Annotated in this window: 52 protein-coding genes and 2 pseudogenes (2 of these 54 running past the window's edge); 30 read left to right on the top strand and 24 right to left on the bottom strand. The window is 69.8% G+C overall.

Translation table 11 applies throughout. From position 1 onward, the window contains the following. Nucleotides 1-1,088, top strand: partial view of a ferritin-like domain-containing protein gene (locus tag ACN28I_RS15340; protein WP_420942776.1) — the 3' portion only. 235 nt of this gene lie to the left of the window's left edge; only the last 1,088 of its 1,323 coding nucleotides appear in the window; its start codon lies beyond the left edge, outside the window; its stop codon occupies nt 1,086-1,088. Between the two features lie 51 nt (nt 1,089-1,139). Continuing rightward, nucleotides 1,140-2,405 (top strand): alpha/beta fold hydrolase, encoded by a 1,266-nt coding sequence (locus ACN28I_RS15335; protein ID WP_420942775.1) that lies wholly within the window; start codon nt 1,140-1,142, stop codon nt 2,403-2,405. A 93-nt stretch (nt 2,406-2,498) separates the two neighbouring features. Here the strand turns inward: ACN28I_RS15335 and ACN28I_RS15330 are convergent, their stop codons facing one another. Then, entirely contained in the window at nt 2,499-3,896 is a 1,398-nt protein-coding gene (locus ACN28I_RS15330) for a thrombospondin type 3 repeat-containing protein (RefSeq protein WP_420942774.1), read from the bottom strand. Nucleotides 3,897-4,209: 313 nt separating this feature from the next. Next, the gene (locus ACN28I_RS15325) at nt 4,210-4,527 is read right to left on the bottom strand and encodes a DUF4398 domain-containing protein (protein ID WP_420942773.1); all 318 of its coding nucleotides are present in this window, start codon (nt 4,525-4,527) and stop codon (nt 4,210-4,212) included. A 160-nt stretch (nt 4,528-4,687) separates the two neighbouring features. On the opposite strand from ACN28I_RS15325, the gene ACN28I_RS15320 reads away from it, so the two are divergent. Further along, entirely contained in the window at nt 4,688-5,674 is a 987-nt protein-coding gene (locus ACN28I_RS15320) for a HEAT repeat domain-containing protein (protein ID WP_420942772.1), read from the top strand. Continuing rightward, the gene (locus ACN28I_RS15315; RefSeq protein ID WP_420942771.1) at nt 5,671-6,597 is read left to right on the top strand and encodes an N-acetylmuramoyl-L-alanine amidase-like domain-containing protein; all 927 of its coding nucleotides are present in this window, start codon (nt 5,671-5,673) and stop codon (nt 6,595-6,597) included. Before ACN28I_RS15320 ends, ACN28I_RS15315 begins: the two co-directional genes overlap by 4 nt. 21 nt (nt 6,598-6,618) lie before the next feature. Here ACN28I_RS15315 and ACN28I_RS15310 read toward each other — a convergent pair whose 3' ends face one another. Both ACN28I_RS15310 and ACN28I_RS15305 read right to left on the bottom strand, forming a co-directional pair. Continuing rightward, nucleotides 6,619-7,137, bottom strand: coding sequence for a hypothetical protein (locus ACN28I_RS15310; RefSeq protein ID WP_420942770.1), 519 nt, complete (start codon nt 7,135-7,137; stop codon nt 6,619-6,621). Nucleotides 7,138-7,196: 59 nt separating this feature from the next. Beyond that, nucleotides 7,197-7,553 (bottom strand): response regulator, encoded by a 357-nt coding sequence (locus ACN28I_RS15305; RefSeq protein ID WP_420942769.1) that lies wholly within the window; start codon nt 7,551-7,553, stop codon nt 7,197-7,199. Nucleotides 7,554-7,704: 151 nt separating this feature from the next. Between ACN28I_RS15305 and hpf the strand changes: the two genes are divergently transcribed. Both hpf and ACN28I_RS15295 read left to right on the top strand, forming a co-directional pair. Next, on the top strand, nt 7,705-8,049 hold the full coding sequence (gene hpf / locus ACN28I_RS15300; RefSeq protein ID WP_073562028.1) for a ribosome hibernation-promoting factor, HPF/YfiA family: 345 nt from the start codon (nt 7,705-7,707) through the stop codon (nt 8,047-8,049). Nucleotides 8,050-8,175: 126 nt separating this feature from the next. Continuing rightward, entirely contained in the window at nt 8,176-10,134 is a 1,959-nt protein-coding gene (locus ACN28I_RS15295; protein WP_420942768.1) for an MXAN_5187 family protein, read from the top strand. A gap of 70 nt (nt 10,135-10,204) precedes the next feature. Here the strand turns inward: ACN28I_RS15295 and ACN28I_RS15290 are convergent, their stop codons facing one another. Both ACN28I_RS15290 and tuf read right to left on the bottom strand, forming a co-directional pair. Continuing rightward, a complete protein-coding gene (locus ACN28I_RS15290) occupies nt 10,205-11,023 on the bottom strand; it encodes a slipin family protein (RefSeq protein WP_420942767.1) in 819 nt (272 codons plus the stop codon). Between the two features lie 380 nt (nt 11,024-11,403). Then, complete coding sequence (gene tuf, locus ACN28I_RS15285; protein WP_420942766.1) at nt 11,404-12,609, bottom strand: elongation factor Tu; 1,206 nt, start codon at nt 12,607-12,609, stop codon at nt 11,404-11,406. Nucleotides 12,610-12,920: 311 nt separating this feature from the next. Here tuf and ACN28I_RS15280 point away from each other — a divergent pair, with 311 nt between their 5' ends. The 4 genes from ACN28I_RS15280 (at nt 12,921) to ACN28I_RS15265 (ending at nt 17,911) form a co-directional block, all read left to right on the top strand. Beyond that, complete coding sequence (locus tag ACN28I_RS15280) at nt 12,921-13,595, top strand: hypothetical protein (protein WP_420942765.1); 675 nt, start codon at nt 12,921-12,923, stop codon at nt 13,593-13,595. 69 nt (nt 13,596-13,664) lie between these two features. Continuing rightward, nucleotides 13,665-14,939 carry a DEAD/DEAH box helicase gene (locus tag ACN28I_RS15275; protein ID WP_420942764.1) on the top strand — a complete coding sequence of 425 codons (1,275 nt, stop codon included), beginning with the start codon at nt 13,665-13,667 and terminating at the stop codon, nt 14,937-14,939. A 412-nt stretch (nt 14,940-15,351) separates the two neighbouring features. Further along, nucleotides 15,352-16,743 (top strand): DNA cytosine methyltransferase, encoded by a 1,392-nt coding sequence (locus ACN28I_RS15270; protein WP_420942763.1) that lies wholly within the window; start codon nt 15,352-15,354, stop codon nt 16,741-16,743. Next, nucleotides 16,736-17,911 (top strand): DNA cytosine methyltransferase, encoded by a 1,176-nt coding sequence (locus tag ACN28I_RS15265; protein WP_420942762.1) that lies wholly within the window; start codon nt 16,736-16,738, stop codon nt 17,909-17,911. The genes ACN28I_RS15270 and ACN28I_RS15265 overlap by 8 nt, the downstream gene beginning before the upstream one ends. A 29-nt stretch (nt 17,912-17,940) precedes the next feature. Here ACN28I_RS15265 and ACN28I_RS15260 read toward each other — a convergent pair whose 3' ends face one another. Next, the gene (locus ACN28I_RS15260; protein WP_420942761.1) at nt 17,941-18,246 is read right to left on the bottom strand and encodes a hypothetical protein; all 306 of its coding nucleotides are present in this window, start codon (nt 18,244-18,246) and stop codon (nt 17,941-17,943) included. Between the two features lie 175 nt (nt 18,247-18,421). Here ACN28I_RS15260 and ACN28I_RS15255 point away from each other — a divergent pair, with 175 nt between their 5' ends. The 4 genes from ACN28I_RS15255 to ACN28I_RS15240 are packed head-to-tail and all read left to right on the top strand — an operon-like array spanning nt 18,422 to nt 21,316. Next, on the top strand, nt 18,422-18,733 hold the full coding sequence (locus ACN28I_RS15255) for a hypothetical protein (protein ID WP_420942760.1): 312 nt from the start codon (nt 18,422-18,424) through the stop codon (nt 18,731-18,733). Between the two features lie 32 nt (nt 18,734-18,765). Next, the gene (locus ACN28I_RS15250; RefSeq protein WP_420942759.1) at nt 18,766-19,572 is read left to right on the top strand and encodes an AAA family ATPase; all 807 of its coding nucleotides are present in this window, start codon (nt 18,766-18,768) and stop codon (nt 19,570-19,572) included. Next, on the top strand, nt 19,569-20,855 hold the full coding sequence (locus ACN28I_RS15245) for a 5-methylcytosine restriction system specificity protein McrC (RefSeq protein WP_420942758.1): 1,287 nt from the start codon (nt 19,569-19,571) through the stop codon (nt 20,853-20,855). The genes ACN28I_RS15250 and ACN28I_RS15245 overlap by 4 nt, the downstream gene beginning before the upstream one ends. Beyond that, nucleotides 20,852-21,316: a very short patch repair endonuclease gene (locus ACN28I_RS15240; protein WP_420942757.1), complete on the top strand. Its 465-nt coding sequence runs from the start codon at nt 20,852-20,854 to the stop codon at nt 21,314-21,316. The genes ACN28I_RS15245 and ACN28I_RS15240 overlap by 4 nt, the downstream gene beginning before the upstream one ends. An 89-nt stretch (nt 21,317-21,405) precedes the next feature. Here ACN28I_RS15240 and ACN28I_RS15235 read toward each other — a convergent pair whose 3' ends face one another. The 5 genes from ACN28I_RS15235 to ACN28I_RS15215 all read right to left on the bottom strand — a co-directional run bounded on the left by ACN28I_RS15235 (nt 21,406) and on the right by ACN28I_RS15215 (nt 29,550). Continuing rightward, nucleotides 21,406-22,842, bottom strand: a complete 1,437-nt coding sequence (locus ACN28I_RS15235; RefSeq protein ID WP_420942756.1) for a sensor histidine kinase — start codon at nt 22,840-22,842, stop codon at nt 21,406-21,408. 213 nt (nt 22,843-23,055) lie between these two features. Next, nucleotides 23,056-24,432 (bottom strand): ABC transporter substrate-binding protein, encoded by a 1,377-nt coding sequence (locus ACN28I_RS15230; RefSeq protein ID WP_420942755.1) that lies wholly within the window; start codon nt 24,430-24,432, stop codon nt 23,056-23,058. Further along, nucleotides 24,429-25,799, bottom strand: coding sequence for an FG-GAP repeat domain-containing protein (locus ACN28I_RS15225; RefSeq protein ID WP_420942754.1), 1,371 nt, complete (start codon nt 25,797-25,799; stop codon nt 24,429-24,431). The genes ACN28I_RS15230 and ACN28I_RS15225 overlap by 4 nt, the downstream gene beginning before the upstream one ends. Further along, nucleotides 25,796-28,261, bottom strand: coding sequence for a penicillin-binding protein 1A (locus ACN28I_RS15220; protein WP_420942753.1), 2,466 nt, complete (start codon nt 28,259-28,261; stop codon nt 25,796-25,798). Before ACN28I_RS15220 ends, ACN28I_RS15225 begins: the two co-directional genes overlap by 4 nt. Before the next feature lie 251 nt (nt 28,262-28,512). Continuing rightward, complete coding sequence (locus ACN28I_RS15215; protein WP_420942752.1) at nt 28,513-29,550, bottom strand: tetratricopeptide repeat protein; 1,038 nt, start codon at nt 29,548-29,550, stop codon at nt 28,513-28,515. Nucleotides 29,551-29,823: 273 nt separating this feature from the next. On the opposite strand from ACN28I_RS15215, the gene xth reads away from it, so the two are divergent. The 6 genes from xth (at nt 29,824) to ACN28I_RS15185 (ending at nt 37,124) form a co-directional block, all read left to right on the top strand. Next, a complete protein-coding gene (gene xth / locus ACN28I_RS15210) occupies nt 29,824-30,594 on the top strand; it encodes an exodeoxyribonuclease III (RefSeq protein WP_420942751.1) in 771 nt (256 codons plus the stop codon). A gap of 170 nt (nt 30,595-30,764) precedes the next feature. Beyond that, nucleotides 30,765-31,694, top strand: a complete 930-nt coding sequence (locus ACN28I_RS15205) for an acyl-CoA dehydrogenase family protein (RefSeq protein ID WP_420942750.1) — start codon at nt 30,765-30,767, stop codon at nt 31,692-31,694. A gap of 179 nt (nt 31,695-31,873) precedes the next feature. Then, a complete protein-coding gene (locus tag ACN28I_RS15200; protein WP_420942749.1) occupies nt 31,874-33,511 on the top strand; it encodes a GMC oxidoreductase in 1,638 nt (545 codons plus the stop codon). A gap of 58 nt (nt 33,512-33,569) precedes the next feature. Next, a complete protein-coding gene (locus tag ACN28I_RS15195) occupies nt 33,570-34,511 on the top strand; it encodes a glycerophosphodiester phosphodiesterase (RefSeq protein WP_420942748.1) in 942 nt (313 codons plus the stop codon). Beyond that, nucleotides 34,502-34,984, top strand: coding sequence for a hypothetical protein (locus tag ACN28I_RS15190; RefSeq protein WP_420942747.1), 483 nt, complete (start codon nt 34,502-34,504; stop codon nt 34,982-34,984). The genes ACN28I_RS15195 and ACN28I_RS15190 overlap by 10 nt, the downstream gene beginning before the upstream one ends. A 133-nt stretch (nt 34,985-35,117) precedes the next feature. Then, nucleotides 35,118-37,124 (top strand): S8 family serine peptidase, encoded by a 2,007-nt coding sequence (locus ACN28I_RS15185; RefSeq protein WP_420942746.1) that lies wholly within the window; start codon nt 35,118-35,120, stop codon nt 37,122-37,124. Nucleotides 37,125-37,211: 87 nt separating this feature from the next. Here the strand turns inward: ACN28I_RS15185 and ACN28I_RS15180 are convergent, their stop codons facing one another. Genes ACN28I_RS15180 through ACN28I_RS15170 form a run of 3 tightly spaced genes read right to left on the bottom strand, consistent with a single transcriptional unit; the run spans nt 37,212 to nt 38,369 of the window. Continuing rightward, nucleotides 37,212-37,658: an SMI1/KNR4 family protein gene (locus ACN28I_RS15180; protein WP_420942745.1), complete on the bottom strand. Its 447-nt coding sequence runs from the start codon at nt 37,656-37,658 to the stop codon at nt 37,212-37,214. After that, the gene (locus ACN28I_RS15175) at nt 37,655-38,044 is read right to left on the bottom strand and encodes an HNH endonuclease (protein WP_420948644.1); all 390 of its coding nucleotides are present in this window, start codon (nt 38,042-38,044) and stop codon (nt 37,655-37,657) included. Before ACN28I_RS15175 ends, ACN28I_RS15180 begins: the two co-directional genes overlap by 4 nt. Before the next feature lie 34 nt (nt 38,045-38,078). Beyond that, nucleotides 38,079-38,369 carry a hypothetical protein gene (locus tag ACN28I_RS15170; protein ID WP_420942744.1) on the bottom strand — a complete coding sequence of 97 codons (291 nt, stop codon included), beginning with the start codon at nt 38,367-38,369 and terminating at the stop codon, nt 38,079-38,081. Between the two features lie 230 nt (nt 38,370-38,599). Between ACN28I_RS15170 and ACN28I_RS15165 the strand changes: the two genes are divergently transcribed. The 3 genes from ACN28I_RS15165 to ACN28I_RS15155 all read left to right on the top strand — a co-directional run bounded on the left by ACN28I_RS15165 (nt 38,600) and on the right by ACN28I_RS15155 (nt 41,528). Further along, nucleotides 38,600-39,463: a DUF2381 family protein gene (locus tag ACN28I_RS15165; RefSeq protein WP_420942743.1), complete on the top strand. Its 864-nt coding sequence runs from the start codon at nt 38,600-38,602 to the stop codon at nt 39,461-39,463. After that, nucleotides 39,464-41,185, top strand: coding sequence for a serine/threonine protein kinase (locus ACN28I_RS15160; RefSeq protein WP_420942742.1), 1,722 nt, complete (start codon nt 39,464-39,466; stop codon nt 41,183-41,185). Nucleotides 41,186-41,270: 85 nt separating this feature from the next. Continuing rightward, nucleotides 41,271-41,528, top strand: coding sequence for a hypothetical protein (locus tag ACN28I_RS15155; RefSeq protein ID WP_420942741.1), 258 nt, complete (start codon nt 41,271-41,273; stop codon nt 41,526-41,528). Nucleotides 41,529-41,874: 346 nt separating this feature from the next. Here the strand turns inward: ACN28I_RS15155 and ACN28I_RS15150 are convergent, their stop codons facing one another. From ACN28I_RS15150 to ACN28I_RS15140, 3 genes are read right to left on the bottom strand one after another with little or no spacing between them, the layout of a single operon-like run. Continuing rightward, entirely contained in the window at nt 41,875-43,755 is a 1,881-nt protein-coding gene (locus ACN28I_RS15150; protein WP_420942740.1) for an ABC transporter permease, read from the bottom strand. Further along, nucleotides 43,752-45,608 carry a hypothetical protein gene (locus ACN28I_RS15145; RefSeq protein WP_420942739.1) on the bottom strand — a complete coding sequence of 619 codons (1,857 nt, stop codon included), beginning with the start codon at nt 45,606-45,608 and terminating at the stop codon, nt 43,752-43,754. Before ACN28I_RS15145 ends, ACN28I_RS15150 begins: the two co-directional genes overlap by 4 nt. Then, complete coding sequence (locus ACN28I_RS15140; RefSeq protein ID WP_420942738.1) at nt 45,605-46,555, bottom strand: ABC transporter ATP-binding protein; 951 nt, start codon at nt 46,553-46,555, stop codon at nt 45,605-45,607. Before ACN28I_RS15140 ends, ACN28I_RS15145 begins: the two co-directional genes overlap by 4 nt. Before the next feature lie 171 nt (nt 46,556-46,726). Between ACN28I_RS15140 and ACN28I_RS15135 the strand changes: the two genes are divergently transcribed. Further along, the gene (locus ACN28I_RS15135; protein ID WP_420942737.1) at nt 46,727-47,254 is read left to right on the top strand and encodes a YkgJ family cysteine cluster protein; all 528 of its coding nucleotides are present in this window, start codon (nt 46,727-46,729) and stop codon (nt 47,252-47,254) included. On the opposite strand, the gene ACN28I_RS15130 is transcribed toward ACN28I_RS15135, so the two are convergent. The 5 genes and pseudogenes from ACN28I_RS15130 to ACN28I_RS15110 form a co-directional block, all read right to left on the bottom strand. Then, nucleotides 47,238-47,708 carry a CBS domain-containing protein gene (locus ACN28I_RS15130; RefSeq protein ID WP_420942736.1) on the bottom strand — a complete coding sequence of 157 codons (471 nt, stop codon included), beginning with the start codon at nt 47,706-47,708 and terminating at the stop codon, nt 47,238-47,240. The two genes, ACN28I_RS15135 and ACN28I_RS15130, sit on opposite strands and share 17 nt — an antisense overlap. 35 nt (nt 47,709-47,743) lie before the next feature. Beyond that, complete coding sequence (locus ACN28I_RS15125) at nt 47,744-48,337, bottom strand: sigma factor-like helix-turn-helix DNA-binding protein (RefSeq protein WP_420948643.1); 594 nt, start codon at nt 48,335-48,337, stop codon at nt 47,744-47,746. Between the two features lie 14 nt (nt 48,338-48,351). After that, nucleotides 48,352-48,711, bottom strand: a pseudogene (locus ACN28I_RS15120) (sigma factor); the annotation flags it as partial. A gap of 153 nt (nt 48,712-48,864) precedes the next feature. Beyond that, nucleotides 48,865-49,263 (bottom strand): DoxX family protein, encoded by a 399-nt coding sequence (locus tag ACN28I_RS15115; RefSeq protein WP_420942735.1) that lies wholly within the window; start codon nt 49,261-49,263, stop codon nt 48,865-48,867. Further along, entirely contained in the window at nt 49,260-50,738 is a 1,479-nt protein-coding gene (locus tag ACN28I_RS15110) for a sigma-54-dependent transcriptional regulator (protein ID WP_420942734.1), read from the bottom strand. Before ACN28I_RS15110 ends, ACN28I_RS15115 begins: the two co-directional genes overlap by 4 nt. Before the next feature lie 150 nt (nt 50,739-50,888). Between ACN28I_RS15110 and ACN28I_RS15105 the strand changes: the two genes are divergently transcribed. Beyond that, a complete protein-coding gene (locus ACN28I_RS15105; protein WP_420942733.1) occupies nt 50,889-51,272 on the top strand; it encodes a hypothetical protein in 384 nt (127 codons plus the stop codon). 77 nt (nt 51,273-51,349) lie between these two features. Here ACN28I_RS15105 and ACN28I_RS15100 read toward each other — a convergent pair whose 3' ends face one another. Further along, nucleotides 51,350-51,553 (bottom strand): YtxH domain-containing protein, encoded by a 204-nt coding sequence (locus tag ACN28I_RS15100; protein ID WP_420942732.1) that lies wholly within the window; start codon nt 51,551-51,553, stop codon nt 51,350-51,352. A gap of 971 nt (nt 51,554-52,524) precedes the next feature. Here ACN28I_RS15100 and ACN28I_RS15095 point away from each other — a divergent pair. The 5 genes and pseudogenes from ACN28I_RS15095 to ACN28I_RS15075 all read left to right on the top strand — a co-directional run. Next, nucleotides 52,525-52,674 (top strand): annotated as a pseudogene (locus tag ACN28I_RS15095) (OmpA family protein); the annotation flags it as partial. 26 nt (nt 52,675-52,700) lie between these two features. Then, nucleotides 52,701-53,135, top strand: coding sequence for a chemotaxis protein CheW (locus ACN28I_RS15090; RefSeq protein ID WP_420942731.1), 435 nt, complete (start codon nt 52,701-52,703; stop codon nt 53,133-53,135). 3 nt (nt 53,136-53,138) lie between these two features. After that, entirely contained in the window at nt 53,139-53,519 is a 381-nt protein-coding gene (locus ACN28I_RS15085; protein WP_420942730.1) for a protein CrdC, read from the top strand. Next, entirely contained in the window at nt 53,516-55,315 is a 1,800-nt protein-coding gene (locus tag ACN28I_RS15080) for a methyl-accepting chemotaxis protein (protein WP_420942729.1), read from the top strand. The genes ACN28I_RS15085 and ACN28I_RS15080 overlap by 4 nt, the downstream gene beginning before the upstream one ends. Beyond that, nucleotides 55,312-55,469, top strand: partial view of a methyl-accepting chemotaxis protein gene (locus ACN28I_RS15075; protein ID WP_420942728.1) — the beginning only. The gene runs 1,666 nt beyond the window's last position; the window shows 158 of its 1,824 coding nt (coding positions 1-158); the start codon lies at nt 55,312-55,314; the stop codon falls past the right edge of the window. The genes ACN28I_RS15080 and ACN28I_RS15075 overlap by 4 nt, the downstream gene beginning before the upstream one ends.

Below are 55,469 nucleotides of genomic sequence, written 5' to 3'. Positions count from 1 at the left end.
TGAGCTCCTCGGGGACGGCGTGCGCGACGGCTTCCGACAAGGCGGCGTGCGAGTCGGCCCTGAGCAACCTCACCTCGCGCAGCGGCTTCAACACCACCTGTGCTGGCCTGTGCAGCGCGTACTACCTCGCGACGACGCGGGGTGACGAGGTGGCGGCCCACACCTCGCTGGAGGCGCTCAAGCGCTTCCTGGGCCCCATCGACACGGCGCAGGAGGCCGCGCTGCTCGCCTTCGCGTCCAGCTACAACGTGTCCTGCGGGGAGCTGGCTCGCGGCGCGGTGAAGGCGAACGAGGGGGGCGGCTTCAGCGTCGTTGGCACCCGCGGCCATAGCTGCGGGGCGGGCACGGCGCTGGTCCAGGCCGTTCTGGATGTGTCCGTCTCGGGCGAGGTGAAGGAGGTGAGCAGCCATGTCCTCGAGCATGGCAACCCGAACTGCGTCATCGGCCGGAGGCCCGTGGGGCTGCGCGCCTCGGAGGGCGTGGCCTGCACGGACGTGCTGGGGCGCCACTTCGCGTCGGCCGCGCACCTGGAGGCCGCCTCCATCAAGGCCTTCCTGCGGCTGAGGGAGGAGCTGGCCCTGCATGGCGCGGATGTCGCGCTGCAGGACGCGGCCCTGGTGAGCGCGCTGGAGGAGGTGATGCACACGGACGTCAGCACGCGGCTCGCCCGCCGCTTCGGTGCGTCGCCCTGCCGGCCCGAGGTGGAGGAGTTGCCCCTGCGCTCGCTCTTCGAGGTGGCCTTGGAGAACGCGGTGGAGGGCTGCGTGCGCGAGACGTTCGGGGCGCTGGTGGGGCATCACCAGGCACTGCACGCACAGGACGCGGAGGTGCGCGAGGCCATGACGCGCATCGCCGACGACGAGACGCGGCACGCCGAGCTGTCCTGGGCCATCGACCGTTGGGCGCGCGAGCGGCTGTCCCCCGCCGAGTGCGCCGCCCTGCGCGAGGCCCAGCGGGAGGCCGTGGCGACGCTGCGCGAGGAGGTGGCCCTGCCGCTGGACGCCGAGCTCGTCACCGAGGCCGGCATGCCCGCGCCGGAGGTCGCCGCCTCCCTGGTGGCCACGCTCGAGCAGGAACTCTGGGCCTGAGCGCCCTGGCCCGGGGAGGGGAGGGCCGCGAGCAGTGCTAGCGTCGGCCTCATGCGCCAACTCCTCTCTCTGATGGGTGCAGTCCTCCTCCTCTCCGCCTGCCAGTCCATGTCTTCCCGGGTGGGCACCAGCCCTCCTCCGGAGGGACAGCCCCTCGTGCTCGGGGCGAAGCACGGCCTGCGCTCCGCCATCCTCGAGGAGGAGCGCGGCTTCCGTGTCTACCTCCCGACGGACTACGGGACGTCCTCGGAGCGCTACCCCGTCCTGTACCTCCTGGATGGGGATGAGCACTTCCACCACTCCACCGGCATCGTGCAGTTCCTCGCCGGCAATTCGCACATCCCCCCGATGATCGTGGTGGGCGTGTCGAACACGAATCGCGGGAGGGATCTCACCCCGCCCGCGCGGGATGACCTCCAGATGGCGGAGGGTGTCTTCCGCAGGCCGGGGAACACCGGGCCGCGGAGCTACGCGCAGACGTTCCCCACCGCCGGAGGCGCGGATCGCTTCCTGCGCTTCCTGACGGAGGAGCTGGCCCCGCACATCGAGGCGCGCTACCGCACGCAGCCGTACCGCGTCCTCGTGGGCCACTCGTTCGGCGGGCTCTTCGCCCTGCACGTCCTGATGAACCACCCCCAGAGCTTCCATGCGTACATCGCCATCAGCCCGAGCCTCTGGTGGAACGACGGGGAGCTGGTGGCCGGGGCGGTGAAGTCCCTCGAGCGGCTGCCCGAGCAGGAGCGCTTCCTCTACATGAGCATGGGCAGCGAGGGGGAGCACATGCTCGGGCCCATCCAGCGGTTCGCGGCGGAGCTGGAGCGGGCCAGGCCGGCGCGCCTGGCGTGGCGCTACTCCTTCCTGGAGAACGACCATCACGGCAGCACGCCCCACCGGACGCTCTACGATGGGTTGGAGGCCCTCTTCGAGGACCTGCGGCTCTCCCAGTCCCTGGCGCGCGAGGGCGAGGCGGAGCAGGTGGAGGCGAGGCACGCCCGGCTGACGAAGCGGCTCGGTTACGCGTTCCCGCCGTCCGAGGAACTGGTCAACATCATGGGGTACTCCCTGCTGCGGAGCGGGAAGGTGGAGGCCGCCGTCTCCGCCTTCCGGCGCAACGTGGAGCGGCACGGGGACTCGCCCAACGTCCACGACAGCCTGGGCGAGGCGCTGGAGGCCGCGGGCCAGCTCGAGGCGGCGCTCGCGAGCTACCAGCGCGCGCTCGAGCTGGGCGTGAAGGCCGACAAGGTGCACCCCGCCTACCAGCAGAACCTCGAGCGGGTGTTGAGCAAGCTGGCCACCGCGCGCGACAACGCTCCCTAGCGCGCTCCCGCTTCCTCCAAAAAAGGAAGAGGGTGCTCGCGGCCCGGAGGCTCGCGGCACCCTCTTCCTGGCCCTTCCCGGTGGGGGAGGGGGTTACTGCTCGACGATGTTGAACTCGGTGCGGCGGTTGTTCGCGCGGCCCTTCGCCGTCCCGTTGTTGTCGATGGGCTTCTCCTCACCGTAGCCCACCGCCTGCATCCGGCCCGGGTCGATGCCGCGCTTGATGAGCTGCGCCATCACCGAGTCCGCGCGCGCCTGCGACAGCTTCAGGTTGACCAGGTCCTTGCCCAGCGAGTCCGTGTGGCCCTCGATGCGGATCTTCTTGATGGACGGCATGTCGCGCAGCACCTGCGCCACGTCGTCGAGCACGGCGAAGCTCTGCTTGCCGATGATCCTCGACGAGCCGGACGCGAACAGGATCTGCTTCTTGATCTCGACCTTGCCCTTCTTGACGACGACCATCTTGTACTTCTTGGCGCACCCGCGCTCCTCCTTCACGCCGGGCTCCTCGGGGCACACGTCCACGCGGTCCGGGATGCCGTCGTTGTCCCGGTCCGGATCCGGGCAGCCGCGCATCTCCTTGGGACCGGCCTCGTTCGGGCACACGTCCAGGCGGTCCACCAGACCGTCCTTGTCCGTGTCCACGTCCGCGCAGCCGCGCGTCTCCTGGGGACCGGCCGCGTCCGGGCACAAGTCCAGCCGGTCCGGGATGCCGTCGCTGTCCTTGTCCGGATCCGGGCAGCCGCGCATCTCCTTCGGGCCGGGCTGATCCGGGCAGACATCCATGCGGTCCACCACGCCGTCGCCGTCCTTGTCATCGTCCGGGCAGCCGCCGTTCTCCAGCGGGCCGCTCTTCAGCGGGCAGCGGTCCAGGCCATCCGGAATCCCATCCGCGTCGTTGTCGAGGTCCGGGCAGCCGTCCTCGTCCTGGAAGCCGTCCTTGTCCTCGGGCTCCTCCGGGCACTTGTCCTGCGAGTCCTCGACGTTGTCCCCGTCCTTGTCCGTGCGCGGGCAGCCCATGTTCTGGATGGGGCCGGCCGCGTCCGGGCACTTGTCCGAGGTGTCCATCAACCCGTCTTGATCGTTGTCCGCATCGGGGCAGCCGTCCGAGTCCTCGAAGCCGTCCTTGTCCTCGGGCTGGTCGCGGCACTTGTCCAGGTTGTCGGGGATGCCGTCATTGTCGCTGTCGCCCGCGGCCTCCTCGGGGCAGCCCTGGTTGGAGAGCGGACCGGCCGTCAGCGGGCACTTGTCGTTGCCGTCCAGCACGCCGTCCCGGTCGTTGTCCGGCTCGGGGCAGCCGTCCGAGTCCTCGAAGCCGTCGCGGTCCTCGGCGCGGTCCGGGCACGGGTCATCCTTGTCGAAGATGCCGTCGCCGTCGGTGTCCCGCTCCTCGATCTGCACCACCACCTGCTGCGAGGGCTTGGGGGTGATCTCCACCGTGGGCTGACCCGGCTGCGGCTGGGGCGTGGGGGCGTCCGGCGTGTCCTTCACCGTGACGCGCGAGGGGGCGCAGCCCTTGGAGAGCCTCCAGCGCCTTCTTGATGGCGGTCTCGGAGACCCGGATGTGCTCGGAGGCGCGGAAGCTGGTGCCCTGGCTCAACTCGCCCCGGGCGAAGTCGAGGTGGGCCTCGGCGGTGGCGAGCTCCACCGGGGCGCAGCGCATGGCGCCACTGCGGCGCGCGCGCTCGATGTCGGCCTGGAGGACCTCGGACTGCGCCCGGACCTTGTTACCGCTCACGCAGGCCGCGGACAGCAGGAGCAACGAAGAGGCGATGAGACGTCGCATCGGGAGGGTGCTCTCGCGTCAGGGGTTGGGGCTGGGGGAAGCGGCTTCTTCCCCGTTGGCGTTGGCCATGGCCTTGGTACGGGCCTCGGCGGCGAAACGGGCGGCCTTCTCGGCGAAGTCCACCCCGGCCTGGAAGTCCGAATAGCCGACCTCTTCCCGCGCCTTGCGGATGTAGAGGTTGGCGGCCGTCCACTCGAACGGGGCGAGCTTCTCGGCGCCCGCGGTGCGGGCCGCCTGAATCTGCACTTCGGCGTCCAGCAGGTTCGTGGTGGACCTGAGGGGGCCGCATCCGGCGACGGCTCCCGCCGCAGCCACCAGTACCAGGAGTCGCTTCATGGAAGGGGCCTCGGGATAAGGGCTGGAAGACACTGGAGTCTGGTCGTATCAATCGACTCGGGGAGGGTCAAGAATCGGTCAGTCGTACATCCCCGAGGGAGGGAGCGGGCCGGGCCGGGGTTTTGACAGCCTTGCTCGGGCCTTGTCATCGTGGCCGCCCGTGCGCACCCTGCCAGCCTGCCTGCTGCTCGCCCTCGCCCTCCTCACCCCGGCCGTCCAGGCCGCTCCGCCCTCCGTGCAGAAGCGCCTGGAGCGCCGCTCGGAGACGAAGGAGCTCGTCCAACAGGTGTTGGAGGGGGGGCTGCCGGTGCCCACCGCCACCTCCCGGTTGCGCATCCTGCGCGAGGAGCCCTACGCGGCGGAGTTGCTCATCCAGTTCCTCCCCCGGGTGCTGGAGCCCCGGCGCCTGCGGGACGTGACGGCCGTGCTGGCCGGGCTGGAGACGCGCGTGGCCGAGCCCACCCTGGTGGACCTGGCCGGGCACGGGGACGGCGCGGTGCGCATGTACGCCGTGCAGGGCCTGGGCCGGCTGCGCAGCCGGCGCGTGGACGTGATGCTGCCCCTGCTGGAGGACAAGTCGCTCGGGGTGCGCCGCGAGGTGGCCCGCGCCCTCGGAGCCAGCGGCAACCCCAAGGTGGGCAAGGCGCTGCTCACCTCGGCGCGCACCGAGACGGACCCGCAGACGCGCGTGCTGCTGCTGGAGGCGGTGGGCGCCTCGGGCGACAAGAAGCAGGCGCCGGCCCTCAAGACATTCCTCGATGACAGCTCGGAGAGCACCCGCTTCGCCGCCGCCCGCGGCCTGTGCCTGCTGGGCACTCCCGAGGGCTTCGCCTTCGCGCGCAAGCTGCTGACCTCCGAGGACAAGTACGTGCGCCGCCAGGGCCTGGCCCTCTACGAGGGGGTGTCCGCGAAGCAGTCCGCTTCCGCGCTCCGCCCGCTGCTGGAGGACAAGGACCGGCCGGTCGCGGCCGGCGCGGCGCGCATCCTCTACCAGGGAGGCGACAAGACGATGATGTCCTGGCTGGTGCTGGCCTCGTGGAACGCCCAGGGCGAGGAGAAGCTCGCCTACGAGAAGGAGCTGGAGACGCTCCAGCTCGCGGATGACGAGCGCAAGGCGCTGCTGCGCAAGGCGGGGGTCGTGAAGTGAAGGCCCTCGCCCTCGTCTCGGCGCTGCTGGCCCAGACGCCCGCCGTCGGCTCCTCGCCGGCTCCGGCCGGGCCCGCGCGCAACACGCTCAAGCAGCCCATGAACGAGCCCCAGGTGGTGTGGGCCTCGCTCAGCCCGCAGGAGCGCGCCAGCTTCATCACCGGGGACGCGGGCCTGCCGCTCAAGGACCGGCTGCTGCGGGTGAGCGAGCGCTTCCTGGGCACGCCCTACGTCCACTCTCCGCTGGGGGAGGGGAGCGGGGTGGACCCGGACCCGACCTTCCGGCTGGACGCGGTGGACTGCCTCACCTTCGTGGAGCAGGCGCTGGCCATGAGCCTGGCCACCGCCGAGCCCGAGGTGACGGGGGTGCTCGAGCGCCTGCGCTACGCGAGCTCGCCCACCTACGAGGACCGCAACCACCTGATGGAGGCCCAGTGGCTGCCCAACAACCAGCGCAAGGGCTTCCTCGCGGACGTGACGCGGCGCTACGGCGGTGAGGACACCGTGCGGGTGCAGAAGACGCTCACCGCGGTGACGTGGACCTCGCGCTCCTCGCTGGCGCTGGGGCTGCCCAAGACGCGCCAGCCGCGGGGCACCTACAGCCTGGACATGATTCCGCTGGAGCGGGTGATGGCGCACGCGCGCAAGGTGCCCTCGGGCACCATCCTCGTCGTGCTGCGCGAGGACCTGCCGCTCAAGGCCACCCGGGTGACGCACCTGGGCTTCGTCGTGCAGAAGGGCAAGCGCACCTGGCTGCGGCACGCCCGGCGCGGCGTGGATGGCAACGGCCGGGTGGTGGACGAGGACCTGGAGACCTTCCTCGCCCGCAACGCGAAGTACGACAAGTGGAAGGTGTCCGGCGTGAGCCTCTACGAGCCGCGCCGCCCCGATTCGGGCGGTGGCGAGCTCGTGCGCTCTCCGTGACGGCCCTGCCCCCCCCACCCCTCACTCGTCGTCGACTACGAGTGATGTAGGTGGAGGTCGTATCTTCCGCTCGTAGTCGACGACGAGTGAGCCCCTCAGAGGCTGCTGGGCGGGGGCGCGGTGGCTTCCGTCTCGAGCTTCCTCTTCCTCGGCGGCGCGGGCGGCCTCATCGGCGGTGGAGTCCAGGCGGGCCTTCTCCTGCAGGAGCAGGGGGTGGGCGCGCTGCAGGTGCTCCTCGCCGACCATGATTTCCCACCAGGGCTCCAGGGTGCCGGTGGTGAGCACGTCCACGGCGCCTCCGCGGCGCGGTCGGATGAAGACCGGGATGCGCTCGGCCTCCAACACGCGCACGTAGTCCTCGGCCGTGAGCGGATCATCCGCGGTGATGGCCCGGACGAACTTGCGCGTGTCACTCTCGCTGGACAGCGGGATGTGACGCTGGCTCATGGCCTCGGCGTCCACCAGCGCACTGCCAGGACAGTCAGCGCACTCCTTCACGCCATCCTGGTATTCGGAACCGCACTGCATGCAGTACTTCATCGTGCCTCCCTCCAGGAACCACACCCTGGCAACCGGGCACGAGGTTAGCACGCACCGCCTCAGTGCCTGGCTGCTTCCCCCAAGCTGCCCACGGCGGCTGACAAACGCTCGACATCAATGGGCTTGCGCAGCACCAGGTCACAGAAGTGGGCGTCCACATTCGTGTAACCGGACACGAGGATGACGCCCGCCTTGGGTTGGCGGTGCTTGACCTCCTGGGCGAGTTCGGTTCCGCACATGCCGGGCAACGACTCGTCCGTGACCACCACGTCCGGGTGGTCATGCTCGAAAGCCTTCAAGCCGGCCAGACCGTCGGACGCCGTGACGACGTCGAAGTCCATCTCGAGCAACTCCGCGAGAAGTTCCCGGCTGTCGCCATCATCCTCGACCAGCAGCACCTTGATTCGCTCTCCCATGCGACTGAGCAACCCAAGAGCCCTTCCGAAACGTCCGCGCCCCTCCGGCCCTCCGTCCCCCGCCCGGGGAGCGGCCGAGGGAGCGGGCCCGGCGGCCTCTCACCGAATGTCGGCGGGCTGTCCATCTTGAGGGGCCAAGGGAGGTGACGCGATGAAGGTACTGATGCGAGGAGTCCACCTGTCACTGACGGACGAGTTGCGGGACTACGCCAACCGGCACCTGGTGGATCCCCTCGTCAAGTTCATTGATGACGAGGCGACGGAGCTCGAGATCGCCATGGTGGACATCAATGGTCCCAAGGGGGGGGTGGACCAGGAGTGCCGGGTGACGGTGCGGATGCCGGGCTTCGCGGGCATGCACGTGACGGAGACGGCGGAGACCATGTTCCATGCCATCGACGCGGCGCGTGACACACTGGAGAAGATGATCACCCGGACGCTGGAGAAGCGCCGGGAGCAGGGCAGCCAGGGGCTTCCCCAGGACGTGCGCTTCTAGCGCGCGGCCGGAGCCCGGACCCCTTGCCTGGTGTCCGGGCTCCCAGGCGGACGTACCCGGATTCTTGCTGGCCCCGAGCGGTGGACGCTATAAGCGGACACTTCACCCCCGGGCTAAAGGTCGGCGATGGTCCGCTTCAAGTTCTTCATCTTCGCACTCGTGGTTCTCGGACTCGGGGTGGCGCATCTCCCCCTGGTGTCGGGAGCGCTGAGCGAGCGCGCCACCCAGGATGCTTCGGCACCGGCCACGGCGGCCATGGCCGAGGTGTCCCGAGCCTTTGACGTGCGCCGGCTCGCCGTGCAGGGCCTGGCGCTGAAGCTCGCGGCGAGCCCGGACGTGGCCACCGCCGTGCAGCCGAAGGTGGTGCCGCTGCCCAAGGGCAAGGGCATCCGCATCGAGGAGCCGCCCACGGGCGAGCGCTTCACCGCTCTGCGCGCCGCCGCCAGGGAACTGGTGCCCGCGCCGCTCGCGGGCTCCCTCGTCCTGGCGCTCGCCACCCCCGAGGGCTCGCTGTACGCGCGCGCCGAGGGGGAGGCCGTTTCGGATGACACGCTGGATGTGCAGGCGCTGCTGAAGGCGGGCAGCGAGGGCGTGCTGGTGGACGCGTTCGACGCGCCCCACGTCTTCTACTCCGTGCCGGTGCTGTGGAACGCCGAGGGCGGCCAGTCCCAGGTGGCCGCGACGCTGGTGGTGGGCGCGCCGCTCATCGAGGCCCAGGCGCTGGACGCCGCGGCCCTGTCTTCCGGTGTCGCCGCGCTCGCGCTGGTGCAGGGGGACAAGGTGCTGGGCACCGCCGGCTCGCAGAAGGAGCTCGCCGCCGAGGGCATGAAGGTGCTGCGCAAGGGCCAGTTCGGCCACGTGGTGCGCAGTGGCAGCGTGCGCGGGTGGCTCCCCCAGGTGCCGCAGGTGAAGCTGCCGCTGTTCACCCGCTTCGAGGACGTCAAGGGGGGCGACGCGCCGCTGCTGGTGGGCTCGCGCCGGGCGCTCGAGGGGGGCATGGAGATCGTGGCCGTCTCCAGCGTGCTTCCCTTCATGACGGCGCTGGCGGACTACCAGCAGATGGCCCTCTTCGGGCTGATGTGCCTGCTGGGCTTCTCCCTGGTGTGGCTGCTGGTGATGGGCTCGGCCCGCGCCGCCGCTCCGGCCGCCGCCAGGGAGAAGAAGGACAAGAAGAAGAAGGGGAAGAAGGGCGAGGAGGAGGCCGGCGAGCAGGTTCCCGCGCCCGCCCAGGCCGCGGCGCTCCCCGTGGCGCCCGCGCCGGAGCCCCCCGTGCCCGGCCCGGACGACTTCCCCTTCCCGGCGTCTCCCGCCCCCGCCCAGGCGGCCTCCGCCGCGGGTGGAGATGCGTTCCCGTTCCCCCCGCCGCCTCCCGTCGCGGATCCGTACGCGGCGGCCCCGGCTTCCGGTGGGGATGCGTTCCCGTTCCCCCCGCCGCCTCCCGTCGCGGATCCGTACGGCTCGCCCACGGTGCCCGGCAAGGATCCCTTCGCCGCCGCCGGGGTCGCGGATGCCTTCCCGTTCCCCACGGGGAATGCGGGCGGTGTGGCCACGGCCGAGGCCCGGCGCGGTGCGTTCGCCTTCGAGGACCAGCCGACGGCGGCCTACACGCTGCAGCAGGCGGCGGATCCGTTCGCCGCGGCGTCCGCGCAGGCGGCCAGGGCTCCGGCCTTCGGCGAGGACTCTCCTCCCGAGACGACCCGCGTGGCGGCCATCCCCCAGGAGCTGCTGGCGCGCTCGGCCCGTCCCAACACGGCCGAGGTCCCCATGCCCCAGCGGACGGGTCATCCCGGCATGGCCGCTCCTTCCGGGATGATGGGCATGCCGCCTCCGCCGCCGCCTCCCACCGGCAGTGGCGCCATCGCCCTGGCCGAGGAGCAGCACTTCCAGGACGTGTTCCGCGAGTTCGCGGCCACGCGCGACCAGTGCGGTGAGCCCAACGACGGCCTGACGTACGACAAGTTCGTGGCCAAGCTGCGCAAGAACAAGGAGCAGCTCGTCCAGAAGTACGCGTGCAAGACGGTGCGCTTCCAGGTGTACGTGAAGGAGGGCAAGGCCGCCCTCAAGGCGACGCCCGTCAAGGACTGACGCGCCCGGCACGGTTGTCTCCCGAGGGCTCCAGGTCTCCGCGACCTGGGGCCCTCTCGCTTTTCCTGGCTCAGGTGGATTCGGGCTCGTCCTCCTCGGAGGGCGGCATGGGCGCACCACCGGGGGCCGGGCGCTTGCGCGCGCGGGGGGCCAGCTCCGCGCCCACGCCCAGGACGAAGGTGTTGCCGGGCGTGGTGCTCGCGCCGCTGAGCGTCTGCAACATGCGCAAATCCAGGAGCGAGGGGTGCTGCTCCACCAGCCGCGCCGCGTTGGCGAGGTTGCGCAGGGCCGCCGACTCGCCGCGCGCCTTCTCCAGCATGGCCTGCGCCTCCTTCTTCGCCTTGAGCGACTCGGAGAAGGCCCGGCGCAGGTCCGTCGGCAGCATCACGTCCTTCACGTCCACCGCCACCACCGAGAGCCCGAAGGCGCGCACCTCCGCGGCCACGCGCTCGCGCATCCGCTGCCCCAGGTCCAGGCGGCCCGCGGCCAGTTCCTCCAGGGGATGGCGGCCCACCTCCTCGCGCAGGGCGAGCTGCACGGCCTGGTAGAGCGCGTCCGTGAAGTTCTGCACGCGGTGCAGGGCGGGCTCGGGCTCGGCCACCGCGAAGCGCACGGTGAGGCTCAGCTTGAGGCCCACCTGGTCCTGGCTGAGCACCTCCTGGCCGGGCACGGTGAAGTAGCGCTGGCGCATGTCCACCTGCTGCGTGCTCCGGCCCGGACGCGGCACCCGGTGGGCTCCCGGCGCCAGCACGCGCACGAAGCGGCCCCGGCGGTAGAGCAGGGCGGTGAAGCCCTCGGGGACCACCACCTGGAGCACGAGCAGCTTGTAGGCCACCGCGCCCAGCACGAGCACCAGCACCAGCAACGGAAAGAATCGGAACGCGTCCACCAGTCCCACCTCGTTCAGTGAAAGACGTCGGCTCCGGGAGCCTCCGGCGGCGCGGCGGGGGCTTTTCACCCGCATGGCCGTTCCGCACGGTGCGCCTCGAGGGCGCCAGGCTCCCGGAGCTTTCGTTGGGGAGTTGAACCCCGGCCCTAAAGGGCTTCCAGGAAGGGGAGGCCCCGATCCCAGGACCCCCCCCGGACCGATGTCCGCGGGCGCTGGAGAGGTCTCCCCACCGCGCATGGACGCACCTGTCCCCGTGGCCTGACCGAGATTATTTCCCCTCGCCCTCCGGGAGAGGGGATGGCTTCGCCCGCTTTCCTCAAGAGATTGAAAGAGAGATTGAAAGAGCGCCGCCCCCGTCTCCGGAAGCGGCGCTCCCCATGTCACCTCACGGCGGTGACGACCCCGGCGCCAATCGTCTTGCCACCCTCGCGGATGGCGAAGCGCATGCCCGGCTCCACGCCGATGGGGTGGAGCAGCCGGAAGCCCACCTGGGCCCGGCCCCCCGGCTCCACCAGCCCCTCGCCCTTCACCTCGATCGTCCCCGTCACGTCCGTACTGCCGAAGAAGAACTGCGGCGTGTACCCCGTGCCGAACGCCGTGTGGCGGCCCCCCTCGCCCGCGGAGAGCACGTACAGCTCGGCCTCACCGGCCGCGTGCGGGTGGATGGATCCCGGCGCGCACAGCACCTGGCCGCGAGCCACCTCCTCGCGCTTGAGACCGCGCAGCAACAACCCCACGTTCTCACCCGCCCGGGCCTCGGGGCACTGGCGGTGGAAGGACTCGATGCTCGTGACCACCACCTCCCGCGTCTCCGGCCCGCCCAGCCCCACCAGCTCCACCGCCGCCCCCGCCGTGAGCACCCCGCGCTGGATGCGGCCCGTCACCACCGTGCCGCGCCCCGAGATGGTGAAGACGTCCTCGATGGGCATCAGGAACGGCGAGGTGTAGTCCCGCACCGGGTCCGGAATGTGCCTGTCGAGCGCGTCCACCAGCTCACGGATGCAGCGGGTGGCCTCGTCCTCCACACGCCCGGCCATGACGGCCTCGAGCGCCCTGAGCGCCGAGCCCTTCACCACCGGCACGTCCCCGTAGCCGTGGGCCGCCATCAGCTCCAGCGTCTCGAGCTCCACCAGCCCGAGCAGCTCCGGGTCCGCCACGTCCACCTTGTTGATGAACACGACCATGCGCTCCACGCCCACCTGGCGGGCCAGGAGGATGTGCTCCCGCGTCTGCGGCTGCGGCCCCTGCGAGCCGTCCACCAGCAGGATGGCGCCATCCATCTGGGAAGCGCCGGTGATCATGTTCTTCACGTAGTCGGCGTGGCCGGGGCAGTCGATGTGGGCGTAATGACGCGTGGCCGACTCGTACTCGACGTGGGTGATGTTGATGGTGATGCCGCGGGCCTTCTCCTCGGGCGCGCTGTCGATCTGCTCGTAGCCGAGGCCCTTGCCGCCATGCAGCGCGGCCATCACCTGGGTGAGGGCGGCGGTGAGCGTCGTCTTGCCGTGGTCCACGTGGCCGATGGTGCCAACGTTGACGTGCGTCTTGGTGCCCATGGGAGTTGCGGGAAAAACCCCTCGAGCCACGCGGGCCCGAGGGGTCGGACGGGAAGGCGCTGACGGCCTCAGCCGGTCAGAGCGCCTCCTCGCGCCGCACACGCGGGTCTCGCGACGAGCGGTTCGCCGCTGAGACTGAGACTGATGACGTGGGCGCGAAGGAGGTCATGGCCGTCGGAAGGAAAGAAGGAATCCAGGGCGTACCGACGCCCCGGGCCGGGAAATCCTGACGGGAAATGGCGACTTCTGCGAAGTGCGACTCCCGGCCGTGGGGCTGACCGCCCCGGGCAGGGAGCGCGTGTGCTAAGGCCCGCCTGAACGACACCGGCGGGAGGTTCCCCTTGTCCAGATGCGTGGCCGTGCGGTGGATGTTGGTGCTCCTCTTCCTGCTTCCCGCCGCCGCCGCCCGGGCCGGGGAGGGGAGGGGCTGGGCCGGTGCCTCCGAAGGCGGGAGCCCGAGGCGGCTGCGGCTCCTGCAGGCGCCCGTCGTGGACACTACGCCGAGGCTCCTTCCGGACCCCGTGGAGGTGGCGCCGCCCGTGCACCCCTTGTGGCAACGGTTGCTCGTCGAGGGCGGGGCGGGCGTGGGCACGGGCGTGGCGGGAGCGCTCGTGGGCGTGGGGTTGTTCATGCTCGGGAACACGCTCCAGTTCATCGAGCCCGGTGAGGGCCCGACGGTCCTTCCCTTCGCGCTCGCGGGAGCGGCCCTCGGCTTCCCGCTGGGCGTCTGGTGGGGCGGCGAGTTGATGGCGGGGAAGGGGAGCCTGCTCGCGACCTTCGGGGGCGCCGCCGTGGGAGGGCTCGCGGCGGTGGGCCTGTGGAGTGTGTCGGAGCGCTCGGGCCAGCCGCTCTCGGGCCTCCTCGCGGGCGTGGCCATCCCCCTGCCGGTGGTGGGCGCCTTCCTGGGGTACGAGCTCTCCTCCAGCCTCCGGAAGAAGGCGATGGGGCTCGAGGTGCGGCCGGCCCTCGTCCTCTCCTCCCGCCACCAGGCGCTGGTGCTGGCCGGCCGCTTCTGAGGGCTCGCGAGCGGACGAACGGACACGAGCCGGGTGGTCCTGACGGCGGCGGCGTGGTACCCCCAGGCCGTGAACGACACCTTTGAAAAGCTCGGCCTGTCCCCCGAGTCCCTGGAGGCCGTTCGCCGCGCGCGCTTCGAGCGGCCGACGCCCATCCAGTCGCAGGCCATTCCCCCGGCGCTCGCGGGCCGGGACGTCATCGGCTGCGCCGCCACGGGCACGGGGAAGACGGCCGCGTACGTGCTGCCCCTGGTGGAGCGTTTCGCCGGACGCAAGGGCACGCTGGGGCTGGTGCTGGCGCCCACCCGCGAGCTGGTGCAGCAGATCGCCGGGCCGGTGGAGTTCTTCGGCGGCTCGCGCGGTGTCACGCATGCGGTGGTCATCGGCGGCGAGGACATGGCGGCGCAGGCCGAGGCCCTGAAGCGGCGGCCCACGCTGGTGCTGGCCACGCCGGGGCGGCTGGTGGACCTGCTGCAATCGCGTACCGCGGCGTTCCCGCAGTTGGAGGCCCTGGTGCTGGACGAGGCGGACCGGATGCTGGACATGGGCTTCCAGCCGCAGCTCGAGGCGATTCTCGCGGCGCTGCCCGGGCGCCGGCAGACGCTGCTGTTCTCCGCGACGCTGGGGCCGGACGTGAGCCGCTTCGCCCGCGAGGAGCTGAACAGGCCGGTGCGCGTGGAGGTGACGCGCAGCGGGACGCCCGCCGAGCGCGCCGAGCAGCGGCTGTACGTGGTGAAGCCCGAGGAGAAGTCCGCGCTGCTGCTGACGCTGCTGGCGAGGGACGAGGCGACGGCGCTCATCTTCGCGGCGTCGAAGGAGCGGGCGGACAAGGTGCACAAGGCGCTGGAGCGGGCGGGGTACACGTGCGGGGTGCTGCACGCGGACCGGACGCAGAGCCAGCGCAACCAGGCGCTGAAGTCCTTCCGCGAGGGCACGTACCGGTGCCTGGTGGCCACGGACATCGCGGCGCGCGGGCTGGACATCGAGGACGTGGGGCACGTCATCAACTACGACCTGCCGCACGCGCCGGAGGACTACGTGCACCGCATCGGCCGCACGGCACGCGCCTCCGCGAGCGGCGTGGCCTCGACGCTCGTCACGGCGAAGGACAGGCTGATGACCGAGCGCATCGAGCAGATCATGCGGGCCAACATTCCTCGCGCCGCCGTGCCGCGAGAGGACCCCGTCTTCAAGGCGGAGCTGGAGCGCCTCGCGGCCGCCGCGCGCGACCCGGGCCCGCCGCAGAAGGACCACGGCGTCTCGAAGAAGGCGCCAGGACAGGCCCCGGGCCGGCACGCGCTGTCGCACGGAAAGGGCCCGCGCTCGAAGCGGACGAAGGACTGACGCTCGGAGCCGGGACTGACCGGCCTCGCGGTGCGCGTGGCTCGTCGGAGGACGAGCGGGCGGGAAATGGGGATGAAGGCCTCGGCGCCCCCTATTATGATGTCACCGGGGAGTGCCAGGTAACCATGGAGGTAGGAATCCAGACCCGACCGGCGGTGTTCCATCAATCGGAGGAGCAGACAGCGGACGTCATGCGTCCGTGCATCCGGTGTCGAAGGAAGGAGGCGGGCTCTATGGGTGGAAGGGGTATCCGACGCTGCTGAGCGCCTTGCGCGGGGACTGCGGGCGTATCAGCCGCTCTTGCAAATTTGACGGCGAGGGCTTCCGTGGCACATTCGCCGGCCCCAGTCCTGTGCGGATGTCGGATGGCGCAGTCGTCCTGCCAGGCAGCACCGTGAAGGCGTGCGTGCACGTGCTGCTTGATCCACGTACCTGTGCGCTGGAGAATCCATTGATGCTTCGCCACGCCCCATCAACGATTGATACCCCGCATCTCGTAGAGTCGGCGTCATCACTTTCTCTCGAAGAAGTCGGACGTGCTCTCACGCAATGCAGCGGTTCGGCGGCTCAAGCCGCAGCGCTTGAGTTGAACGTGAACTGGGAGCGTGCCCGGATTGCACCATCCGGTCCGGTCGATGTGATCGATATGTTCAGCGGTTGCGGAGGGATGTCGGCGGGCTTTCTCTCCGTGAATGGCCTGGTTCCGGCCTTCCGCATGGTGGGGTCGGTGGATATCGACTCCATTGCCAACCGCACGTATGCACAGAACATCGGCATACAACCGTTCAACGTCGACATCGGAGAAATGGCCCGGCGCCCCAAGGTATTCAATGAGACTTTGGGCGCCGCTCGAACGGACGACACGCGTCCGCTCGTACTGATCGGCTGCGCTCCCTGCCAGGGTTTTTCCTCCCATCGGAATGAGGCCGGTTCCGCTGACCCGCGCAACTCCCTCTTTGTCGACTTCGCTCGCATCGCCACCAGGCTTCAGCCGGCGGCGGTCATTGTGGAGAACGTACCGGAACTCTTGACGGACCGTTACTGGCCCTTCGTGGACAGAGCGCGCGAACTCCTGGTGCGTGCCGGGTATCATGTGCACGTCGGGGTTCACAACATGGCGGAGTTCGGGGTGCCTCAAGAGCGTTTTCGGGCGCTCATGCTTGCGATGAGGCGTCCATTCTCCCCGCCGAAGGGTTTTCTCTCTCGCAGCGAATTTCGGACGGTCCGGCAGGCGATTGGAGGTTTGCCCGCGGTTCGTGCCGGTGAACGCCATCCGGATGATCCCATGCACTATACGGCGGGTCACAAGGAATCCACGTTGGCCACCATCCGCGCCGTGCCGAAGAACGGCGGGAACCGCCCCGAAGACGTCGGCCCTGAGTGTCTGAGACGTGCGAAGGCGCGGAGTGGGCGGGCTGCGTATGAGGACGTCTATGGGCGCTTGTTCTGGGACAAACCAGCCATCACGGTGACGGCCTATGCCCGCAACCCGGCGAGCGGCCGCTATACTCACCCGGAGCAGGATCGTGGTTTGTCGGTGCGCGAAGCGGCGCTTCTTCAAAGTTTTCCGACGAACTACAATTTCGAAGGGTCGCTCGATGAGCGATTCCGACAAATCGGGAACGCCGTTCCTCCGGCCTTCGCAGCGTACCTCGCCGTGCATGTTCTCGTTGAGCTCAACGCGGCACAGCCTCCGCAGCGGTTTGATCCCGGCATCACGGCACCTGTGGGGCCCTCATTCTCACGGCTGATCCCAGCGCTCAAGGCCGGGTATCGGAAGGGCGCAGTGGACTGCGATGCGTAAGGGAAACAGGGAGCGACCTTCGGCGGCGGGAGCGGACAGGCCGCTGACCGTCGTCGATCTCTTCTGCGGGGCAGGGGGGTTCACCCTCGGACTCGAGCGGGCCGGTTTCCATGTGCTCTGCGGGGTGGATTCGTGGAACCTGGCCGCCGAAACCTACGCCCGGAATTTCAAACATCCCATCGTATGCGCCGACATTTCCCAAATGAGCGCAGGCGAGCTTCTTCGCCGCGCCGACGTCGAGGGGTCTCCTGTGGACCTCGTCGTCGGAGGGCCGCCCTGCCAGGGCTTTTCGGTCCAGCGCATCGGCTCCGATGATGATGCGAGAAACAGCCTCGTCCTCGAATTCGTGCGCATGGTCCGCGAGTTGAGGCCGCGTCTCTTCATCATGGAGAATGTGCCGGGGCTTGTGGGAAAGCGCGGCCATGCGCTGTTCGAATCCTTTCTCGAGGCAGTGGACGCTGCTGGTTTCGATGCTGAAGCGCATCTCGTGAACGCCGCCGATCATGGTGTGCCTCAGGTGCGCCGCAGAGTGGTCGTCCTCGGCCGACGTCGCGCCGATACGGCTCCATTCCTCCTGCCGGGCGCATCTTTCAAAGAAGAAGAGTACCGCACTGTGTGGGATGCGATTGGAGATCTGCCCGCGCCGACTGCGCCGGACAGCGCCCTGTTGCCCGATCCCTTGCACAGGCAGACGCGGCTTTCCGAGCTCAACAGGCAGCGCCTGCGGCACATACCGCCCGGCGGCGGAATGGAAGATCTGCCCGTTCACCTGCGGGTCGACTGTCATAAGGCCGGAGCGGATCGCATCGGGCATCGGTATGTTTACGGACGGCTCGCGCCTGATCGGCCCGCGTCCACCATCACCGCGCGGTTCGATAGTTTCACGCGGGGACGATTCGCGCATCCGTTCGAGGACCGCAACATCACCCTTCGTGAGGGCGCGAGGCTTCAGACCTTTCCCGATGGTTTCCTGTTCGCGGGGAACCAGGAAGACGTCGCGGCTCAAATCGGCAATGCCGTGCCGCCGTTGCTCGCCGAGGTGCTCGGTCGTGCGGCCGCCGCCTGTCTCGCCGCCTCGCCGCTCGGCGAGTCCTCGACGGGGACTCGACGGAAAAGTGCGCACGGTTCTCGACAGATGCTGTTGTTCCAACAGGAGAGAGGTGGCTGATGCCGGGGACCGTAACGACATGGGGCGGCTCACTTCATTCGACGTTCCGTCTTCTGCCGGTCCAGGCGCAATCCCGTAATCTTCGTCCCTTTCTGGATGCTCATGGTCTCAAGCCGGAGGAAGTGCTCGGGCTTCTTCCGTACGATAGCGCTCGCGCCGGTGGCAAGAGGCCGGGGCCGGATCCCAAACGATATCGGGACGGCAAGCAGGTCTATCAAACCGTTGGGCTGCTCTACGAAGATGCGGGCGTGGTTCATGTCACCGAGCTGGGTGTCGCGGTCCGCCGCTGGCTGGACATCATCACACCGAAGAACTGCATCGTCCTTGCCAGGCACGCCGCGTATGCATTGGCCGCCTGCCAGTTGCGCAATCCAACGGGCGCCGGGCAGAAATACGCGGAGTCGATGGAAGTCTTCCCGTTTGCGTTCATCTGGCGGGCAATGTTGGCGCTCGACGGGCGGCTCCGTTCAGAGGAGTTGAACCGGGCGGTGTTGAGGGTGAGAAATCCGGATGAACTGGAAGCGTGCATTCGGAAGATCCGGCGGGCTCGGGAAGCTCCAGGACCTCGGCCTGCTCGGAGAGGAAACCCTCACGGATGAGAAGAAAAACGACAGAATGATCTCGTGGATGTCTCTCGCATCGTTCGGTTGGACGCTGTTCTCGGACAAGGGGAGCAATGATTTCTACCAACTCCTCCCGGACACGCTTGCTCTTGTCCGCGAGGCGGCCCGAATCGAACATCCGCACCGTGAGTTTGCTTCAGTGCCTGACTACATCGAGCATGTCTCTCGTTGCGCCGCGCTTCCGAAAGACTTGAGATGAGCCAAACAGCTTATGGGCAAGCCACTGAGGAGATGATCACGAACGTGGTCGAGGCGTGCTCAAGATATGGGGCGCGCTCGATTGTCGCGCTGGCCGGGGTCCCCGGTACGGGCAAATCCTTCGTCGCTTCTATCGCCGCGCAGCGGTTCTGCGGCGAGCCCTTGTTGGTTCGGGAGATCCAGTTCCATCAGTCGTTCTCGTATGAGGAGTTCATCGAAGGGCTGCGAATCGACGAGTCCTCCGGCGTCACCGTCGTGCCCGGTGTCTTCCTCGAGTGGAACCAACGGGCCTTGGATGATCCCGATCGGTGGTATGTGCTCCTGATCGAGGAATTCACGCGCGCCAATCTCGCCGCGGTGCTTGGCGAGTTGATGACCTATCTCGAGCATCGCGACCGGCCCTTCGTTTCGGTCTACAGCCGGCGCCCCATCTATGTCGCCAAGAACCTGACCATCCTCGCCACGTATAATCCGACGGACCGCACGGCCATTGAGCTCGACAACGCTCTTCTCCGGCGCCTGCGCATCATCCGGTTTGCTCCGTCAACGGAACAGCTCTCGGAGATGTTGAAGTCTCGCCTCGAGCCGAAGGTGATCGAAAAGCTCCAGGCGCTCTTCACGGAGTGCGAACGCCGCTACGGTTCGGAGTATGAGTACCTCATGCCGTTCGGCCACGGGATTTTCGCCGATGTCCAAGCGGAATCACCGGATCTCCACTTGCTCTGGAGGGAGCGCATCGCGCACCTCCTCAGACGACCGCTTGTCGAGCCTCATCCGTTCACGGAGGAGATCGAAAAATTGTACGTCTGGCGATCGTCTCGTGACTTCAAGCTGCCATGAGTCGTGTCACGATCAGGGTGCCGGAGCGAGGTCGCAGCGACGAGGTGCCGGGCCACCTCTGGAAGGAGCTGTCGCGTCAGCCCCGATTCTGGGTGCTCGTCGAACGCGGCGTACTCAAAGTGGAGCAGCTTTCGGCGGGGCGTGTGCGGCTGTACGGCAGCTCCTACGTGGGGATTGCTGACGTCTCGGAGGACTTCACCATCGAGGCACATGAGAAGGTGCCCGGAGCTGTCGCGTCACTGCTTCGAGCCGCTACGGGAGTGGATTTCCGGACGGAGCGGCTTGCCTCGCCGGCGTCGGAGCTCGGACCGCTCATTGCGCTGATCGTCTCGCAATTCGTCGAGTCCGTTCGCAGGTATGCCTCACGGGGACGCGATTTCCGCTATGCCCTGGAGCCACGGGTGGGGTCGCTCATCGGCGGAAGGCTCGACGTCACACGCACCGTACGGTTGAGGGCTCGGGGACTGGCTCATCTCGCCGCCTTCGAAAAGAACACGATTGTCTTCGACGTGCCGATCAACAAGACAATCCTGGCCGCACTCGCCGAAGTTGAACACGTCGCCAAACTCATTCCGATTCCCGGAGAAACGCTCACTGCCGCTCGAGCCATGGCCCTTCTCTTTGCGGATTGCCGTGATAGCGGTGTCCTTTTCGGCAGGCGTGAGGATGCCGCCAGGACGGCGGAGTCTCTGGCCGCGGGAGCGAAGGACCAGCTCGTCGCGGACGTGCTCTCGCTTGCGGCCGTCATCCTCTCTCACGAGAGCTTCGAGCGCGAGGATGCTCCCACCTCGAAGCGGGTACCTCGTGCATGGTTCCTGAACCTCGAGAACGTGTTCGAGAAGGCCGTGCGAGCGATGCTCGCGAGGAGTCTCGGTGCTGCGGCAACCGTCCAAGCCGGCCGGAAAGAGCCGCAGCCGATCTTTCCCTCGCAACCGAACACCCACCGAGCCAACCCCGACATCGTGGTTCTTGCCGCGGGCAAGGCCGTGCTCATCGGGGATGTGAAGTACAAGGAATGGAGCGGGAGCGCATCCGCAAGCGATATCTACCAGTTGCTCGTCCATGCATCGGCCTTCGGGGTAGAAGCTGCGGTGCTGGTCTACCCTCACGACCGCCTCGAAGTACGTGACTTGGGAACTTCCGTTACAGGAACACGGGTGCGTCTCTGCGCAGTCAATCTGGCTCAGCTCGGTGTTGATCCGGGAGTAATCAGTGCAAGCATCCTCGGGACCGGCAGTTTCGCCGCCGCGGCAACCGCGAAGGCTGGGGGCACCCACGTATGAGCATGCGCACCTCGCGCACCGCTCCCAAGCGTCGGAGACGTCTCAAGCCGCACGGACATAGGCTCCTGACGAAATCGGAGCAGATGGCACGTGTCAGGAGCCGGGATACCGACGCTGAAGTGTTGCTCCGACGGGCGCTATGGCGAGCCGGACTGCGATTTCGCCTCGGTACTCGTGCTCTGCCCGGATCGCCCGACATCATCTTCAAATCAAAGAGGATTGCGGTGTTCGTCAACGGTTGCTTCTGGCATGGCTGTCCCGTGCATTACACGGAACCGAAAGCCAACCGGGAGTTCTGGCTGTCCAAGCTGGAGACCAATCGCAGGCGGGATCAACGGGTGGATGGTGAGTTGTTGAAGCTCGGCTGGCGGGTGATTCGAATCTGGGAGCATGAAGTCTACGGAAATATCGCCGATGTGGTCGCCAGGGTTCAGAAGGAGCACGGGGCCGGCCTGCTTTGAGCAGGGGGGCGAATCAGCGCAGGTCTGATGCGTCAACCTGAAACGAATGAGAAAGCAGCAACGTGCCTCGGACGTAATGAAAAGTGCTGTCAACGAGGTTCGCGCGGCAGCGACAGGGTGAAGCAGGCGCCCTGGCCGGGCTCGCCGCCCACGTCCAGCTTGCCGCCGTGCTCCTGGAGGATGCGTGCCGCGATCGCCAGTCCCAGGCCCGTGCCGCCGTCCTTCGTCGTGAAGTAGGGCTCGAAGATGCGCGCGCGGTGCTCGGGTGGAATCCCCGGGCCGCTGTCCTGCACCTCCACCACCGCCTCCTGGTCGCTGCCTCGCACGCGCACGTGCAGCGCCCCGCCCCCCTTGGCCATCGCCTCCTCGGCGTTCTTCACCAGGTTCACCAACACCTGCGTGAGCTGGTCCCGGTCCGCCTTCGCCACCACTCCCGGCTGCACCTCCGAGTGGATGCGGATGCCCTCCGGCGGTGAGGCGTAGAGCGACAGCACGTTCTGCGCCAGCTCGCCCAGGTCCACCGGCTCCAACTGCGGCTTGGGCAGGCGCGCGAAGCGGCTGAACTCGTCGACAATCCGCTTCAGCCGGTCCACCTCTTCCAGGATGACCCCCGCGCTGTCCCGGAAGAGCGCCGGGAAGCGCTCGTCCCGCGCGTCCTGCACCGCCATCAGCGTCTCCAGCGACATGCGGATCGGCGTCAGCGGGTTCTTGATTTCATGCGCCAGCCGCCTCGCCACCTCCTGCCACGCGGCCACTCGCTCCGTGGCCACCAGCCGCTCCGTCGTCGAGCGCAGCTCCGTCGTCATGTGGTTGAACGTCTTCACCAGCTCGCCCACCTCGCCCGTGGCCTTCACCTGCACCTGTACGTCCCACGCGCCCTCGCCCACGCGCCTCGCTCCCGAGGTGAGCGCCTCCACCGGCTGCGTAATCCGCCGGGACATCAACATCCCCAGCAGCACCGCGAAGCTCAGCCCCAGCCCCGCCAACAGCAGGAAGGAGCGGAACACGCCCACCGTCGCCTCCCGCTCCGCCGCCCGGCTGAAGACGAGCCGCACCGTGGCGGCCTCGCCCAGCGGCAGCACGCGCGCCACCGTGGGCGGCGTGACGCTCCCCGCCCTCGCCACCACCGTGTCCCCGGACAGCAGTGCCACCTCGGCTCCGGTGAGCCTCGACAGGTGCGCCGCCAATCCCTGGTCCAGCAGCACCCCACCCACCACCCACAGCCGCGAATCCCCGTAGTCCACCGGCCTCGCGGTGACGAGCGCGGGCACCTCGCGCAGGCCCTGGTCTCCTCGCACCGATACCTTCACCGGCACGGGCTTGGGTGACTTCTCCCGCGTCACCCCGAAGAGGACCGGATCCGGATCTCCCCGGCGCGCGGGCAGGTGCCCGGAGGACAGCGTGGTGCCCTTGCGATCGAAGAGCGACAGCACCGTGAGGCCCCGGCTCTTCATCAGCGGCTGGGCGGTGTCCGCTCGGATGGCCCGGGCGGGGGACTCGCGGGCCTCGCGCGCCAGGTCCTCCATGGCCGAGCTTCTCCACCAGCTCCTCCACCGCCCGGCGCGCGTTGGCGGCGGCGCGCTCGACGGCCTCCTGCGCGGAGGCGGTGGCTGCGTCCATGCGCGCGTCCAGCCCTCGCGACAGCGTGGCGCGGAGCTGCGTCAGGGTGAAGGGCACCATCACCGCCAGCGGCACCAGCGCCAGCAGGGCGAAGGCGAGCGCCAGCCTCGTCCTCAGTCTCATCTCCGGGCTCCCGGGATACCCGTCACGGCCGGTTGCAGCCAGGCGCCGTCCAGCATGGGCAGCCCCTGGGCGTCGAAGACGAGGCCTCCCACCTCCGGCGCCGCGCGCAGTGCCAGCCCCTGCGCGTAGAGGGGCAGCAGCGGCACGGACGGAGCGAGCGCCAGGGCCCGCTCCCTCGCCCTCGTGTCTCGCGCCGCGGCGTCCGGCAGGGCGCCGATGCGCGGCAGCTCCACCCCGAGCAGATCCTTCCGGCCCGCGGCGTCCAGCACCACGGCCAGCGCCGGGCCGGGCACGGGCGGCAGCAGCAGCGAGTGGAGCATCAGCTCGTACTCACCCCGGGCCCAGCGGGCGCGCAGCTCGGCGCGCGGCAGGGGCTGCAGGGCCACGGTATAGCCCCGGTCGTACAGCCTCACCTGGAGGCGCTCGGCCACCGCGCGCTGGTCCTCGTTGCCCGCGTCGTAGAGGAGCGTCACCTTGCGTCCGGCCTGAGCGGCAGGCGGCGGCGTGGGGCGGGCGCCCGGGGACACCGGGAGGAGCGCGGGGGGCAGCAGGTTCGGCATGGGCACGGCCGGCCCTCGCACGAAGAGGCGCGTGAGATCCTCGCGGTCCAGGGCGCTCTCCACCGCCTGCCGGAAGTCCGGGGGCACGCGCCGCGGAGACCAGGCCAGGTAGGTGGCGTACAGCGCCGCGCCGGAGGGCGTGCCCGCATCGGCCAGCACGCCGAGCGCCACCTGGGCCTCCTGCGCCGACCACAGGCGCGACAAGCCGCGCTCGTCGGTGGCCTGCAGGCGCAGTCTGTCCAGGTAGGGCCGGCCCTGATTCCACGCGAGCCGCGCCTCCACGGTGTTGGCGCTGGCGGCGGAGAACGGGCCGAGCGCGGCGGGGGCGGAGCGCGGCAGGGCGAGCGCGGGGTGGCACAGCGCGCGCTCCATGTCCGGCCAGGGGAAGCCGAGCGCCAGCTCCAGGGTGTCGCCGGTGGGGGAGAGCAGGCGGCCCTCTCCGCGCAGCGGGAAGAGGAGGGCGCGGTAGGGCGAGGGGGCCTCGGTGCTGGCGAGCCGGACCCACGCCCGGGCGAGCGCGGTGGCCTGCGCGGGCGAGGGCAGGGTGAGGCGCACCACTTGCGGAGCGGGGCGCGACAGCTCTCGGGCGAGCGCGGGCGACAGGCTCCCGTCCGGGGCCAGGTGGCAGGCGGGCCGCGAGAGCAGCCCGAGCAGGGTGGCCTCGAGGGGGCTGTCGGCGAGGGCCGGCTCCGCGGGCTCGGCGGGGCCGGTGTGGGCGACGCGCAGCTCCCCTCCGTACGGGACGCGGCCGGCGGCGAGCGACGGCGTGGCGCCGAGCAGGAGGAGGCTGGCGAGGGCGTGGCGGAACGTCATGGCGCACCCTGGCGCAGGAGGAAGAGCTCGCCGGTACCGTCCGGCTTCGTGAGGCCCACCACCACCTCGCGGCGCTTGTCCCCGTCCAGGTTGGCCGTCACCACGTGCAGGGCACGGCCGGAGGGCAGGGGCCCCTGCCAGAGGGGCTCATGGGCGGTGGGATCGCTCCCGTTCGTCTTGAAGACGCGCAGGACGTCCGGCGACGGTTGGAGCTCGGGCGAGGTGGTGAGCAGCTCCGGCGTCCCATCTCCGTCCAGGTCCCCGAGCGCGCTGCCGGCGCCGAGGCCGGACATCGGCACGGGCGCCCCCCCGGGCCGGGCGAAGAAGGAGGCCGAGCCATCCGGGTGGACGAGGAGCACGCGGGACTGGGCGGCGCTGAAGGTGGTGAAGCGGGCCGTCACTCCCGCCAACCGCTGCTCGCCGGTGCCGAGCCGCACCTCGGGCGCGAAGGCCGTCTGGCCCGGGATGAAGCCGCCGCGCGCCTCCGGGCCCAGGGGCACGGCCTCGAGCCGGGACACGCCTCGCAGCGCGCCGTTCTCCAGCGTGAGCACCTCGCCGTGGGCGAAGCGGGTGGACCAGGCGGCGAGGCGCGGCGGCCCGGAGAGGATGGCGAGCGCCCCGAAGGGCTCGCGGGTGGGCGCGGGGCCGGGGGGCAGCACCTCCAGCGAGCGCTCCGCGACGAGGCTCCCATCCGCGGCGAAGACGTGCACGGCGCGCGCGGTGAGCACGGCCACCTCGTCCTTGCCGTCCCCATCGAGATCTCCCGCGGCGAGCGCGGCGGGAGGGGAGGGCAGGCGCGCCAGCACTGCGCCCAGCAGGTGCAGGGGGCGCGGCCCCTCGGTGGCCGGGGTGGGCGTGCGCGGAGGCTCCACGGCGGCGAGCGCGAGCGCCGCGGCATCCGCCTCCACGGCCTGGGCGATGGCGGCGGCGGGCGAGGGGGCCCGGGTGGCGGAGCGGCCGGACCAGAAGTTCACCCAGGTGCCGAACGCGTCGCCCCGGGCGCGCAGCTCTCCGGCCTCCACGCCGAGGGTGAGCCGCACCAGGGCGCGGGAGCCCTGCTCACGGGCGAGCCCCTCGGCGGCCTCGGGCGAGGGGGCCTCCAGCACCACGGGGGCGAGCCCGGCGGAGGCGAGACGCGAGGCGAGCAGCGTGGCGAAGGCGCGCCGCAACTCCGGGGCACCGCCGGAGAGGTGGAGGGCCACGGGAGGCTCGGGCTTCATCGCCCGCACGTCCGTGGCCACGGCCTGGGCGAGCCGCTCGAGGGCGGGCGTGGCCGGGGTGGCCGCGGGGGCCGGTGGTGGAGGCGTTTGAGCGGCCGGAGCGGGCAGCGCGGCCAGCAGCAGGGCGGCGGCGAGGGCCCGGCTCACAACCCCCCCCGGCTACCTTCCTGGAGGAAGAAGTCGCTCGGGCTGACGTGGCCGGGCGGGGGCGCCTCGACGGTGGGCTGGGTGCCATCGAGGAAGGACTCGAGCCGGCCGGGCACGGAGTTGCCCGCGAGCAGGCCGGTGATGGGATCGATGCGCACCTGCACCACGCCCGGTGGCACCTGGAACTCGCGCGAGGGCAGGCCCTCGTGGGCGGCGCGCATGAAGTCCAGCCAGATGGGGAGGGGCGCGCGGCCGCCCGTCTCGGAGCTGCCCAGGGGCGAGTGGTCATCGAAGCCCACCCACGCGCTGGCGACGAAGTCGGCGGTGTAGCCGGAGAACCAGGTGTCGCGGCTCTCGTTGGTGGTACCCGTCTTGCCGGCGGCGGGGCGGTTGAGCTCCGTCACCGCCCGGGCCGTGCCCTCCTCCACCACGCTGCGCATGAGCGACGTGGTGAGGTAGGCCACCGCGGGGGGCAGCGTCTCCTCGAAGGCGGGCTGGTGCTCCTCGAGCACCTTGCCCCGCGCGTCCGTCACCTTGAGGATCATCAGCGGCTCGGCGTAGCGGCCGTTGGCCTGCAGGGTGGCGTAGGCATTGGCGGCCTCCAGCAGGGTGACCTCGCCGGTGCCCAGCGCCAGGGTGAGGTTCTCCGGCAGCTCCGAGCGGATGCCGGCGCGGCGCGCGAAGTCGATCGCGGTGGCGGGGGTGATGGCCTCGATGAGGCGCACGGACACGGTGTTCTTGGACTTGGTGAGCGCCTGGCGCAGCGTCATGGGGCCGTCGAAGGCGCGGTCGTAGTTCTGCGGCTTCCACGTCTTGCCGGTGTACGGGTCGCGGATGGCCTCGGGGGCGTCGTTCACCGTGCTGAGGGGGGTGAAGCGTCCGCTGCCGAGCGCGGCGCCATAGAGGAAGGGCTTGAAGGACGAGCCGGGCTGGCGCCGGGCCTGGGTGGCGCGGTTGAAGGGCGAGGCCGCGAAGTCGTAGCCGCCCACGAGCGCCACCACGTGGCGGTTGCCCGGGTTGATGGCGACGAGGCCGCCCTGCACGAGGGGGACCTGATCCAACGTGGCCTCGAGCAGCGAGGGGGCGGGCATGACGCGCGTGACGCGCACCCGGACGATGTCGCCGGGCTTCATCACGTCGGACATCTTCGCGGGGGCGCCCTTGCCCTTCATGCGGGCCCAGGTGACGGTGGAGAAGGAGATCTCCGCGGCGCGGCCCACCAGGTCCACGCGGGCCTTCTTGCCCGTGTCATCCACCTGGGTGACGACGCCGTGCAGGCGCAGGCCCTCCTGGAGGGGCTGCAGCGGCACGGCGAGCGCGAGCTTCTCGTCGGCGGAGAGCCGGGCCTCCTCTTCCTGCTCGGTCTCGGTGACCACCACCGGCGTCTCCCCGGCCGGCGGAGGGGTGGGGGTGGACTGGGCGAGCGAGGAGAGGTCGGCCACGTAGGCGCCTTCCTTCTGGCGCCGGCCCGCCTCCTCGATCTGCTTCGCGATGAAGGGCTTGAGCTGCTCGAAGCGCGCGGGATCCATCGTGCCGACGGGGCCGCGGTAGCCCTGGCGCCGGTCCACGGCCTCCAGGCCCTTGCGCACCGACTCATCGGCGATGGCCTGGAGCTTGGGATCCATGGCGATGTCCACGCGCAGGCCGCCGGTGAGCACGGCGTCCCCGCCGTAGCGGGCGACGAGCGTGCGGCGGATCTCCTCGGCGTAGTAGGGGCCCACCTCGGGGGGAAGCCGCGGGGCGAGGACGATGGGCTTGGCCAGCTCCTTCTCCACCACCTCCTTGGGGACGAAACCCTGCCCGGCCATCTGCCCCAGCACGTAGGTCTGGCGCTGCTTGGCCTTGACGATGTTCTTCTCCGGGTTGATGCGGTTGGGCGACTGCACCGTGCCCGCGAGCACCGCGGCCTCGCCGATGCTCAGGAACTTCGCCTGCTTGCCGAAGTAATAGAGCGCGGCCTCCTCGATGCCGTCGCGGCCCTGCCCGTAATAGGACTGGTTGATGTAGAGGCCGAGGATCTGATCCTTGGTGAGCGCCTGCTCCACGCGCGGGGTGAGGATCCACTCGCGAATCTTGCGCGAGAGCTTGCGCTCGGGCGTCAGCAGCATGTTCTTCACCACCTGCTGCGTGATGGTGGAGGCGCCGGACGTGCGGCGGCCGGGGATGAGGTTCTTCACCGCGGCGCGGACGATGCCGAAGAAGTCGAGCCCCTCGTGCTTGTAGAAGTCGGCGTCCTCGGCGGCGAGGAAGGCATTGCGCACGTGGGGGGGCAGCTCCGTGATGTCCACCACGGTGCGGCGTCCCTGGGGCTGGAAGAACTCGGAGCAGATGGAGCCGTCGGCGCAGCGCACCTTGGTGACCTGGGGCAGGCTGTAGTTGCGCAGCGCCTCCACCGAGGGGAGATCCCGGCTGAAGTAGAGGTAGGTGCCCAGGACGGTGAGCACGAGCAGCACGGCGCCCACGGCGGCGAGGACGAGGAGCCGCTTCGTCCAGAGCCACAGCCGGGCGCCCAGGCTGGGACGGGCCGGAGGAGCCGGGGGAGCCGGAGGAGTGGCGGGAGGAAGGGAGGAGGGCTGGGGAGCTCATCTCGCGGGCCGGGTTCATGTGGCGCGGGGACAACAAAGGTGGGCGACGTTAAACCGGCGGGCGGAGAACCGGAATGGGCTGGTGGCCCGCCAGCCGGGGGGCCTCCCGGGACACATGGGGCCCCCGGCTATTCCGGGCACCCCGGGGACGAGCGTTCCCCCAGGAGCGCCTGGAGATCGACGGAGGCGCGGGCCTCGCGATTCAACCGCTGGAGGTTGAAGCGGGCCTTGAGGTCCCCCGGGGACAGGCGCGTGGCGGTGTCGAAGGCCATCCGGGCCTCCTCGTAGCGGCCGAGCCTCTCATAGGCGAGGCCCAGGTTGTTGTGGACGAAGCCCACCTGGGGAAGCAGGTAGGCGGACTGGGCGAGGGCCTCGACGGCGAGTGCGTCCTGGCCGGTCCGCAGGTAGGTGAGCCCGAGGTTGTTGAGGGCATACCCGTGGTACGGGTCGAGGTGCACGGCCTGTTTGAAGCGGAGGATGGCCTCGGCGGGCTGGCCGGCGGCGAGGTGGATGAGGCCGAGCACCTGGTAGACCTCGGGGTACTCGATGTCGAGCTCGAGCGCGGCCTCGGCGGCCCGGAAGGCGCCCTCGGTGTCGCCGAGCTCCAGGAGGAGGCGGGCCTGCTGGATGAGGGGCTCGGAGCCATCGGGGAAGAGGATGGCGAGCTCCCGGTATGCCTCGGCGGCGAGCTGCTTCTGGCCGGAGACACGGGCGAGCTGGATGAGGACCTCGAGCGCCTGCTCGGCGGCGTCGACATCGTCGGCGGCGTCGTGGACGGCGCGGCGGGCCTCGGTGAGGGCACCGGAGAGGTCACCTTCCTCGCGCAGCGCGCGGGCGCGATCGAGGTGGGCCACGGGGTAGAGGTGCGGCTCGTGGGGGAGCGAGAGGGTATCCGCGGGCTCGGCGGGGAGGAGGTCCTCGGGCCGTGGGAGGGCCTCGGCCCCGGGCTCGGACGGCATGGGGAGCGCGGCCGTCTCGGGCAGGGCCTCGTCCGGCGAGGGCATCCCGGGTGAAGTAGGGAAGGGGGCCTCGGAGGAGGGGCTCACCCGGTGGGTGAGGCGGTTGGGAGAGGACGAGAGGAGCCCCTGGGGCCGCCGGAGCTGGCTGGCATCGCAAGCGGTGAGGGAAAGGGCGGCGAGGCAGGCGGACAGGATGGTGTTCTTCATGGTGCGGCTCCTTCGGGAGGAGTCCACTGCGATGCCCGTGCCAGCCGCCTTCCAGACTCCCTCTCCCTCTGGGAGAGGGCGGGGGTGAGGGTCTACGAGGACGCCTCCCCGCTCCCCAGGCGGCCCCTGTGCGGCCGGTGGGCCACACCCGGGAGCCCCAGGAGTCCAAAGGCCCCGGCGCCACAACGCGCTACAGGACCTACAAGGGTGTACCTGGGAGGGGAAAGGGAAAAACCGTGGCGAGGTGGGAGGTGACGTGCGACGTTGGACGGGATGAAGATCGCCGCCTGGAACGTGAACTCTGTCCGCGCCCGGAAGGATCGGCTGGTGGACTGGCTGAAGAGCGCTCAACCGGATGTGGTGTGCCTGCAGGAGTTGAAGTGCCAGGACACCGAGTTCCCGATGGAGGCCGTGCGGGAGGCGGGCTACCACGCCGTGGTGCACGGGCAGAAGACGTACAACGGGGTGGGCATCCTGGCGAAGACGGAGCCCACGGACGTGGTGAAGGGCCTGTCGGACGGGGTGGACGACACGCACGCGCGGCTGATCGCGGCGACGGTGAACGGGGTGCGGGTGGTGAGCGCGTACGCGCCGAACGGGCAGTCGGTGGGCTCGGAGCAGTACGAGTACAAGCTGCAGTGGTACGGGCGGCTGAGGCGCTACCTGGACACGCGGCACAAGCCGGACGAGCCGCTGGTGCTGTGCGGGGACTGGAACGTGGCGCCGGCGGACATCGACGTCTGGGACGTGGCGCTGTGGGAGGGTCAGACGCTCTGCACGGACAAGGAGCGCAAGGCGCTCGAGCACCTGTGCGCGTTCGGGCTGACGGACACGTTCCGCAAGCTGTACCCGGCGGAGCAGAAGTTCAGCTGGTGGGACTACCGGATGCTGGCGTTCCCGAAGAACCAGGGGCTGCGCATCGACCACATCTTCGCAACGGCGCCGTTGGTGGAGCGGCTGGTGGCGGCGGGAGTGGACCGCGACGCGCGCAAGGGCAAGCAGCCTTCGGACCACGCGCCGGTCTGGACCGAGTTCAAGGACTGACCCTGGCGGCGCGCTTCACGAAGTTGTCCAACAGTCGGACACCTTTTGGAACCGCGTGCCCGGACCGCCTCCCGGGCGCGCGCTTCACCAACTGGTCCAACAGTCGGACCAGTTGCTCGCGTTTGGGCCCGGAGGGTCTCTGGCATCCGGGATTCGTCTAGAGTGGGCGCATGGACGAGCTCCTGCGGTTCCTCCTCACCGAGCCACCCACTCCGGCGCCCCAGGGCTCCGTCGAGGACTGGTGGACGCGTCACCTCGAACTGTCCACGCGCTTCTCCCTGCCCGTGGATGTGGCGTTCGCCGGGGGCTTCGCGGCAGATCGGCTGGGCTACGCGTTCGCCTCGGGCTACCACTCGGCCCTGCGCACTTTGTTGCCCCAACTGCCGCCCCAACACCGCTACGCGCTGTGCGTGACCGAAGCCGGGGGCGGACACCCCGCGGCGATGCTCACCCGGCTCACCGGCCCGGGCGAGGGCCCGCCGCGGCTGGAGGGCACGAAGGCCTTCGTCACCCTGGGCACCGCGGCGGACGAGCTGCTGGTGGTGGCCAGCGAGGGACAGGACGAGCAGGGCCGCAACCGGCTCCGGCTCGTGCGAATCGACTCCCGGCGCGAGGGGGTGACGCTCACCGAGCTGCCCCAGACACCCTTCGTCCCCGAGGTACCGCACGCCGAGCTGCGGCTGCACGAGGTGGCGGTGGCGCCCGAGGAGGTGCTGCCGGGCGATGGCTACGAGCGCTACGTCAAACCGTTCCGCACGGTGGAGGACTGCCACGTGTTCGCGGCGGTGCTCGGGTGGCTGCTCCAGGTGGCGCGGCGCGCGGGCTGGCCGGACGAGGTGCGCGAGGAACTCCTGGCACTCGCGGTAACGATGCGGGGACTGTCACAGGCGGACGCGACCTCTCCGGCGGTGCACCTGGCGCTGGCCGGTGCCATCGACCTGTGCCGGAGGAGGGTGGACGGACTGGGGACGCTCTGGGAGCAGGTGGACGCACCGACGCGTGAGCGCTGGGAGCGAGACCGGCTGCTGCTCAACGTGGCGGGCAAGGTGCGAGCGAAGCGCCGGGAAACGGCCCGCCAGAAACTGACTCCATCCGAGTAATCGAGTGACACCGAGCCCCACTCCCCTCTCCCTTCGGGAGAGGGACGGGGTGAGGGTGCCCGCATCCCAGGTTCAACCCCGTGCCGTGCCCGAATGTCTGCCCTCCGAGCGGGAAGAGGAGCGCACCCAGCACGCTCCCGGGTAGTCTGTGAACCATCCCCGTAAGGGGGGAGGACACGATGGATTTCGATTGCGACTGGCTCATCATCGGCTCGGGCTTCGGGGGCAGCGTGAGCGCGCTGCGGCTGACGGAGAAGGGGTACCGGGTGGTGATGTTGGAGAAGGGCCGGCGCCTGCAGGCCAAGGACTTCCCCGAGACGAACTGGAACCTGAAGAAGTGGCTGTGGATGCCGCAGCTCGGGTGGCGGGGCCTGTTCAAGATGACGTTCTTCCGCCACGTCACGGTGCTGTCCGGCGTGGGCGTGGGCGGAGGCTCGCTGGTGTACGCGAACACGCTGCCCATCCCGAAGGATGACTTCTTCCAGGCGCGCTCCTGGGGGGCGCTGGCGGACTGGAAGACGGAGCTGACGCCGCACTACGCCACGGCGCGCAGGATGCTCGGGGCCACGGTGAATCCGCTGCGCACGCTGCCGGACGAAATCATCCAGCAGGTGGGCAAGGAGATGGGGCGCGAGGACTTCCAGCCCACCACGGTGGCCGTCTACTTCGGCAAGCCCGGGGTGACGGTGCCGGACCCGTACTTCGGCGGCGAGGGCCCCGAGCGCACGGGCTGCAACGCGTGCGGCGGCTGCATGACGGGCTGCCGCTTCAACTCCAAGAACACGCTGGACAAGAACTACCTCTACTTCGCCGAGAAGCGCGGCCTCACCCTCCACGCGGACACCGAGGTCACCTGGGTGCGCCCGCTGCCCGGCGGCGGCTACGAGGTGGAGGCCCTCGAGGGGACCTCGCGCTTCTCCCGGCGCAAGCGGCGCTTCACCGCGCGCCAGGTCATCTTCTCCGGCGGAGTGCTGGGCACGGTGGACCTGCTGCTCAAGCTCAAGGCCGACCCGGACGGACTGCCCCAACTGTCGGACCGGCTCGGCGACGGCGTGCGGACCAACTCGGAGGCCCTCATCGGCGTGCTCGCCGGCAAGCGCTTCCACGGCAAGGACCTGTCCACGGGCATCGCCATCGGCTCCATCCTCCACACGGACGCGCACTCGCACCTGGAGCCGGTGCGCTACTCGGCGGGCTCGGACTTCTTCCGCTCGCTGATGGCGCCGCACGTCGGGGGCGCCACCGCCCTGTCGCGGCTGGCGAACCTGGCCGGCCTCTTCCTGCGCCACCCGTTGAAGACGCTCGGCTCGTGGTTCGCCCGCGACTTCGCCCGGCGGTCGATGATCCTCCTCTACATGCGCACGCTGGACGGGCACCTGCGCATGCGGCGTGGGCGCGGCCTCTTCACCGGCGGAACCAAGGGGCTCACCACCGGCTTGCAGGAGGGCCCCGCGCCCACCGCCCACATCCCCGAGGCCACCGAGCTGGCCCACCGGGTGGCGGAGAAGCTGGACGGCCTGCCCATGACGCTGGCCTCCGAGTCGTTGATGGGCATCCCCACCACCGCGCACATCCTCGGCGGCTGCTGCATGGGGGACTCGCCCCGGACGGGCACCATCGACTCCCAGCACCGCCTCTTCGGCTACGAGGGCCTGTACGTCATCGACGGCTCGGCCATTTCCGCCAACCCGGGGGTGAATCCCTCGCTCACCATCACCGCGCTGGCCGAGCGCGCCATGACCTTCATCCCCGCCCGGCAGCAGGTGGACGCGGAGGTGCGGGAGACCGCCGCGCGTCCCACCGCGATCGGGGCCTGAGCTTCACGGCGGTTGCATGGTTGGAGGGGGAGCCCTCGTGGTACGAATCGGGCCCCCCATGACAACGACCAGGTGGAATCAAAGAGGAGGCGCGCTCACCTGCGCGCTGCTGTTGGCCGCGGGCTGCGGCTTCGTGGACGCTCCGGGTCAACCCCGGGTGGTGGCGCACCGGGCCGGTGCGGGCCACTACCCGGAGAACTCGCGCTCGGCGGTGCTCTCCTCGCTGCACGAGGGCTACCCGGCCATCGAGGTGGATGTCGTCCTCACCAAGGATCGCATCCCCATCCTCTCGCATGATGCGTGGATCGACGCGGAGCTGTGCACGTACACCCTCCAGCCCAACGAGACGGAAGCCCGCCGGCTGCCCGAGGGCTCGCGCCTCCCCATCAAGGACTTCACCCTGGCGGAGCTGCAGCGCGACTACCGCTGCGGTGGCCTGGGAGATCCGGCGATGATCGGCGCCTTCAAGGTGGCGGACCGCTACCTCACCTTGGACGAGCTGCTCACCGCGCTGAAGGGCTCCCCGGACACGGTGGTGCAGCTCGACGTCAAGGAGCACCCGGACTACACGGAGCCGCCCGAGATCTTCGCCGAGGAGATCCTCGCCCGCTGGAACGCGGCGGCGCTGCCCAACCGCTTCTTCGTCACCTCCACCCGGGGCGAGCTGCTCAAGGCCTTCCAGGCGCGCCAGGACGTGGAGACGCTCCTCATCTGGCCGGCCTTCGCCGCGGACGACAACACCACCCTGGTGGGCCTCGTCAACGAGCTGAAGCGCACCGTGGGCGTGCAGGAGCTCATCCAGCTCACGCGCGACGCGGGGGCGGATGGCATCGCCGTGGCGTACCCGGTGGCGGACCGCGCCGCCCTGGAGGCGGTGCGCAAGGCCGGGCTGAAGACGGCCGTGTGGACGCCCAACACCGAGGGGCAGCTCGCGGCCTACTGCCGCTGGCCCCTGGACTACCTCATCACCGACTACGTGGAGCGTGCGCCATGCCGTTGACCCTCTCCCTGGTGGCCGCGGGCCTCACCCTGGCCGCGCCGGTGCGGCTGGACCGCGTGGACGTGCTCAGCGAGGACTCGGGCACCTTCCTGCATTACGAGGTGCCCATGGCGCCCGCCTACCCGGCGATGACGGGCGTGCGCTTCGTCGAGCAGGTGAAGGTGGTGCTCTCCCTGCCGGTGAGCGGGCTGTACGCGGGGGCCTCCATCGCCTCGCAGTCGCTCTCCTACGAGGGGCCGCTGTGGCGCTCCCAGGACGGGCGGGGCCTCTTCTGGACGGCCAGCGTGCACACGCGGCTGCTGATGCCCTACGGCGCCCACGCGGGCGTGGCCTGGCGCTTCGGCTTCCTGCGCCTGGGCGTCGGGGCGAGCGCCTCGTCCGAGGCCTCCTGGGCCCGCCCGGCGTGGACCGAGTGGAAGGTGCTGCCCACCCTGGCCCTGGGCTTCGGGCCCAACGTGGCCCCGGGCCAGTAGACGCACGGTCTCCGGGGATACGGAATCGGAGAAAACGAGATTAGCCGTCTTGACCGGTTGCTTCCGGAAAGACTAATTCCACGGGCTGCGCTCGTTTTCTTCACCCGTAGTCCTTGCCCCCCGGAGATCGTTCATGAAGCTGAAACTGAGCCGTGCGCTGTTCACCTGCTCCCTGCTGGGCGTGGCCGCCTGCGGTGGCCCGCTGCCCGAGGAGGAGGGTGTCCTCCCGTCGAAGGAGGTGGGGCAGATGGCCCAGCTCCTGCGCAAGCCGAAGTCCATCCCGGGCGAGTACATCGTCGTGCTGCGCGAGGACGTGAAGGACGTGGCGCTGCGCGGCTCCTCGGACGTGGCGCGCGAGCTGGTGGCGGCGCGTGGCGGCCAGGTGCTGCACACGTACGAGCGGGCGCTCAAGGGCTTCTGGGTGAAGATGTCCGAGGCCCAGGTGCGCGAGCTGCTGGCGGATCCGCGCGTGGCCTACATCGAGGAGAACGGCGTGGTGTCGGCGTCGGCCTCGCAGACGAGCGCGACGTGGGGCATCGACCGCGTCGACCAGCGCAACCTGCCGCGTGACTCGACGTACAACTACAACTTCGATGGCACCGGGGTGCACGCGTACATCATCGACACGGGCATGCGGCTGACGCACTCGCAGTACACGGGGCGCGTGGGCAACGGCTTCGACGCCATCACCGCGGGCGGCAATGCCAACGACTGCCACGGCCACGGCACGCACGTGGCGGGCACCGTGGGCGGCACCACCTGGGGCGTGGCCAAGAAGGTGACGCTGCACCCGGTGCGCGTGCTGGACTGCACGGGTTATGGCTCCGATGCCCAGGTCATCGCCGGCCTGGACTGGGTGGCGGCCAACCACGTCAAGCCGGCCGTGGCCAACATGAGCCTCGGTGGCGACGCGTCGCAGGCGCTGGATGACGCGGTGGAGCGGATGATCACCGCCGGCGTGGTGACGGCCGTCGCCGCGGGCAACGACAGCGGCAATGCCTGCAGCTACTCGCCGGCCCGCACGCCCAACGCCCTCACCGTGGGCTCCACCACGAGCAGCGACGCCCGCTCGTCCTTCTCCAACTACGGCACCTGCCTGGACATCTTCGCGCCGGGCTCGAGCATCACCTCGGCCTCGAGATCCAGTGACACCGGCAGCACCTCCATGAGCGGCACGTCCATGGCCTCGCCGCACGTGGCGGGCGTGGCGGCCCTGTACCTGCAGGCCAACCCCTCGGCCACCCCGGCCGAGACGATGGCGGCGCTCACCACCAACGCCACCCCGAGCAAGGTGACCAGCCCGGGCACCGGCTCGCCGAACCGGCTGCTCTACAGCATGTTCATCACCGGCGGCGGAGGCGGCGGCGACACCACGGCGCCGAGCACCTCCATCACCGCTCCGGCGGGCGGCTCCACGGTGGGCGGCACCACCACCGTCAGCGCCAACGCCTCGGACGACGTGGGCGTGAGCCGGGTGGAGTTCTTCCTGGGCAGCAGCCTGCTCGGCAGCGACACCACGGCCCCGTACAGCTTCGACTGGAACACCGCCAGCGTGGCCAACGGCACCTACTCGCTCACCACCAAGGCGTATGACGCCGCGGGCAACGTGGGCGCCTCGTCCGCGGTGTCCGTCACCGTGAGCAACGGCACGGGTAGCTGCTCCATCTCCGAGCAGCTCCTGGCCAACGCCGGCTTCGAGAGCGGCAACGTGAGCTGGACGGCGAGCACGGGCGTCATCGACGGCACCACCTCGGGCAGCGCGGCGCGCACGGGCAGCTACAAGGCGTGGCTGGGCGGTGCTGGCACCACCCGGACCGAGTACGCGTACCAGCAGGTGAGCATCCCCTCCACGGCGTGCAGCGCCTCGCTGAGCTTCTGGGTGAAGATCACCAGCTCCGAGACGACCACCACCACGGCCTACGACAAGCTGGCGGTGCAGGTGCGGAACAGCTCGGGCACGGTGCTGGCGACGCTGGCCACCTACAGCAACCTGAACAAGTCGACGAGCTACGTGCAGAAGACGCTCGATCTGTCGGCGTACAGGGGCCAGACCATCCGCGTCTACTTCAACGGCACGGAGGACTCGTCGCTGGCCACGAGCTTCTTCCTCGATGACACCGCGGTGAGCATCACCCGGTAGCCGCTCGATTCAGGGCTCGGAGTACCCGGCGGCGCGGGGGTGGCGGCACAGGCCCCCCGCGCCGTTTTCATGTGCGCCCCTTGCTGATCAATCTCGCAGCTCGTGCAGCCCCTCCAGGAATTCGCGGAAGCTGTTGGCGATGGAGTAGACCTCCAGCGCAATGGTGACGAGGACGATCCTGGGTTGCCCAGGCGGCGCGTCGCGGTAGTCAAAGCAGATGCTCTCTCCTCCTGGAGTCATCCCGAAGGGGAAGATGCCCGTTGGCACGTGGGCTTTGATGAGGCTGTACATGGTGGAGATGGCATACCCTGCCTTGGACTCTTCCGAGTCAAGGGTCAGCAGACAGGTGAATGCATTGTCGCTCTCCCCGATGTCGAAAACATTGGGGATGGGACTCATGCCATGGTGCAGAGGAGCGAGTTGCTTGTACTCCTCGGGTAGCTGGATGCCCCATACTGCTTCGAGCTTCTCGGCCAGAACAGGCTCTACAGGGTGGGCTTCCTTCCAGACGTAGGGCTCCCAGCGGATGTTCATTTCGGGGTTCCTCTCCCAGTCGCGAGCTGGCGGTATCCGCCACCCCAGATGGCCATGCCTCCCGTATGCGGATTGGCAAGACGGTGTGCGCCTTCACGAATGAGTTGCATTCTTCCAGCGTCTTGATGATGGTGCCAGACAAAGCCATTTGGAGGGTCCATGCGCGCAGGAAGGCGAGCAATTTCCTCTGATGAGAGGCCAATCTCTCGTGCCAGAGCTGGATCCCCACGAATGGCTTCATACAGCCGCTGATTGGCCGCCCTGAAGTGTTGAGCGGGTCGAGCGCTCCCAATATGGCTGTTGTCCAGAAGTGTTTCGAACAGGGAGTCGAACTCAGCGAATCCATTCTTGCCAAAACGAACAGTATTTGACGCCGTGGTGAGCATCACCCGGTAAGCGCTCGATTCAGGGCTCGGAGTTTCAGGCGGCGCGGGGAAGGCGGCACAGCCCCCGCGCCGTTTTCATGTCCTCGCGGGAGCGGACACGGTTGGTCGCCTTGACGCGTCCCGTGAGGAGCTGCGCCTGGAGCCCGTTCTCGGTGGCCTCGAGCTCGGTGGCTTCCACCTGACGGGCTCCCGAGATGAGGGCCTCGAACACGCCGAACAGCCGCATGCTCGCCGCGAGTGGCACGGCGAGCAGGACGCCGAAGGGCCCGTTGAGGAAGAAGATGAACCCGGAGTTCTCCTTCAGCTCCCGCTTGTCCTGCGCCACCTACGCCCTCCAATCGGCGAGGAAGGCCGCTCCGTCGAAACGGCGTTTCAGGACGCGACAGCGCAAGCGCATGGGACAGGTGCTCCGGTGAAGGAATTTGCACGGGAAGCTAGCGCAGGGTGCCGCACGGGCACCATCACTGGGGGTCCGGACTCATGCGCACTGGGTTCCCGGGGGGTTCAAGGTGCTGGACCTCTCCAGTCATGCTATATGCAGGAACGTCGGAGGTCATGCGCTTGCCATCTCCTGTTCATCGGGCCGCCGGAGTGGCCCTGCTCGTCTGTAGCACCGTCGCGGGAGCCCAGCAGCCACCCGTGGTGCGCGTGCGGCGCGAGCAGCAACTCGTACCCGCCCGGATGCCCGCTGGGAGTGAGCCGGAGCTGCGGGTGGCCCCGGGCGTCTCCACCGTGGTGCGCTTCGACGCGGACGTGGAAGGCGCCGGGGTGAAAGGGCAGGAACCCGCGCGTGGTTCCTGGGTGGACGTAGCCACGCGCGCCCTGTTGATCGAACCGCCGCGAGAGCTTGCTCCCGGCGAGCGGCTGCCGCTGGAGGTGGTCCTCGTCCAGGGGGCGGTCCGTACCCGGCTGACCTTCCAGCTCGTCTCGGCCCCTGGCGAGGTGGACACGCGGGTGAAGGTGGAGTTGCGCCCGCGCTCGGACCGGGACGAGGGGGAACCGGAGGCCCCAGCCCCCCGGCGCGAGGAGGGCCTGTTCTCCCGCTTCGTGCTCTCGGGGGTGATGGGAGAACAGGGGGTCTCCGCCTCCATGTTCAAGGGATCGGCCGTGGGCACCGGGGTGATGGCCAGGGAGTCTTGGGATTACCGGGCAGTTCATGGACGGGTCCTTTCAGTCCTCGTGTGCAATCCCGTGGGCGCGAGGCCTTGGCGCGCATCGGAGGCCGTTCCCCTGGCGCCAGCGGGCGCGGTGCTCGCGGAAGGCGAGCGGTGGAAGGTCTTCATGGATGCTCCCATCGAGCCGGGAGGCAGCGGGCTCGTGATGCTGGAGCAGGTGGGGACGTCCAGTGGTGCCCCTGTGCGCCTGGAGGTGCGGGAGAAGGACGGGAGCCGGAGTGTGCGGCTGGAGGAGAGCCACTGAATGGAGGCCCACGCGCAACAAAGGCTGGATCCCATGGACCTGCCCACGGGCACGCACGTGGGGCACTGGTGCGTCATCGGCAGGCTGGGTTGGGGCGGCTATGGGGCGGTGTACCTCGTGCGCAGCCTGCGCGGGCGCCGGCGTCAGGCCGCGTTGAAGCTGGCGCTGCGGCCGGGGGCGGTCGCGAGGCGCCTGGCGCGGGAGGCGGAGTTGCTGGAGCGCGTGCGGCACCCGCACGTGGTGCGCCTCCTCGAGACCGGTCTCTGGGAGCCGCCGGGTACGCGGGAGCCTCTCCCCTTCCTCGTCATGGAGTACGTGCCGGGCTCGCACCTCTATGCCTGGGCCTCGCAGCGCAACCGCCGGGTGCGTGAGGCGCTGGAGCTCCTCGGGCAGTCCGCGCTGGCGCTGCACGCGGTGCATGAGGCGGATGCGGTGCACCGGGACATCAAGGGGGAGAACCTCCTCGTCCGGGAAGGGGACGGGCGGCTGGTGCTGGTGGACCTGGGCGTGGGCGACTACGAGGGGGCCTCCACGCTCACCGGCACCCAGCTCCCACCCGGCACGGCGCCCTACCGCAGCCCCGAGGCCCTGCGCTTCCAGAGGGAGCACCTGGGCGATTTCGAGGAACGTTACGCGTTCAGCCTCGCGGACGAGCTGTATGCACTGGGCGTCACCTGGTACCGGCTCCTCACCGATACCTTTCCCTTCGAGTCCGAGGGGGAGGTGGGGTCCTACCGGGCGCACCTGGAGGGCCGGCGGCCGGAGGATCCCTCTGCCCTCAATCCGCGAGTGCCCCAGGCAGTCAGCGACCTCGTCCTGCGGCTGCTGTCCCCGCGTCCCGAGGAGCGGCCGGCGAGCGCGCGGGAGGTGGCCGAGCAGGTGGACACGTTGATGCGGAGCGGGGGCCCCGAGCTGGAGGCGCAGCTCTTCGAGCGGAAGGAGGGGGCCTCGCCGCACTCGCGCACCACGGAGGCCGCACGCGAGCCACACCCGCTTCTTCGCCTGCCAGTCTCGTTCATGGAGGCACTCGGAGGCCTCGCGCGCCGCTGGCTGCCGGGGCTCGGGACGGCGCTCGTGGTGGGGGCCGTCCTGATGGCTGTATTCGCGTCCGGGCTGGCCATCCGCAGTCTACCCTTCACACCGAGTCACCCGACCCAGGAAGGTGCAACCGTGGATGAACCGAAGACCCCCGCCGGCTCCTTGCCGGCTCCCGAGGCGAAGCTGTCTCCCCTGGAATTCGACTTCATGAAGTCGCTCGCGATGGCCGTGTGTCTGGTGTCGACCGGGTGTGCCGGCGTGCCGGTGAATCCCACGTGGCCACGGGACTGTCCTCCCGAGACGCTCGCCGTCATGAAGCTGATGGGCTTCGAGCCAGGTCGTCAGGCCTACATCGTCCTCGACATCAATCAGCCGGGAGCGTTATCCGAGCACGGCGTCTATCGGGCGGGTCCCATCGTGAGTGTCTTCACCGAGGGGGAACCGAGCCGGTTGCTGCCGTTGGGAACGAAGGTGTACGGGCACATGTGGACGGGGGGAGAGCAGACCCAGGTCTACTGGACCCGGGCCGAGATGCCCGATGGCCGGGAGATGCCGTTGTGTGCGGTGCTCGGCTTCGATGAGCGGGGCGGTTACTGGAAGAAGCCGGGTCCGCAGCCGGGCACCGTCATTGTGTCCAAACAGGCGCCCCTCACGGTGACGCGCCGCTTCGAGCGGCCCGAGTGAAACACGTCAGACGGCCTCATCAGGAGCAGGCTGCGCTGCTCGTACCGGGTGCTCGTGGCCTGTGTTTGAATCGTTGGAGTCATTCATGCTCGATGCCGAGAAGGCGCAGATTCTGACTCATGTCCTGGGCCGTGCCATGGCCAAGGCCGTTCCGGATGACAAGGTCCGTGATGAGATGGCCTTTCACATCTCGGATGTGCTGAGGAACTTTCTCCAGATAAGTCCTGTGACTGATAAGGCCTTTGAGTCAGGCGAGTTGTCGCAAGATGATGTGGATGTGATCTTGTCGCTGCTGCTGACTCATTGGCCATATCACTTGAAAGGACTCTCAAGTCAGTGGTGAAGTATCAAGATCATCCACGTCGGTGATCTTGTTGTCTTTCTTCCATGAGCGTGGGAGTCCAAAGGCTCCGGATTTGTCGAGCGCGGTATAGAGAAGTGGCCTAATGACTTCTTCAAAAACAGTATGGCAGTTTGGGCACAAGGGAATTGCATTCCATTCTTCCTCTGGACCCTCATCCACGATGTGTGCTGCGTGCCGACGACCTGCCGACCATCCACACCATCGGCATGGTTGCTTGGCGACTCTTTTGGCTAGGTTTCGGTTTTTGAAAGCCATCGAGGTCTTATCCTATGAGTTCCTGCTGCAGTGAATAGTACCCGGGAAAACCTCTACTTCGCGCGGCGCTTCACTCCACCCGCACCATCGTCCAGGGCTCATACAGCACCAACCCCTGCGGGGCCCTGAGCCCGAGTTGGTACCAGAGCCGCCCCTCCGAGATGTTCGCTGGCGCTCGCCAGTGGGGGCCCGTTCCGGAGTAGGGCCCATCGAACGTGTGGACGCTGGACGTCTTGTCCGAACGGAAGCGGCAGACTACCTCCCATCCCTCGGGCACCTTCCCGTCCACGACGGCCCGGATGCCCACCTGCCCCTCCTCGCGCTCCACGGCTCCTCGTGGACGCGGCAGTGAGTCGATGACCTCGCGGCGGCGCTCCACCTGCTCGTCCAGGTACGCGAAGAAGTCGTCGAACACCTGGGACAGGTCGATCCCCGCCGTCTGGAACGCGTCCTGCCACGCCAGCGCGCCCTCCAGTCCCTCGGGGGCGTCCTTCCTCCCGAGCGCCTTGATCACTCGCGCCGGGGCTTCGTCTCCATGCCGCCGCACCAGCACCTCGATGAACGCCCTGCCCAACGGGTACACCTGATTCTCGTCCCGCTCGGCCGCGAGCTTCTCCAGGTCCAGCAACTCCTCCGTCTTCACCTCCCGCCGGGCCCGGGCCGCCGCGGCGATGAGCTGGTACTCCTCCTCAGCTCCGGCCGGGTGGAAGAAGCGGTACTCCACATAGCTGGCCAGCCCCTCGCTGAGCAGCTTCAGGGTCGCCAGCCGAGGCGCCGCCTCCACCCCGGCGATGCGCTGCGCGAGCACGTGCGTCGTCTCGTGTCCGAGCACCGCGAAGCCCTCCTCCGGCTGGGAAATCCCCGCGAGGTTCATCCGCAGCGTGTTCCAGTAGGCCGTGCCCGCCGTGTGCCTCGCGCTCCCGCTGAGGTCCGCGCGGATGGGCTCCCCCGCCTCCACTCCGAGGAAGGTGCGGACCTTCTCGAAGGAGCCATCCGCCCCATCCACGAGCGGCCCGGCGCGTTTGCTCAGGCTCGCGGGGTAGCTGAACTGGTAGTGCCCGGTCGCCGCCTGCGCGGTGGCCACGGACGGGAACTCCATCTGGGGGCCCTCGCCGCCGCCGCTGTCCTTCTCCGTGTCGTCGCCGTCGAGCGTGCGGGCGGAGACCGCGATGAACAGTCCCACCGTGGCGAGCGTGGCCAGGGTTCCCATCCACGAGCCCTGCAGCCGCCGCTGGACGGAAGCGGTGAGCCGCTCGCCCCACCCGAGGAACTGCGCCAGGGCCAGGCCGAGCAGCACGCAGGCCACCGAGAGCTGGAGGCGCAGGGCCTCCACGGGCCAGCGCCACGTGGTGCCCTCGAACCGCGGCGCCGTGAGGCGGAACGGGTTGAGGGCGGACAGCCACGGCATCCGGTCCTCGAGGATCGACTGGCTCAGCATCAGCACCGCCAGCGCCGTCCAGCACAGCCGCCGCAAGGGCGCCAGCGCCAGCGCCAGGGCGAGCACCGTGATCGTCTGCGCCACCCGCAGCACTGCGGCCACCGCCATCACGTCCAGGTGCAGGCCCGGCTCCAGCGAGGTGCTGGACACGAGCTGGTGGAAGAGCATCCACAGCATCGTCCCCAGCGGGAACACCAGCACGGTGGCGAGCGCGACGAGCAGCTTCACCCAGAAGAGCGTCCAGCGGGAGGTGGGCAGCGCGTCGAGGAACTCCAGCGTGCGGTCATCCTGCTCGCGCACGAGCAGGCCGCAGCCCAGCGCGAAGGTGAGGATGAACGTCATCAGGGACAGGTCGCCGTCCGGGCTGAACCGCTTGAAGGTGTCCGCGTAGGGCGAGAACCCCAGGGGCTCGGTCCACAGGTCCGACAACACGTCGAGCGCGATGAAGAAGATCGCGAGCCAGAGGAACGGCCGCTGGTCGCGCACCTCCTTGGCCACGAGGGGGCGGATCATCGGATCTCCTTCCTTTCCGCGAGCAGGCGGATGGGGCACCCGAGCGTCTCGGACTCCACCTGCACCACGAACAGCCACCGGTCCCCTCGCGCGAGCCCCACCGGCAGCCGGGCCCCGCTCGCCGAGGGCACCGTGTCCTGCCGGGACAGCTCGTGCGCGGCCACTTCGTTCTCGAAGGGCTCGAGCTTGTGGTGGAGCAGCGCGTACCGGGTGGGAAGCGCCCGTCCTTCCGCCGCCTGGAGGGTGTGCTCCAGCCGGAAGGTCTCCGCCGACTCCGCCACCAGCGAGAGCGAGGGCGTCATGCCCGCCACCCGCTCCAGCTCCTTCGCGTGCGTCTCGCGGTTCTGCCGGAGCGCCTCGGACCAGCGCCGCAGCAGCTCCTCCTCGGAGAACCCCTCCTGCTCGCGCAGCAGCGAGGCCAGCCGGGGCTCATTCCAGAATCCCCAGAGGCCCGTGCCGGGCGGCTGTGCGAGGGTGCGCCGCATCAGCTCCTGGAAGGAGCGCTCCCCGAGCTTCGTGTGCAGCACCTGGACACCCTGGGCGGCCAGTGCGCCCGACAGGCACGGGCCGAGGCGCTCGCGCGTGGTCAACCAGGCCCGGGAGTCGAAGCCCTCCCGCGAGGCCACCGCGGCCCTCAGCGACAGCCGCTCCTCCGGACGGCTCCGGTGCGCCCACCACGTGGTGAAGCCATCGAGCAGCCACTGCCGCTCCTCCCGCAGCACCACGCCCTCGCTGACGTGGATGAGCACCTCGCGCAAGAGGAAGGCCTCGAAGGCCCGGGCATCGAAATCCGGAGCCGCGAGGTTCGCCCGCACCACGACGCCATCGGCCTCCTCGAGCTTCGCGCGCTGGAACACGTCCGCATCCAGCTCGCGGATGGGCAACACCGCCACGGCCGGAAGCCGCTCGAGCCCGAGGTACTCGCTCAGCGCGAGCAACTCCTGGGCGAGCCGTTCCGCCAGCGCCTGGGCCCGCTCCCGCGGGAAGCCCACCCCCGAGGCCACCTGGACGGCCGACTCCTTCACCTGTGTCTGCTCCGCCTCGTGCAGGGCGAAGGGCTGCCGCTTCCGCGCCTCGCCCATCATGGAGATCACCGCGAAGAGCCCGACGAGGACACACGCGATGAACACCTTCTCCCGGTGGCTCATCTTCTGGGAGAACAGCTCGGCCAGGGTCCCGTCCCGGTAGAGGATGAGCCCGAAGCTGAGCGCCACCGCCGCCGCCGTGAAGGCCCAGCACCCCACGAGGTCGTCCCAGGGGATGCGGGTGCGCTCGAAGGCGAAGTCGGCGCCGAGCAGCCCGAACGGCCCGGCCGTGGAGAGATCGAGCTCGGTGAGGTGGTCCGCGGCGAAGGCGGCGATGACCAGGAAGATGTAGAGGGGATTGCGGTAGCGGCCGAGCAGCCCGGCGAGCACGAAGAAGCTCCAGCCCAGCAGCACCGGGGTGGCCGCGCGCAGGGAGAGCAGGAGGAGGAAGCGGGCGGTGACGTCCTCGTTCACCCGGGCCCTGCTCCACAGGAAGAGGAGGGTCGCGGCGAGCGGGAGCAGCAGCACGGCGGCCCCGAGCACGAGCTTGGTGGCGAGGATGCGCGGGCGCGAGAGCGGAAGCGCCTCCAGGAAGAGCTGGGTCCGCTGGCCGTACTCGCGCACCACCAGGCGGTGGCCCACGAAGAGGGCGCCCACGCTGGCGAGGATGATCGCGGGCACCTGGAGCAGGGCGAACAGGCTGCCCTTCTCGGCGGTGTTCTCCTGCGCCAGGAGCATGAGGAACAGCACGAGCCAGAGGAAGCCGTTGAGCAGGAACCACGCGCCCCGGTGCTCGCGCCACTCCTTGAGGAGGAGGGCCCGGCTCATGGCTCGTCCGACCTCCGCGCGTAGGCGAGGAAGATGTTCTCCAGGGACAGGGTCTCCACCGTCTCGGGAGCGAAGGGGCTGGAGGCCCAATCCCCGGGCGTCCCGAAGAGCACCAGCGCCAGGCGTCCCTCCTCCGGCAGGCGCTCGCGCCTCACGAGCGAGAGGCCGGGCGGGAGCGGCTCCGGTGCCGTCTCCAGCACCACCCGCCGGACGGACTGGCGCAGCGTGTCGAGGCTCCCCTGGTAGCGCAGCCGGCCCTCGTGGAGGATGCCGATGCGGTGCGCCACCTCCTCCACCTCGCCGACGAGGTGCGAGGAGAAGAGCGCGGTCTGTCCCTCGCGCCGGACCTGGTCGCGGAGGATGTCGAGGAACTCGCGCCGCGCCACCGGGTCCAACCCGGCGGTGGGCTCGTCGAGGATGAGCAGCGGCGGGCGGTGGGCCAGCGCGAGTGCCAGTCCCAGCTTCATCCGGGTGCCGCCGGAGAGCTGCGCGGACTTGCGATCCTTCGGCACGTCCAGCACCCGGAGGAGCTGCTGGAAGCGGGCGTCATCCCAGTGCGGGTAGAAGCCGGAGACGAACCGCCCCAGCTCGAGCGCCGTCATCCACGGGTAGAAGACCTGCTCCTGGGACACGTAGCCGAGGTGCTGCTTCTGGGCGGCGCGCACGCGGCGGACCCGCTGGCCCATCAGCTCGATGTCACCCTGGTCCGGCCGGAGGATGCCCATCAGCATCCGCAGCGTGGTCGTCTTCCCCGCGCCGTTGCGGCCGAGGAAGCCGTACACCTCGCCCCGCCGCAGCTCCAGGTCCACCCCGTTCACCGCCTTCACCTCGTGGAAGGCGCGGGTGAGCCCCTGCGTGCGGAGGATGACCTCCGGCTCCGGCAGGGGCGCCGGCGGCGGCGGCATGTCGGGAGGTGGGGTGGGCAGCGGCTCGGAGAGCTCGGACATGGGGCGGCAGTCTATGCGCTCCCGGGCCCGTGTGGCTCGGGCCCCCGCTCCACCCGCGGCCACGCCGGGAGCCGGGCCGGTGGAGGACATCCGCTCTCTGGGCCGCTTGTTCACACATGGTATCTGGGGCTCTCCTGCGGGAGCCCCCTCCCGCCGCGAGGTCCCCTCTCCATGGAGCCACTCACCGAAGCACAACGTAAGACGCTGGAGGATCTCTACCGGCGCATCGACGAGCGGGTGTCCCCCATTGCCGGGACCCATGCCTGGTGGCCCTGCCGGAAGGGGTGCGACCACTGCTGCCGTCATCTGGCGGCGCCGCTGACCATCACCCGGCTGGAGTGGACGTATCTCTGGGAGGGCTTCCAGGCCCTGCCCCCGGAGACGCGGGAGGAGATCCGGGCCCGCGTGGCGGAGCTGAAGGGCACGCAGCGGCCCTATTCTTGCCCGTTCCTCGACCGCGAGTCCGGCGGCTGCCGGGTGTACGCGCACCGGCCCATGGCCTGCCGGACGTATGGCTTCTATGTGAGCCGGGGCACGGGCAACTGGTGCCACCTCATCCTCGGGCTGGTGGAGCGGCACGGGGACGGGGACATCGTCTGGGGCAACCAGGATGCCATGGAGGACACCCTGGCCCGGTTGAGCGGCGACACCGTCCCGCTCTTCGAGTGGTTCGCCACCGCGCCTACTGAGGGGTGTTGAGCTCGCGGAGCACCTCGCCCGCGTGCCGCGCCTCGCCCGGCACCGTGGCCAGGTCATCCAGGCTGATGAGGCCCACCGGCTTCTTGTACGTGTCGATCACCACCAGCCGCCGCACCGCCTTCTCCTCCATCAGGTGCTCGGCCTCGGTGATGGGGGCGTCCGCGTCGCAGGTGATGACGGCGTGGGTCATCGCCTCGCGCACCGGGGTGCGGTTCGGATCCTTGCCCGCCGCCGTCGCGCGCACGGTGATGTCCCGGTCCGTCACCATCCCCACGAGCTGCCCTCCGTCCATGACGGGCAGTGCCCCGATGCCGAACGAGCGCATCCGCTCGGCCGCCGCGCGCAGGGTGGCCTCCGCTTCGATCGTCTCCAGGCCCTTCGTCATCAGCTCGCCGATCCGCATCTGCCGTCTCCTCGGGGCGCTCCGCGTCCCCATGTGTTCCCCGATGCTCACGTGCAACTCCTCTGCCACTGGTGAGAAAGCCCGGCTCAGGCCGGTGCATGCAGGCCGGACGCTGGCTCCGCGCCCAGCCAGGTGAAGTCTGGCATGTGCTCGTGCAGGTACTCCCGCATGCTCGCGATCAGCCCGGCTTCCACCTGGCGGGCCCGTTCGCGGCTGACCCGGAAGTGCTGTCCGATGGTCTGCAGCGTCTCGGGTTCCTCGGCCAGGAGCCGGTGCTCCAGGATGTAACGCTCGCGCTCGTCGTGCAGCGCATGGGCGAAGTGGCGGACCTTCTCGTGGAACCACCGCGTGAGCTCCGCCGTCCGAGCTCCTCGTCCACGGTCGGCGCGCCCGAGGGCAGGGCGCGGGCCGGAGCGGGGCGGCCCGACTCGTCGTCGGAGGCGGTGGCGTCGAGCCGCACCTCGTCCTGGCGCAGCCGTTGATCCATCTCGACGACGTCTTCCTCGGGGACGCCCAGCCGCGCGGCCAGCAGCCCGGCGCTCACCTCCAGGCCCGAGGCGAGCAGGCGGCCCTCCTCCTGCCTCATCCGGAAGAACAGCTTGCGCTGCACGTCCGTCGTCCCGAGCTTCACCAGCCGCCAGTTCTCCATGATGAAGCGCAGCAGGTAGGCGCGGATCCACCACGCCGCGTAGGTGCACAGCCGTACGCCGCGTTCGGGCTCGAAGCGCTCCACGGCGATGACCAGGCCCAGGTTGCCCTCCTGGATGAGGTCCATGAGGAGGAGGGGAGGGCGGTGGTGCTCCCGGGCCAGCTTCACCACCAGCCGCAGGTTCGAGGCCACCAGCCGGGCCTGGGCCTTCGGGTCGCTGCACTCGCGGAAGTGCCGGGCGAGCGCCGCTTCCTCCTCGCGGGAGAGGAGGGGATGCCGCCGCACTTCCGCCAGCCACGTCTCGAACAGCGCGCGGTCATCGGGCGTCAGCGCGGCCCGGTGGGCGCGGTGACGCTTCGAGGGCCGCGCCAGCCGGGCGGGGCGGAAGTGGGGGACGGGAAGCATTCGAGGGCCTCGCGGGATCACAGACGATCTGCGACCGCTGCCGCCGTGATGCAGCAAGCGTGCGAGGTGGGGGCCTCCCGGTGAGACGCCCGGCCGACCGCAAATCCTGCATGCGTGCGTGCGGCCGGGTGCAGAAGGTGCGGGGGCCTCGGGTCAGGCCTTCCGGCGGCGCACCTTCGCATCGAGGCTGTAGGGCCCACCGCCGACGAGCACGGCCGCGGCGAGCACCGAGAGGTACAGCAGGGCCAGCTCCATGCGCCCGAAGGGGTCCACCCGGTGGCGGTAGAGGGCCACCACCATGGTGAAGGCCGCGAAGGCCGCGGCGGGCCGGGTGAAGAGGCCCAGAGCCACCAGCAGTCCCCCCACCAACTCGGCCAGCGCCGCGCACCAGGCGAAGAAGGTGGGGAAGGGGAAGCCGAGCGCCGCCACGCCCTCGGCGAAGCGGCTGATGCCTCCCGTCACCTTGGGCAGACCATGTCCGAGCGCCAGCGTCAGGCCGAACACCACCCGCACCAGGGTCCATCCGATTGCTGCCCCATGCGTATTCATCATCCCTCACCTCCGCTGGGGCCCGCGTCCTTCTCGGCGCCGCGCCGAAGACCCAGGGCCTTCATTTTTTTATAGAAGTGACCGCGCTCGAGATCGAGTAGCCGCGCCGCTTCTGTGACGTTGTCCTGGGTGTGCGAGAGCGTGAAGAGGATGATCTCCCGCTCGGCGTCCTCCACCTGCTCGCGGAAGGTCCGGTCCACCCGGGGCCGGAAGCCGCTGGTGGCCGCCGGGGCCGAGGACACCGCCGCGGGGACGGGCAGGGGAGGGGGACGAGGCGCGGAGGCATCGGCCGGAGCCGGCGGTGGCATGGCGCCCCTTCCACGGGGCAGCAGCTCGGCGGCCTCCGGGCCGGTGACGACGGGGCCCTCGCAGAGGATGGCCAGCCGCTCCACCAGGTTGCGCAGCTCGCGCACGTTGCCCGGGTAGTCGTAGGCGGACATCACCGCCAGGGCCTCGGGCGACAGCGCCAGCGGCCGGCGCCCGTTCTTCGTGCACGCCTCCTTCAGGAAGGCGTCGATCAGCGCGGGCAGATCCTCCCGCCGCTCGCGCAGGGGCGGCGAGTGAATCTGCACCACGTTGATGCGGTAGTAGAGATCCTCGCGGAACCGTGCCGCTTCGATCTCCTTCTCCAGGTTCTTGTTCGTCGCGGCGATGACGCGCACGTTCACCTTGAGGGTCTCCGTGCCGCCCACCCGCTCCAGCTCGCCCTCCTGCAGCACGCGCAGCAGCTTGGTCTGCATGGCCTGGGGCATGTCGCCAATCTCGTCCAGGAAGAGCGTGCCCTCGTGGGCCAGCTCGAACTTGCCGCGCCGCACGCTCACCGCGCCGGTGAAGGCGCCCTTCTCGTGGCCGAACAGCTCGCTCTCGATCAGCTCATGGGGCACGGCCGCGCAGTTGAGCTTCACGAAGGGCCCGTTCTTGCGCTTGGAGTTCTGGTGCAGCGCGCGGGCGATGAGCTCCTTGCCGGTGCCGTTCTCGCCGGTGATGAGCACCCGGCCCTCGGAGGGGGCCGTGCGCTGGATGAGCGAGAAGATGCGCTGCATGGCCGGGCCGCTGCCCACCATGTCGTAGCGGCCCACCTCGGCGCGCAGGGCCTGCAGCTCCTCGAGCATCGCCTGCTGCTTGAGCGCGTTGCGCAGCGCCACCAGCAGCCGGTCGCGGGCGATGGGCTTCTCCAGGAAGTCCCGTGCGCCCAGTTGCGTGGCCTTCACCGCCGTGTCGATGGTGCCGTGCCCGGACATCATGATGACGGGCAGCTCGGGTCTGAGCTCCATCAACCGGGCGAGGGCCGTCAGCCCGTCCATGTCCGGCATCTTCACGTCCATCAACACCGCGTCCACGGGACGCGCGGACACCACGTCCAGGGCCACCTGGCCGCTGGCCGCCAGCTCGGTGCGGTAGCCCGCGAGCTGCAGCGACGTCTGGAGCGTCAGGAGGATGTTCTTCTCATCATCGACGATGAGCACGGTCGAGGGCATGTCGAAGCACCTTGGAACAGAATCAGTGTGGCCGCTGGACCGCACCGTCCCGGAAATCCGCCGTCCGTTCAAGCGCCAAGCGCCGTGTTCGGAGACGAGCCGGTTGACCGGAACGCCCGGGTGTGGGGCACTCAGGCGAGGAGGTGCGGCATGGCGTTACTGACGGCCCAACTGGGCGCTTGGACGGTGATGTTGTTGATGGGGACGGGCGGGGCGGAGGCGGCGGGCGGCTCGACGCTGAAGCAGCGGGCGGAGACGCTCGCGAGCGAAGCGCGGGCCCTGGCGAACCCGCGCGGGTGCGAGAAGGTGGAGGAGTGCGAGATGGCGGGGTTCGGCCACAAGCCCTGCGGCGGGCCGCGCGAGTACATCGCCTGGTGCTCACGGACGACGGACGGGAAGACGCTGCGGGCCCGGCTCGAGGCCCTCGAGGAGGCCGAGAAGGCGTGGCAGGAGGAGGCGGGGCTCAAGTCGAATTGTGGCCTGACGCGCCAGCCCCGGCTCCGGTGGAAGGACGGGCAGTGCCTCGCCCGGTAACGTGAAGCACGGCCCACGCCGCACCGGTGCACACCGGGGGCGTGGGCCAGGGTATCGAGGAACTTCCGAGGGCCCGCTCAGTCGTCGGTCGCGTCCTCGATCTTGTCGCCCGCCTTCTCCGCGGCGTCCTCGACCTTGTCGCCCGCCTTCTCCGCGGCGTCCTCCGTCTTCTCTCCGGCGCGCTCCACGTCGTCCTTGGCGCTCTCCCGGGTGTTGCGGTGGCAGCCCACTCCCGCCAACAGGGTCCCCAGCGCTACGGCGAGCAGTGCCTTCCTCGTCATGTCCCCTCCTCGTAGGGGGCTCCGGCCTTGGACCGCCGGAGCCTCGTCATGCGAAGGAAGGTACGGACGCCTCGCGCGCCGTCCAGGGAGTTGAAAGCAAGTGGGCCGCCCCTCCGGAAGCAGGGCAGGCATCCAGGCGGGCGGTCCCGTCTCCTTGGAAACCGGCGCTGACATCCCGGCGGCTCCTCCCGGGGGGCGCGGGGCCCGTGCCGCCGGATTTTCGTTGTCCTATCAAGGGCTTCGGTGGTGGGTGCAACCTTCCAAAAGGGACAAATTGCTTTGACTCCGCGTTCCCGTGCGGGCTAGACGCGGACGGCTCGTGACTGGTGTGAGTCGTCCACAGGACCCCCTTTTGCTCGGAGGAGTAATGCGTCGGATTTCGATGGTCGCGGGGCTTGCCCTCGCTGTGACGGTGCTGGCTGGCTGCCCGCCGACCTATCCCAAGTGCAACAGCGATGAGACCTGCCAGGAGCGGGGCGAGGTCTGCGTCAATGGCTCCTGCCAGGAGTGCGCCTCCGACACCAACTGCAAGGAGGGCTTCGCGTGCCAGGAGAACAAGTGCGTTCCCAAGGGCCCGGAGTGCTCGCGCGATGAGCAGTGCACGGGCGGGAAGATCTGCGAGGCCGGCAAGTGCGCCGAGCCGCAGTGCACCTCCAAGGGCCAGTGCGAGGGGGCCCAGGAGTGCCAGAAGGGCCGCTGCGCGCTGCCTCCGGGCGCCTGCAACTCCAACACCGACTGCGGTGGGGACCAGGAGTGCCAGGAGAACAAGTGTGTGGCCGCGGCCCAGAAGGCCGAGTGCAACTACGAGCCGTTGCTCTTCGGCTTCAACGAGGCCGCCCTCAGCCCCGAGGCCCAGAACCGGCTGGGTGAGCTGGCCCAGTGCCTGAAGGACTCGGGCGGCCGCATCGAGCCTCGCCGGGCATGCGGACGAGCGTGGCACGGAGGAGTACAACCTCCAGCTCTCCCAGCGCCGCGCGGCCTCGGTGAAGAAGTACCTGGTGGACCTGGGCGTGCCGGCCAACACCCTGAAGACGGTGGGTTACGGCGAGAACAAGCCGGCCGAGCAGGGTGCCGGCGAGGACGCCTGGGCGGCCAATCGTCGCGTGGAGTTCGTGCGCTAGCCGTCTTGAGGTAGGCTGCGCGCGAAATGGCCTCGACCGAGACCGAGACGCGGCAGTCCTACCTCGTATTCGCCTGCGGCAGCAGCTGGTACGCCGTACCCGCTGAGTGCGCGGCGGAAGTCGTCAGCTTTCCGGAGCTGACGCGGGTGCCCGGCGCCCCCGGGCACCTGTTGGGAGTTTTCGCCCACCGCGGGGAGGTGATCCCCGTGGTGGACATGAGCATGCTGGTTTCCGGGGAGAACGAGCCCACCCGCCGCGCCGTGCTGGTGCGGCTGACGCGTGGCACCCTGGCCCTCACGGCCAGCCGGGTCGCCGGCGTGTCCCAGGTGGACGGCCGCCTGGAGCCCCTGGGCGCCAACGGGGTGCACCTCCACCTGCGAGGGCCTGCCCGCAGCGCCGAGCGCGACGTGGCGGTCATCGATCCCGAGGGGCTCTTCGATCACCTCAGCCAGGGAGGCTGAGCCATGGCCACGGGCAGCCGCAGCATCACGGGCATGCTCCTGTGCAGGGCGGGCCACCAGCGGGTGGCGTTCTCCGCGCACGAGGTGGCCACCATCGAGTCTCCCAGCACCTTCGGGGGCCTGGCCGGTTCGGCGTGCCGGGCCTTTGGCGCGGTCACCGGGGCCGAGCGCATCCTCGTGGCCGCCACGGGTGAGGCGGTGGGCGTGGACGCGTTGGAGATCGATTCCGAGCCCCTCACGCTGTTGCCGGCGCCCACGGTGCTGTGCCGGGTGGCGGGGGGGAGCCTGCTCGGCTTCGTCCAGGTGCGCGGCGGACTCTGGCCCTTGATGTCATTGGTGGACTTCGGGCGCTTCCTGGCGCCCACCGTCCGGGAGGCCGCATGAGCGCCCCAGGGGAACTGAAGGGCCTGGCGGCTTGGACCACGCGTCCGTCCTGGCTGGGCGGCATGGTGGGGCTGGGACTGGCGCTGTTCTACGGCCGCCTCACCCACTCGGTGCCCGAGGGCCGTGGCTGGCTCTTCGCGGGGTTGCTGCTGGCGGTGCTGGTGATGAACTCCGTCCTGTCCATCGCCCAGGTGCGTCACGCATTGCGCGTGCTGCGGGCGGTGGAGCAGGGGCGGCTGCCCGCCAATCCGGACAACCTGCGCCGCGCGCTCCAGGAGGTCCGCCGCATCCCCGGGCGCTGCTTCTGGTTCACGCTCCAGGGCTGGCTGGGCGGCGCGCTGATGCTGGCGGCGACGTTCCCGCCCCTGGCGGACGCCCCCTGGAGCATGGGGATGCGCATCGGCCTGGTGGGAATCTCACTCGGTCCGCTGTCCGCCATGCTCGCCTACCTGTTGGTGGTGCGCCGGGGCCGCCGGGCCGCCGGGCGCATCGCCGCGCAGGGCCTGTCCCCCCAGGAGGTCATCGCCGCGCTTCCCTCGGAGCGGCTGCGGCTGCGGCGGCGGCTGGTGATGTTCACCGCGGTGGCGGTGCTCAGCCCCTCCGTCTTCATCCTCGACGTGTCGGTGAGCCGCACGCTGAGGACCTTCGATCAGATCCAGGAGGCCCGGGGCGAGCCCGAGGTGCAGCAGCAGGTGGTGCAGAAGGCGCGCCGGGCCACGGGTCTGCCGCTGGGGGCGCTCGCCGGGCTGGTGGTGCTGCTGGTGGTGGGCACGGCGTACGTGGCGGGCACGGCGCTGGCCGAGCCCCTGCGCGCCCTGTCCGAGGACGCCACCCGCATCGCCCAGGGCGAGGTGCGCACCCCGCGCTTCATCCCCGCCGAGGACGAGGTGTGGGCCGTGTCCGGCGCCTTCACCCGCATGCAGGCGCAGCTCGCCCAGGCGCTCGTGCAGTTGCAGCGCGCGGGACTTCAAATCTCCTCCACCACGGAGCAGTTGGTGGCCACCTCGGCGGACCAGGAGTCCGGGGCGGGGGAGCAGGCCATCTCGCTCAACGAGACGCGGGCCACCACCGAGGAGCTGGCGCGCTCGGCCCAGCAGATCGCCGTCAACGCCGAGTCGGTGTCGGCCATGGCGGAGACGACCTTCGGGGCGGCGCAGAGCGGGCAGCGCAGCGCGGCGGCCTTCCTCGCCGCCATGCACCGCATGAAGGGCGACAACCAGGCCATCGCCGACGCGGTGGTGCGGCTCAACAAGCGGGTGCAGCAGATCGGCAAGGTGGTGGAGTTCATCAACGAGATCGCCGACAAGTCGGACCTGCTGGCGCTCAACGCCGAGCTGGAAGGCACCAAGGCGGGCGAGCCCGGCCGGGGCTTCTCGCTGGTGGCCGCGGAGATGCGGCGCCTGGCGGAGAATGTGCTGTCCTCGACCCTGGCCATCGAGCGGCTCATCGATGAAATCCGCGACGCCACCCAGGCGGCGGTGATGGCCACGGAGGCGGGCCTGAAGACGACGGATCGCGGCGCCTCGCTGGCGGCGCAGGTGGATCAGAGCCTGGGCCTCATCCTCGAGCTGGCGCGGCAGACGTCCCACGCCGTGCGCTCCATCTCCCTGGCCACCCAGCAGCAGCAGACGGGCACGGATCAGCTCGCCGCCGCCATGGGCGACATCCTGCGCGTCACCGAGGAGAACGCCGAGGCCACCCAGCAGATGGTGGCCGCCAATACGGACCTGTCCGCGCTGGCCAGAGACCTCAAGGCCACGGTGCAGCGCTTCCGCGTGGCGGAGAGGGAGGGATGATGCAGCTCCGTCGCTTCTTCCGGGTGCGGCGTCCCTTCAGCCTCCGCCTGGTGATGGCGGTCGTCTACGCCAACCTCACCACCTTCATCCTCGGCGGGCGCTACTCGCAGCTCACCCTCGGGGAGCGGCTGGACGAGAGCTTCCCGCTGATCCT

The sequence above is a fragment of the Archangium gephyra genome (genome assembly GCF_049060025.1).
GTDB classification, from domain to species: domain Bacteria; phylum Myxococcota; class Myxococcia; order Myxococcales; family Myxococcaceae; genus Archangium; species Archangium gephyra_A.
This window is presented reverse-complemented; position numbering and strand designations above follow the sequence as displayed.

What these genes read in the sequence shown, in the direction of transcription:
- ACN28I_RS15110 (WP_420942734.1), bottom strand. Translation starts at nt 50,738, where the DNA reads ATGCCCTCGACCGTGCTCATCGTCGATGATGAGAAGAACATCCTCCTG.
- ACN28I_RS15175 (WP_420948644.1), bottom strand. Translation starts at nt 38,044, where the DNA reads ATGCTCACCACGGCGTCAAATACTGTTCGTTTTGGCAAGAATGGATTC.
- ACN28I_RS15180 (WP_420942745.1), bottom strand. Translation starts at nt 37,658, where the DNA reads ATGAACATCCGCTGGGAGCCCTACGTCTGGAAGGAAGCCCACCCTGTA.
- xth (WP_420942751.1), top strand. Translation starts at nt 29,824, where the DNA reads ATGAAGATCGCCGCCTGGAACGTGAACTCTGTCCGCGCCCGGAAGGAT.
- ACN28I_RS15255 (WP_420942760.1), top strand. Translation starts at nt 18,422, where the DNA reads ATGAACTGGAAGCGTGCATTCGGAAGATCCGGCGGGCTCGGGAAGCTC.
- ACN28I_RS15105 (WP_420942733.1), top strand. Translation starts at nt 50,889, where the DNA reads ATGGCGTTACTGACGGCCCAACTGGGCGCTTGGACGGTGATGTTGTTG.
- ACN28I_RS15305 (WP_420942769.1), bottom strand. Translation starts at nt 7,553, where the DNA reads ATGGGAGAGCGAATCAAGGTGCTGCTGGTCGAGGATGATGGCGACAGC.
- ACN28I_RS15250 (WP_420942759.1), top strand. Translation starts at nt 18,766, where the DNA reads ATGATCACGAACGTGGTCGAGGCGTGCTCAAGATATGGGGCGCGCTCG.
- ACN28I_RS15325 (WP_420942773.1), bottom strand. Translation starts at nt 4,527, where the DNA reads ATGAAGCGACTCCTGGTACTGGTGGCTGCGGCGGGAGCCGTCGCCGGA.
- ACN28I_RS15080 (WP_420942729.1), top strand. Translation starts at nt 53,516, where the DNA reads ATGAGCGCCCCAGGGGAACTGAAGGGCCTGGCGGCTTGGACCACGCGT.
- ACN28I_RS15155 (WP_420942741.1), top strand. Translation starts at nt 41,271, where the DNA reads ATGCTCGATGCCGAGAAGGCGCAGATTCTGACTCATGTCCTGGGCCGT.
- hpf (WP_073562028.1), top strand. Translation starts at nt 7,705, where the DNA reads ATGAAGGTACTGATGCGAGGAGTCCACCTGTCACTGACGGACGAGTTG.
- ACN28I_RS15310 (WP_420942770.1), bottom strand. Translation starts at nt 7,137, where the DNA reads ATGAAGTACTGCATGCAGTGCGGTTCCGAATACCAGGATGGCGTGAAG.
- ACN28I_RS15215 (WP_420942752.1), bottom strand. Translation starts at nt 29,550, where the DNA reads ATGAAGAACACCATCCTGTCCGCCTGCCTCGCCGCCCTTTCCCTCACC.
- ACN28I_RS15135 (WP_420942737.1), top strand. Translation starts at nt 46,727, where the DNA reads ATGGAGCCACTCACCGAAGCACAACGTAAGACGCTGGAGGATCTCTAC.
- ACN28I_RS15160 (WP_420942742.1), top strand. Translation starts at nt 39,464, where the DNA reads ATGGAGGCCCACGCGCAACAAAGGCTGGATCCCATGGACCTGCCCACG.
- ACN28I_RS15265 (WP_420942762.1), top strand. Translation starts at nt 16,736, where the DNA reads ATGCGTAAGGGAAACAGGGAGCGACCTTCGGCGGCGGGAGCGGACAGG.
- ACN28I_RS15195 (WP_420942748.1), top strand. Translation starts at nt 33,570, where the DNA reads ATGACAACGACCAGGTGGAATCAAAGAGGAGGCGCGCTCACCTGCGCG.
- ACN28I_RS15240 (WP_420942757.1), top strand. Translation starts at nt 20,852, where the DNA reads ATGAGCATGCGCACCTCGCGCACCGCTCCCAAGCGTCGGAGACGTCTC.
- ACN28I_RS15185 (WP_420942746.1), top strand. Translation starts at nt 35,118, where the DNA reads ATGAAGCTGAAACTGAGCCGTGCGCTGTTCACCTGCTCCCTGCTGGGC.
- ACN28I_RS15150 (WP_420942740.1), bottom strand. Translation starts at nt 43,755, where the DNA reads ATGATCCGCCCCCTCGTGGCCAAGGAGGTGCGCGACCAGCGGCCGTTC.
- ACN28I_RS15145 (WP_420942739.1), bottom strand. Translation starts at nt 45,608, where the DNA reads ATGAGCCGGGCCCTCCTCCTCAAGGAGTGGCGCGAGCACCGGGGCGCG.
- ACN28I_RS15190 (WP_420942747.1), top strand. Translation starts at nt 34,502, where the DNA reads ATGCCGTTGACCCTCTCCCTGGTGGCCGCGGGCCTCACCCTGGCCGCG.
- ACN28I_RS15230 (WP_420942755.1), bottom strand. Translation starts at nt 24,432, where the DNA reads ATGACGTTCCGCCACGCCCTCGCCAGCCTCCTCCTGCTCGGCGCCACG.
- ACN28I_RS15085 (WP_420942730.1), top strand. Translation starts at nt 53,139, where the DNA reads ATGGCCACGGGCAGCCGCAGCATCACGGGCATGCTCCTGTGCAGGGCG.
- ACN28I_RS15295 (WP_420942768.1), top strand. Translation starts at nt 8,176, where the DNA reads ATGGTCCGCTTCAAGTTCTTCATCTTCGCACTCGTGGTTCTCGGACTC.
- ACN28I_RS15200 (WP_420942749.1), top strand. Translation starts at nt 31,874, where the DNA reads ATGGATTTCGATTGCGACTGGCTCATCATCGGCTCGGGCTTCGGGGGC.
- ACN28I_RS15115 (WP_420942735.1), bottom strand. Translation starts at nt 49,263, where the DNA reads ATGATGAATACGCATGGGGCAGCAATCGGATGGACCCTGGTGCGGGTG.
- ACN28I_RS15235 (WP_420942756.1), bottom strand. Translation starts at nt 22,842, where the DNA reads ATGGAGGACCTGGCGCGCGAGGCCCGCGAGTCCCCCGCCCGGGCCATC.
- ACN28I_RS15205 (WP_420942750.1), top strand. Translation starts at nt 30,765, where the DNA reads ATGGACGAGCTCCTGCGGTTCCTCCTCACCGAGCCACCCACTCCGGCG.
- ACN28I_RS15140 (WP_420942738.1), bottom strand. Translation starts at nt 46,555, where the DNA reads ATGTCCGAGCTCTCCGAGCCGCTGCCCACCCCACCTCCCGACATGCCG.
- ACN28I_RS15245 (WP_420942758.1), top strand. Translation starts at nt 19,569, where the DNA reads ATGAGTCGTGTCACGATCAGGGTGCCGGAGCGAGGTCGCAGCGACGAG.
- ACN28I_RS15165 (WP_420942743.1), top strand. Translation starts at nt 38,600, where the DNA reads ATGCGCTTGCCATCTCCTGTTCATCGGGCCGCCGGAGTGGCCCTGCTC.
- ACN28I_RS15090 (WP_420942731.1), top strand. Translation starts at nt 52,701, where the DNA reads ATGGCCTCGACCGAGACCGAGACGCGGCAGTCCTACCTCGTATTCGCC.
- ACN28I_RS15100 (WP_420942732.1), bottom strand. Translation starts at nt 51,553, where the DNA reads ATGACGAGGAAGGCACTGCTCGCCGTAGCGCTGGGGACCCTGTTGGCG.
- ACN28I_RS15335 (WP_420942775.1), top strand. Translation starts at nt 1,140, where the DNA reads ATGCGCCAACTCCTCTCTCTGATGGGTGCAGTCCTCCTCCTCTCCGCC.